Source organism: Pseudomonas sp. P4_C1 (assembly GCF_056402155.1).
Map to the genome: position 1 here is coordinate 1 of NZ_JBFUHY010000026.1, position 55,895 is coordinate 55,895.

General features: G+C 61.2%; 50 protein-coding genes, 1 tRNA gene and 5 pseudogenes (1 of these 56 running past the window's edge). 28 read left to right on the forward strand and 28 right to left on the reverse strand.

Annotated features, from left to right (window positions below):
• The 3 genes and pseudogenes from AC1DU9_RS16260 to AC1DU9_RS16270 all read left to right on the forward strand — a co-directional run.
• Positions 1 to 170, forward strand: a pseudogene (locus AC1DU9_RS16260) (dolichol-phosphate mannosyltransferase); the annotation flags it as partial.
• Complete coding sequence (locus AC1DU9_RS16265) at positions 167 to 445, forward strand: lipid-A-disaccharide synthase N-terminal domain-containing protein (protein WP_223463786.1); 279 nt, start codon at positions 167 to 169, stop codon at positions 443 to 445. The pseudogene AC1DU9_RS16260 and the gene AC1DU9_RS16265, both read left to right, overlap by 4 nt.
• A gap of 2 nt (positions 446 to 447) precedes the next feature.
• Entirely contained in the window at positions 448 to 1,998 is a 1,551-nt protein-coding gene (locus AC1DU9_RS16270) for an ArnT family glycosyltransferase (protein WP_457266350.1), read from the forward strand.
• 54 nt (positions 1,999 to 2,052) lie between these two features.
• Here AC1DU9_RS16270 and ahr read toward each other — a convergent pair whose 3' ends face one another.
• From ahr to AC1DU9_RS16285, 3 genes are all read right to left on the reverse strand, one after another.
• Positions 2,053 to 3,084, reverse strand: coding sequence for an NADPH-dependent aldehyde reductase Ahr (gene ahr / locus AC1DU9_RS16275; RefSeq protein ID WP_457266349.1), 1,032 nt, complete (start codon positions 3,082 to 3,084; stop codon positions 2,053 to 2,055).
• Between the two features lie 135 nt (positions 3,085 to 3,219).
• The gene (locus AC1DU9_RS16280; RefSeq protein WP_477810477.1) at positions 3,220 to 4,101 is read right to left on the reverse strand and encodes an NmrA family NAD(P)-binding protein; all 882 of its coding nucleotides are present in this window, start codon (positions 4,099 to 4,101) and stop codon (positions 3,220 to 3,222) included.
• Positions 4,102 to 4,136: 35 nt separating this feature from the next.
• Positions 4,137 to 4,778 (reverse strand): HD domain-containing protein, encoded by a 642-nt coding sequence (locus tag AC1DU9_RS16285; protein ID WP_477810478.1) that lies wholly within the window; start codon positions 4,776 to 4,778, stop codon positions 4,137 to 4,139.
• Positions 4,779 to 4,898: 120 nt separating this feature from the next.
• Here AC1DU9_RS16285 and AC1DU9_RS16290 point away from each other — a divergent pair, with 120 nt between their 5' ends.
• Positions 4,899 to 5,921 carry a GlxA family transcriptional regulator gene (locus AC1DU9_RS16290; protein WP_223463791.1) on the forward strand — a complete coding sequence of 341 codons (1,023 nt, stop codon included), beginning with the start codon at positions 4,899 to 4,901 and terminating at the stop codon, positions 5,919 to 5,921.
• Positions 5,922 to 5,989: 68 nt separating this feature from the next.
• Here the strand turns inward: AC1DU9_RS16290 and AC1DU9_RS16295 are convergent, their stop codons facing one another.
• The gene (locus AC1DU9_RS16295) at positions 5,990 to 6,757 is read right to left on the reverse strand and encodes a metallophosphoesterase (RefSeq protein ID WP_477810479.1); all 768 of its coding nucleotides are present in this window, start codon (positions 6,755 to 6,757) and stop codon (positions 5,990 to 5,992) included.
• A 556-nt stretch (positions 6,758 to 7,313) separates the two neighbouring features.
• On the opposite strand from AC1DU9_RS16295, the pseudogene AC1DU9_RS16300 reads away from it, so the two are divergent.
• Positions 7,314 to 7,662 (forward strand): annotated as a pseudogene (locus tag AC1DU9_RS16300) (DUF6124 family protein).
• A 169-nt stretch (positions 7,663 to 7,831) separates the two neighbouring features.
• Here the strand turns inward: AC1DU9_RS16300 and AC1DU9_RS16305 are convergent.
• From AC1DU9_RS16305 to AC1DU9_RS16315, 3 genes and pseudogenes are all read right to left on the reverse strand, one after another.
• Positions 7,832 to 7,975, reverse strand: a pseudogene (locus AC1DU9_RS16305) (helix-turn-helix transcriptional regulator); the annotation flags it as partial.
• Positions 7,976 to 8,133: 158 nt separating this feature from the next.
• Positions 8,134 to 8,529 (reverse strand): VOC family protein, encoded by a 396-nt coding sequence (locus AC1DU9_RS16310; RefSeq protein WP_223463770.1) that lies wholly within the window; start codon positions 8,527 to 8,529, stop codon positions 8,134 to 8,136.
• A 75-nt stretch (positions 8,530 to 8,604) separates the two neighbouring features.
• Positions 8,605 to 9,834, reverse strand: coding sequence for an MFS transporter (locus AC1DU9_RS16315; protein ID WP_317851141.1), 1,230 nt, complete (start codon positions 9,832 to 9,834; stop codon positions 8,605 to 8,607).
• Positions 9,835 to 9,967: 133 nt separating this feature from the next.
• Between AC1DU9_RS16315 and AC1DU9_RS16320 the strand changes: the two genes are divergently transcribed.
• The 3 genes from AC1DU9_RS16320 to AC1DU9_RS16330 all read left to right on the forward strand — a co-directional run bounded on the left by AC1DU9_RS16320 (position 9,968) and on the right by AC1DU9_RS16330 (position 13,519).
• Positions 9,968 to 10,741, forward strand: coding sequence for an AraC family transcriptional regulator (locus AC1DU9_RS16320; RefSeq protein WP_223463769.1), 774 nt, complete (start codon positions 9,968 to 9,970; stop codon positions 10,739 to 10,741).
• A gap of 144 nt (positions 10,742 to 10,885) precedes the next feature.
• Complete coding sequence (locus AC1DU9_RS16325) at positions 10,886 to 11,266, forward strand: RidA family protein (RefSeq protein ID WP_008021538.1); 381 nt, start codon at positions 10,886 to 10,888, stop codon at positions 11,264 to 11,266.
• Positions 11,267 to 11,530: 264 nt separating this feature from the next.
• Positions 11,531 to 13,519, forward strand: coding sequence for a peptidase U32 family protein (locus AC1DU9_RS16330; RefSeq protein WP_223463768.1), 1,989 nt, complete (start codon positions 11,531 to 11,533; stop codon positions 13,517 to 13,519).
• 41 nt (positions 13,520 to 13,560) lie between these two features.
• Here AC1DU9_RS16330 and AC1DU9_RS16335 read toward each other — a convergent pair whose 3' ends face one another.
• Positions 13,561 to 14,142: a hypothetical protein gene (locus tag AC1DU9_RS16335; RefSeq protein WP_223463767.1), complete on the reverse strand. Its 582-nt coding sequence runs from the start codon at positions 14,140 to 14,142 to the stop codon at positions 13,561 to 13,563.
• 114 nt (positions 14,143 to 14,256) lie between these two features.
• Positions 14,257 to 14,685, reverse strand: a complete 429-nt coding sequence (locus AC1DU9_RS16340) for a hypothetical protein (protein ID WP_223463766.1) — start codon at positions 14,683 to 14,685, stop codon at positions 14,257 to 14,259.
• Positions 14,686 to 15,006: 321 nt separating this feature from the next.
• Here AC1DU9_RS16340 and AC1DU9_RS16345 point away from each other — a divergent pair.
• A tRNA-Gln gene (locus tag AC1DU9_RS16345) sits at positions 15,007 to 15,081 on the forward strand.
• 82 nt (positions 15,082 to 15,163) lie between these two features.
• On the opposite strand, the gene AC1DU9_RS16350 is transcribed toward AC1DU9_RS16345, so the two are convergent.
• Positions 15,164 to 15,826 (reverse strand): glutathione S-transferase family protein, encoded by a 663-nt coding sequence (locus AC1DU9_RS16350; RefSeq protein WP_223463765.1) that lies wholly within the window; start codon positions 15,824 to 15,826, stop codon positions 15,164 to 15,166.
• A gap of 156 nt (positions 15,827 to 15,982) precedes the next feature.
• Between AC1DU9_RS16350 and AC1DU9_RS16355 the strand changes: the two genes are divergently transcribed.
• Positions 15,983 to 16,915 carry a GlxA family transcriptional regulator gene (locus AC1DU9_RS16355; protein ID WP_223463764.1) on the forward strand — a complete coding sequence of 311 codons (933 nt, stop codon included), beginning with the start codon at positions 15,983 to 15,985 and terminating at the stop codon, positions 16,913 to 16,915.
• A gap of 102 nt (positions 16,916 to 17,017) precedes the next feature.
• On the forward strand, positions 17,018 to 17,992 hold the full coding sequence (locus AC1DU9_RS16360) for a carbon-nitrogen hydrolase family protein (protein ID WP_223463763.1): 975 nt from the start codon (positions 17,018 to 17,020) through the stop codon (positions 17,990 to 17,992).
• A 67-nt stretch (positions 17,993 to 18,059) separates the two neighbouring features.
• On the opposite strand, the gene AC1DU9_RS16365 is transcribed toward AC1DU9_RS16360, so the two are convergent.
• Entirely contained in the window at positions 18,060 to 18,566 is a 507-nt protein-coding gene (locus tag AC1DU9_RS16365; RefSeq protein ID WP_223463762.1) for an HvfX family Cu-binding RiPP maturation protein, read from the reverse strand.
• A gap of 349 nt (positions 18,567 to 18,915) precedes the next feature.
• Here AC1DU9_RS16365 and AC1DU9_RS16370 point away from each other — a divergent pair, with 349 nt between their 5' ends.
• Positions 18,916 to 20,418, forward strand: coding sequence for an aldehyde dehydrogenase family protein (locus AC1DU9_RS16370; protein ID WP_223463761.1), 1,503 nt, complete (start codon positions 18,916 to 18,918; stop codon positions 20,416 to 20,418).
• 61 nt (positions 20,419 to 20,479) lie between these two features.
• Here AC1DU9_RS16370 and AC1DU9_RS16375 read toward each other — a convergent pair whose 3' ends face one another.
• On the reverse strand, positions 20,480 to 21,139 hold the full coding sequence (locus tag AC1DU9_RS16375; RefSeq protein WP_223463760.1) for a carbonic anhydrase: 660 nt from the start codon (positions 21,137 to 21,139) through the stop codon (positions 20,480 to 20,482).
• 61 nt (positions 21,140 to 21,200) lie between these two features.
• Complete coding sequence (cynS, locus tag AC1DU9_RS16380; protein ID WP_223463759.1) at positions 21,201 to 21,668, reverse strand: cyanase; 468 nt, start codon at positions 21,666 to 21,668, stop codon at positions 21,201 to 21,203.
• A gap of 123 nt (positions 21,669 to 21,791) precedes the next feature.
• On the opposite strand from cynS, the gene cynR reads away from it, so the two are divergent.
• Positions 21,792 to 22,673 (forward strand): transcriptional regulator CynR, encoded by an 882-nt coding sequence (gene cynR, locus AC1DU9_RS16385; RefSeq protein ID WP_223463758.1) that lies wholly within the window; start codon positions 21,792 to 21,794, stop codon positions 22,671 to 22,673.
• Between the two features lie 188 nt (positions 22,674 to 22,861).
• Here the strand turns inward: cynR and AC1DU9_RS16390 are convergent, their stop codons facing one another.
• The 3 genes from AC1DU9_RS16390 to AC1DU9_RS16400 form a co-directional block, all read right to left on the reverse strand.
• On the reverse strand, positions 22,862 to 23,191 hold the full coding sequence (locus tag AC1DU9_RS16390) for a hypothetical protein (RefSeq protein WP_032829393.1): 330 nt from the start codon (positions 23,189 to 23,191) through the stop codon (positions 22,862 to 22,864).
• A 522-nt stretch (positions 23,192 to 23,713) separates the two neighbouring features.
• Entirely contained in the window at positions 23,714 to 24,217 is a 504-nt protein-coding gene (locus AC1DU9_RS16395) for a GNAT family N-acetyltransferase (RefSeq protein WP_223463757.1), read from the reverse strand.
• Between the two features lie 64 nt (positions 24,218 to 24,281).
• Complete coding sequence (locus tag AC1DU9_RS16400; RefSeq protein ID WP_263289960.1) at positions 24,282 to 26,228, reverse strand: DNA topoisomerase III; 1,947 nt, start codon at positions 26,226 to 26,228, stop codon at positions 24,282 to 24,284.
• A 256-nt stretch (positions 26,229 to 26,484) separates the two neighbouring features.
• On the opposite strand from AC1DU9_RS16400, the gene AC1DU9_RS16405 reads away from it, so the two are divergent.
• Complete coding sequence (locus AC1DU9_RS16405) at positions 26,485 to 26,853, forward strand: DUF427 domain-containing protein (protein ID WP_223463755.1); 369 nt, start codon at positions 26,485 to 26,487, stop codon at positions 26,851 to 26,853.
• A gap of 54 nt (positions 26,854 to 26,907) precedes the next feature.
• Here the strand turns inward: AC1DU9_RS16405 and AC1DU9_RS16410 are convergent, their stop codons facing one another.
• Complete coding sequence (locus AC1DU9_RS16410; RefSeq protein WP_477810480.1) at positions 26,908 to 28,530, reverse strand: MFS transporter; 1,623 nt, start codon at positions 28,528 to 28,530, stop codon at positions 26,908 to 26,910.
• Between the two features lie 153 nt (positions 28,531 to 28,683).
• Complete coding sequence (locus AC1DU9_RS16415; RefSeq protein WP_223463753.1) at positions 28,684 to 30,333, reverse strand: GMC family oxidoreductase; 1,650 nt, start codon at positions 30,331 to 30,333, stop codon at positions 28,684 to 28,686.
• A 132-nt stretch (positions 30,334 to 30,465) separates the two neighbouring features.
• Here AC1DU9_RS16415 and AC1DU9_RS16420 point away from each other — a divergent pair, with 132 nt between their 5' ends.
• Complete coding sequence (locus AC1DU9_RS16420; RefSeq protein ID WP_477810481.1) at positions 30,466 to 31,356, forward strand: LysR family transcriptional regulator; 891 nt, start codon at positions 30,466 to 30,468, stop codon at positions 31,354 to 31,356.
• Between the two features lie 105 nt (positions 31,357 to 31,461).
• Here the strand turns inward: AC1DU9_RS16420 and AC1DU9_RS16425 are convergent, their stop codons facing one another.
• The 3 genes and pseudogenes from AC1DU9_RS16425 to AC1DU9_RS16435 all read right to left on the reverse strand — a co-directional run.
• Positions 31,462 to 32,559 (reverse strand): DNA alkylation repair protein, encoded by a 1,098-nt coding sequence (locus AC1DU9_RS16425; RefSeq protein ID WP_477810482.1) that lies wholly within the window; start codon positions 32,557 to 32,559, stop codon positions 31,462 to 31,464.
• Positions 32,560 to 32,702: 143 nt separating this feature from the next.
• Positions 32,703 to 34,511 carry a monovalent cation:proton antiporter-2 (CPA2) family protein gene (locus AC1DU9_RS16430; RefSeq protein ID WP_223461969.1) on the reverse strand — a complete coding sequence of 603 codons (1,809 nt, stop codon included), beginning with the start codon at positions 34,509 to 34,511 and terminating at the stop codon, positions 32,703 to 32,705.
• Positions 34,512 to 34,731: 220 nt separating this feature from the next.
• A pseudogene (locus AC1DU9_RS16435) lies at positions 34,732 to 35,168 on the reverse strand (diguanylate cyclase domain-containing protein); the annotation flags it as partial.
• 216 nt (positions 35,169 to 35,384) lie between these two features.
• Between AC1DU9_RS16435 and AC1DU9_RS16440 the strand changes: the two are divergent.
• From AC1DU9_RS16440 to dmeF, 4 genes are all read left to right on the forward strand, one after another.
• Complete coding sequence (locus tag AC1DU9_RS16440) at positions 35,385 to 35,723, forward strand: FKBP-type peptidyl-prolyl cis-trans isomerase (RefSeq protein WP_223461967.1); 339 nt, start codon at positions 35,385 to 35,387, stop codon at positions 35,721 to 35,723.
• Between the two features lie 21 nt (positions 35,724 to 35,744).
• Positions 35,745 to 36,248: an MEKHLA domain-containing protein gene (locus AC1DU9_RS16445; protein WP_223461965.1), complete on the forward strand. Its 504-nt coding sequence runs from the start codon at positions 35,745 to 35,747 to the stop codon at positions 36,246 to 36,248.
• A 107-nt stretch (positions 36,249 to 36,355) separates the two neighbouring features.
• Positions 36,356 to 36,631, forward strand: coding sequence for a metal/formaldehyde-sensitive transcriptional repressor (locus tag AC1DU9_RS16450; protein WP_108215964.1), 276 nt, complete (start codon positions 36,356 to 36,358; stop codon positions 36,629 to 36,631).
• Between the two features lie 13 nt (positions 36,632 to 36,644).
• Entirely contained in the window at positions 36,645 to 37,577 is a 933-nt protein-coding gene (dmeF, locus tag AC1DU9_RS16455) for a CDF family Co(II)/Ni(II) efflux transporter DmeF (protein WP_223461963.1), read from the forward strand.
• 11 nt (positions 37,578 to 37,588) lie between these two features.
• Here the strand turns inward: dmeF and AC1DU9_RS16460 are convergent, their stop codons facing one another.
• A complete protein-coding gene (locus AC1DU9_RS16460) occupies positions 37,589 to 38,698 on the reverse strand; it encodes a cytochrome P450 (protein WP_223461961.1) in 1,110 nt (369 codons plus the stop codon).
• A gap of 79 nt (positions 38,699 to 38,777) precedes the next feature.
• Between AC1DU9_RS16460 and AC1DU9_RS16465 the strand changes: the two genes are divergently transcribed.
• Positions 38,778 to 39,527, forward strand: coding sequence for an ArsR/SmtB family transcription factor (locus AC1DU9_RS16465; protein ID WP_223461958.1), 750 nt, complete (start codon positions 38,778 to 38,780; stop codon positions 39,525 to 39,527).
• Positions 39,528 to 39,580: 53 nt separating this feature from the next.
• Here the strand turns inward: AC1DU9_RS16465 and AC1DU9_RS16470 are convergent, their stop codons facing one another.
• From AC1DU9_RS16470 to AC1DU9_RS16490, 5 genes are all read right to left on the reverse strand, one after another.
• Complete coding sequence (locus AC1DU9_RS16470; RefSeq protein ID WP_223455986.1) at positions 39,581 to 40,600, reverse strand: branched-chain amino acid aminotransferase; 1,020 nt, start codon at positions 40,598 to 40,600, stop codon at positions 39,581 to 39,583.
• Between the two features lie 248 nt (positions 40,601 to 40,848).
• On the reverse strand, positions 40,849 to 42,231 hold the full coding sequence (gene lpdA, locus AC1DU9_RS16475; protein WP_223461956.1) for a dihydrolipoyl dehydrogenase: 1,383 nt from the start codon (positions 42,229 to 42,231) through the stop codon (positions 40,849 to 40,851).
• A gap of 3 nt (positions 42,232 to 42,234) precedes the next feature.
• A complete protein-coding gene (locus tag AC1DU9_RS16480; RefSeq protein WP_477810483.1) occupies positions 42,235 to 43,509 on the reverse strand; it encodes a dihydrolipoamide acetyltransferase family protein in 1,275 nt (424 codons plus the stop codon).
• Positions 43,510 to 44,568, reverse strand: a complete 1,059-nt coding sequence (locus AC1DU9_RS16485) for an alpha-ketoacid dehydrogenase subunit beta (protein ID WP_108215957.1) — start codon at positions 44,566 to 44,568, stop codon at positions 43,510 to 43,512. It lies immediately after the preceding gene.
• 1 nt (position 44,569) lies between these two features.
• Positions 44,570 to 45,805 carry a 3-methyl-2-oxobutanoate dehydrogenase (2-methylpropanoyl-transferring) subunit alpha gene (locus AC1DU9_RS16490; protein WP_223461952.1) on the reverse strand — a complete coding sequence of 412 codons (1,236 nt, stop codon included), beginning with the start codon at positions 45,803 to 45,805 and terminating at the stop codon, positions 44,570 to 44,572.
• A 185-nt stretch (positions 45,806 to 45,990) separates the two neighbouring features.
• Between AC1DU9_RS16490 and bkdR the strand changes: the two genes are divergently transcribed.
• A complete protein-coding gene (gene bkdR, locus AC1DU9_RS16495) occupies positions 45,991 to 46,476 on the forward strand; it encodes a Bkd operon transcriptional regulator BkdR (protein ID WP_095944115.1) in 486 nt (161 codons plus the stop codon).
• A 109-nt stretch (positions 46,477 to 46,585) separates the two neighbouring features.
• On the opposite strand, the gene AC1DU9_RS16500 is transcribed toward bkdR, so the two are convergent.
• Positions 46,586 to 47,449: an MBL fold metallo-hydrolase gene (locus tag AC1DU9_RS16500; RefSeq protein ID WP_477810484.1), complete on the reverse strand. Its 864-nt coding sequence runs from the start codon at positions 47,447 to 47,449 to the stop codon at positions 46,586 to 46,588.
• Positions 47,450 to 47,552: 103 nt separating this feature from the next.
• On the opposite strand from AC1DU9_RS16500, the gene AC1DU9_RS16505 reads away from it, so the two are divergent.
• From AC1DU9_RS16505 to AC1DU9_RS16535, 7 genes and pseudogenes are all read left to right on the forward strand, one after another.
• Complete coding sequence (locus tag AC1DU9_RS16505) at positions 47,553 to 47,894, forward strand: ArsR/SmtB family transcription factor (protein WP_218428678.1); 342 nt, start codon at positions 47,553 to 47,555, stop codon at positions 47,892 to 47,894.
• A 143-nt stretch (positions 47,895 to 48,037) separates the two neighbouring features.
• Positions 48,038 to 48,184 (forward strand): annotated as a pseudogene (locus AC1DU9_RS16510) (pyridine nucleotide-disulfide oxidoreductase); the annotation flags it as partial.
• Between the two features lie 12 nt (positions 48,185 to 48,196).
• Positions 48,197 to 49,003 (forward strand): sulfite exporter TauE/SafE family protein, encoded by an 807-nt coding sequence (locus tag AC1DU9_RS16515; protein ID WP_477810485.1) that lies wholly within the window; start codon positions 48,197 to 48,199, stop codon positions 49,001 to 49,003.
• A 208-nt stretch (positions 49,004 to 49,211) separates the two neighbouring features.
• A complete protein-coding gene (locus tag AC1DU9_RS16520) occupies positions 49,212 to 50,396 on the forward strand; it encodes a porin (protein WP_223461946.1) in 1,185 nt (394 codons plus the stop codon).
• A gap of 245 nt (positions 50,397 to 50,641) precedes the next feature.
• Positions 50,642 to 51,799, forward strand: coding sequence for a nitric oxide-sensing protein NosP (nosP, locus tag AC1DU9_RS16525; protein ID WP_223461945.1), 1,158 nt, complete (start codon positions 50,642 to 50,644; stop codon positions 51,797 to 51,799).
• Positions 51,729 to 54,362: a hybrid sensor histidine kinase/response regulator NahK/ErcS' gene (gene nahK, locus AC1DU9_RS16530; protein WP_477810486.1), complete on the forward strand. Its 2,634-nt coding sequence runs from the start codon at positions 51,729 to 51,731 to the stop codon at positions 54,360 to 54,362. Before nosP ends, nahK begins: the two co-directional genes overlap by 71 nt.
• A 156-nt stretch (positions 54,363 to 54,518) precedes the next feature.
• Positions 54,519 to 55,895 carry the 5' portion of an MBOAT family O-acyltransferase gene (locus AC1DU9_RS16535; RefSeq protein ID WP_223459822.1) on the forward strand. Its footprint extends 189 nt past the window's final position, so the window shows 1,377 of its 1,566 coding nt (coding positions 1–1,377); the start codon lies at positions 54,519 to 54,521; its stop codon lies beyond the right edge, outside the window.

Genomic DNA, 55,895 nt, shown 5'->3' on the forward strand with positions numbered 1-55,895 from the left:
ATCGTGCACCCGGTATCGTGCACCCGGTCAACCACCGGCCGCGCACGGCCGGGGTGTCGAAATACGGCAACATCGACCGCGCCCTGGTGGGCATTCTCGATTTGTTCGGAGTCTGGTGGCTGATCAAGCGCACGCGGCTGAACACCATTGCCCAGGAGATCGAAGGATGATGTTGTCTCGTGAAACCTTGTGGCTAGTGGTCGGCTTTGCGGGGCAGGTGGCCTTTACCGGGCGGTTTGTCCTGCAGTGGCTGTACAGCGAATACAAGAAACGCAGCGTGATCCCGACCAACTTCTGGTACCTGAGCATCGTCGGCAGCACCTTGTTGCTCGCCTACGCCATTTATCGCCAGGACCCGGTGTTCATCGCCGGCCAGGCCTTTGGCTCCATCGTCTATTTTCGCAACCTGCAATTGATTGCCAAAAGCAGAAGCGTGAAGGAATAACCATGCGTAGATCACTGTCGCCCAGGGTCGAATGCCTGGGCCTGATGCTGCTTGCCCTGCTGTTGATCGGCGCGGGGCTGGGGTTGCGCCAGGCACAGAATGTGGATGAGGAGCGTTTCCTCGGCGTCGCACTGGAGATGCTGCAAAACGGCTCGTGGCTGATCCCGCACCGGGCCGCCGAGATCTACGGCGACAAGCCGCCGATTTTCATGTGGACGGTGGCGTTCTTCACCTGGCTGACCGGCAAGCCGAACATCGCCCTTTATATCCCGGGGCTGTTTTCGGCCGTGACGGTCACGGCGATGGTCTATGACCTGGGTCGTCGCTTATGGACCCAGCGCACCGGGCGCAACGCCGCGCTGTTGTACCTGGCGACGTACCAGACCTACAGCATCCTGCGCACCGGCCAGATCGACAGCTTGTTGATTCTGTTCACCTCCCTGGGCCTCTACGGTCTGGCGCGGCACCTGTTGCTCGGCCCTGCGTGGCGCTGGTTCTACGCGGGCTGCGCGGCCATGGGCATTGGCGTGATCACCAAGGGCGTGGGTTTCCTGCCGGCGCTGTTGCTGATTCCGTACGCCTATGCGGTGCGTAAAGACTGGCACGGTGTGGTGGCCATGCCCGGCGAGGCGCGCAAGTGGTTGCTGGGGTTGGTGGTGATGCTGGCAGCGATTGCGATCTGGCTGTTGCCATTGGCCTTGTCCATCATCGTCAATGGCAGCGCTGACGAAATTGCCTATGCGCGGGAGATCCTCCTGCACCAGACCGCGGGCCGTTATGCCGCCGCGTGGCATCACCGCGAACCGTTCTGGTACTTCTTCACCAATGTGATTCCGCAGTACTGGCTACCGCTGGTGCTGGTGCTGCCATGGCTGGTCCCCGCCTGGCGCAGGCAGTTGCAAAAACGTGATGGCCGGGTCCTGGTAGTGCTCGGTTGGGTGGTATTGGTGGTGCTGTTTTTCTGCATCAGCAGCGGCAAACGCAAGCTGTACATCTACCCGGCGCTGCCTGGGCTGGTACTGGTTGCCGCACCGTTGATCCCGTGGCTGCTCAAGCGCTGGTTCAAAAGGCACCCGCGTTTGCGTCGGGTGTTCCCGGCGCTGGTGGCGACCTGGTTCGTGCTGTGGTTCGCCCGTGGTTTCATCGAACCGCTCAAGGAAGGCACCAACATTGATCAGGTGCTCATGGCGCAGGCTGCGACCATGACCCAAGGCGCCGATCTGGTGCTGGTCAACTGGGAGGAAGGGCACTGGTTGTTCGCCCGTCAGCCGATCGTGCATTTTGGCATGGACTACTCCTCCATCGAGAAGGCTGCGCAGTACCTGCGCGAACACCCCAAGGCCTACGCTCTGGTGCCGGATGACGTACTGAACCAGTGCTTCAAACCCGAAGCGGCCCGTGAACTGGGCGAAAACTCCCGGGCGAACTGGTCGATCGTGGGGGCGGATGCCGACAACGGCAAATGCCTGCCGCAAGAGGCTGGCAAAGCCTATCGGTTTACCTGGAGCGACCCGCATATGCCAGCGCTACCGGCGCAGGTGGCCAATCCCTGAGAGCAAAAAAAGGGCCGTTTGAATAAACGGCCCTTTCTCTTCGTTCGTCGCCTGTCACTGACTGGCATCCAGCACCACGCGGTAGCGCGCCTTGCCACTGCGCAAATGATCGATGGCTTCGTTGATCCGGCTCATGGGAAACATCTCGACCTGCGGCAGGATCTGATGGCGGGCGCAGAACTCCAGCATCATCGCGGTGTTGGCCGGTGAGCCGACCGGTGAGGCGGACAAGACTTTTTGCTGGGGAATCAGGTTGAACACGTGCACCGGGATGGCGTCGGGCACGACGCCGACAAAGTGCAGGCGACCCTTGCCGCGCAAGGTGGCGAGCATGGCCGTCCAGTCGAGGTTGGCGTTGGCGGTGACCAGGAGAAAATCCAGGGTACCGGCAATGGCATTGAGCGCATCGGTGTCGGTCGAGGCGACCACCTTGTGCGCACCCAGGCGCCTGGCTTCGTCCTGCTTGCTCAGCGATGAGGTGAACGCCGTGACTTCGCAGCCCCAGGCGTTGAGGAAGCGCAGCGCCAGGTGACCGAGGCCGCCAATGCCCACTACGCCAACCCGGTCAGTGGGCTTGATGCCGAATTCCACCAGCGGGTTGAACACGGTCGAACCGGCACAGAACAACGGCCCGGCCATCGCCGGGTCGAGCCCGGCCGGGATCGGCAGGGCCCAGGCCCAGTGCGCGCGAATGCGGTCGGCAAAGCCGCCGTTGCTGCCGATGATGGTCGGTTGCACGGTGCGACACAGGTTATGCGAGCCTTCGATGCACGACGTGCAATGCATGCAGCTGCCCTTGTACCAACCGATGCCCACTCGTTGGCCCAGTTCCAGGCCGCGAACCTGGTCGCCCACCCGCACGATACGGCCGACCACCTCGTGACCGGGAATAAAGGGGTAGCTGCTGATGCCCCAGTCGTTGTCGATCAACGACTGGTCGGAGTGGCAGACGCCGCAATATTCCACGGCGACTTCCACCTCATCGCTTCCCAGCGGGCCGGGATCGTAGCTGAAGGGTTCCAGTGGCGCGCCCGCTGCCGTGGCGGCCCAGCCGGTAAAGGTGGTGAGTTCGCTGCTGTCGCTCATGGGATACCTCCAGATCAGAAGTCAGGGGTTTGAGCCGCTGGAGTGCAGCGGCGGAGCGAGGAAAGTGTAGCGGGTTGCCGGCGTTGCATCGGGCGCGAGCGTTGATGCTTGAACACCCGACGCATACACCCACTGTCACTGTTCGAACAATTGGCGATTGGCCCCTACGAAGTCAGCCACCGTTTGCGGCGCTTGACCGGTTACTTGCCCGATCACGCCGTCCACTCCGGAAAAGATCCCGTTCTGGTAATCGACGGCCACCGCCAGGAAGTGCTGGATGACAAATTCCGGCAGATCGTAGGTCTGCAGGTGCTGGCGATACTCGTCCAGCGTCGACGGACTGTAGGTGATGGTGCGGCCGACGATGGCGCTGATTTGCTCGGCAATTTGCTGATGGCTCAATTCGACGGGACCGTACAGCGGGTAGGTCTTGCCGATATGGCCGGAAGGCTGGGTCAGTAGCCTGGCGATCAGGCGGGCCTGATCTTCGGCGGCAATCGGTGCGTGCCGCCCGTTACCGTACGGCAGCGTTATCTTGTTTTCCTTGACGATCTGATCCAGCACCCACGGAAAAATCAGCCATTCGGAAAAGAACGTCGGGCGAATGTGCACCACCGGCACGCCCGACCAGTCGAGTACGCGTTCGGCGATCCAGTGGTCGCGGGCGGCATGGCTCAGAGAGTCTTCGCGGGCGGAAATCTGCGACATCTCCACCACCACCTCGACGCCTGCGCGCCGTGCGGCATCGGCAAAGTAGGCAGTCGCCTGAATGTAGCCGGGACGAACCGGGTAACACAGGTACGCGCCGGTCACGCCCTCCATGGCGCGCAGGATGTCGTCGTGCTCGAGCAGGTCGCCAACGAAAATTTCGGYGCCCTCGCTTTGCAAGGCGGCACTGCGCTCGTCCAGATGATGCACGAAGGCCCGCACCGCATGGCCTTCATTGAGCAAATGACGGACGGTGTAGACGCCGGTTTTACCGGTTGCTCCAGTGATGAGGTATTTGCGTGGCTGCATGATGGGTTCTCTCTCTGTAATAAACGGGAAGTGGATCAGCTGTCGAAGGGTGCGTTGTCGATCAGGTCGCAGACATTCGGGCAATCGAAGCCATGGACATGGCGGCGCCCGACATCGGCGAGCCCGGTGCCAATGGCCGTATGGGGTTTGTTCCTGGCCACTCCGGCAATGGCCTGGGTAAAGGCCGCTTTCATGCCGATGCGGGGGTAGAGCGCGAGCGTGTCGTCGACCAGCGACGGGGTGATTTCATCCAGGTGCAGGCCCATGACATCGACGTGGGCGCCCATATGGATCAGGGCGATTTCCGGCTGTTTGCGGTCGGCGATGCCGGCGCTGGAGTGCAGGGCAATCGCATCCCAGACCTGTTCAGCTTTCGCCTGCGCATAACCGTTCGCCAGGAGAAAACGACGGGCGGCATCGGCGCCATCGACTTCAAAGCGCTGGTCGGCGGCAAACTCGGGCGTCAGCCCCAGATCGTGCAGCAGTGCGGCGAGGTAGACCGCTTCCCGGTCGTACTGAAAACCCCGGCGCTGGCCGAGGAATTCGGCAAACCACCATGTCCGGTGCACATGATGCAAAAGCGCCCTGGAGTGGACGCGCTCCACGAGCGATGCGGCTCTGCGGGCTAGCTCGGAGTCTGGAGCGCTGAAGCCGCCGATGCTAATGGGTGTATTCATGTTGCCTCCCGGGAATGAACTTGGCTTGCCATTCACTCTAGGGATGCGCGGTGTGGCGCAATTGACTATTTACGGATGATTTGTGCCAATATTGACGTCTTGAACGAGCAGGAGCCCGCCGTGATGAACAAGACGAAACCTGGCCATTCATTGAGGGGCCGCATGCCAAAACGCGTGGTGATTCTGGGGTTGCCACCCGTCGACGGGCTCGACGTCATCGGCCCGGCCGAGGTGTTTTCCCTGGCGAACACTCTGCACGACGGAGCCTTCGCGCCCTATGTGCTTGAACTGGTCTGCGCGGGCGTCGACCCGCAAATGGCCAGCAGCACCGGCATCGGGCTCATGGCGCACACGACCCTCGAGCACGAGCGGCATGCCGACAAGGCAATTGACACGCTGATCGTGGCGACAGGCTGGCAAGCAATCGATCAGCTGGACGGGGCGGCCATCGAATGGATTCGCACGAGGTCCGAAAGCGTGCGACGGGTGTGCTCGATCTGTGTCGGCGCGTTTGCCTTGGCGGACGCAGGGCTGCTGGACGGGCGCCGGGCGACGACTCACTGGCGCATGGCACGCGATCTTGCCGAGCGTTATCCCAAGGTGCAGGTCGATCCGAATCCGATCTGGATCAAGGACGACAACGTCTATACCTCGGCCGGTATCTCGGCGGGCATCGACCTTGCCTTGGCGCTGGTCAGCGAAGACCTGGGGGATGACGTTGCGCTGGACATCGCGAAAAACCTGGTGTTGTTCCTGCGCCGTCCCGGTGGGCAGGCGCAGTTCAGTGTCGCCCTGCAATCGCAGCAGGTGCCCGGTTCAAATCTGGATGAACTGTGCCACTGGATCAGTGAGCACCTGAGTTCACAGCTGACCGTGGAAATCCTCGCAGACCGCTTCGCTACCAGCGTCAGAACCTTGATCCGGATCTTTCAGCGCGAGTTGCAGACCACCCCGGCCAAATACGTTGAAGACGTTCGGCTGGAAGCCGCGTGCCGGGAGCTCGAACTGGGTGGGCGGTCGATGGAGGAGGTCGCACGCCGATGCGGTTATCACAGCATTGACGTACTGAGGAAGGTTTTCGTCCGGCGCCTTGGCGTGAGTCCCAGGGAGTACGCGCAACGTTTCGCGCCAGACGTGGGGTAGGGGCGCCCGAGGCTTTCGGAGAATGTCGAACTGTTCGATGCGCTGGAGCTGTTGATCTGAGCGTTACCTCAGAACTCCAGATCGATCACCAAGGCCTCATCGAAATCAGGATTTTCATTGATGCCATTTTTGGCATAGCCCCGGGGGTTGCAGACCACGCGGGTATTGCCCACCCGATAATCGAAGCTGCCATGGGTGTGGCCATGCAGCCACAGTGCCGGCTGCCAGTCTTTGATCCGCGCTTCGAGGTCCGAGACAAAGCTTGAGTTGATCGGCGAACCGGCAAAGGTCGGGCTGATGCTCGACCGCGTCGGGGCGAAATGCGAGACCACCACCGTGGGTGTGCTGCTGTCGCGGGTGAAGCAGTCTTCCAGCCAGGCGACCGTCTGCAGAAACACCAGTTGGGAAATGGCCGGCGTGAACGGGTCAGGGAAATCGGGGGCGATCTTGATGTGGCTGAAGTCACGGATCAGGTGGGTCGCCAGATCGATGCCCAGCGCCCGATCCTCCGGGCTATCGAGCAGACGATAGTCAGACCACAGCGTGCAACCGAGAAAGCGCACGCCGTCTTGGACGTACTCCGAACGTTCCAGAATGTGGATCTGTGTACCTTGCGCCAGGCTGTTCATCTGCTCGTAGGTGGAGACCAGGTCACTGCCATAAAACTCGTGATTGCCCGCCACATACAACAGAGGAACCGGGCACGCGCTGGCCCACTCGATGGCCTTGGCCGGCCGGGCGATGTCCCCGGCGAGCACGACAATATCGGCATCCACGGCGGGAAAGGGGATCGTGTTGACGGACAGGTGCATGTCGGACAGCAAGGCGATGCGCATGGATCAACTCCGGCGTGTCTTGAAGGGCGGGTCATTCAAGTTACGCGTTGTTAACCCGTTGTCACAAGCCTACCGGGCACCGGGTGTTGCACAAAAAGTTGCGCCACACCGCAATACAAATGTGGGAGCGAGCTTGCTCGCGATAGCGGCATGACAAGATTTCAACGCTGGCAGGTCGCTTGAATCCAGTCATTCAGCATGGTTTAAACATGCGTGTTTAATCGCTGTCAGCGTTACTTCATGAAAGCTACAACACCTTGCGTCGTTGCCTGCAGGTGCGCCAGAATCCGCCGGCTTGTGCGCCTTGGGGCTGGGTTTTATCGTTGGCCGGTCACTGGAAAGCAACAGTGATCGGGTTTGGTAGCCCGGCTATGTGAGGTGCAAAGCGTCATCATCTGCAGCGTTTTTCTACTCTGCATTATGGTGGCCATGCACAGGGTGCCTTCGGGCGCGCCGGTCTCCTTGCATCCCGGTCTACCAACCTGCGTATGGCCACCACCCTACGTTTGGTAGCTTGAGAGTGATGGCTCCTTTTTACGATGCGAGGAGTTTCACTATGTTCAAAGTCACACCCGATCCCCCCGGACACTGATCCGGCATCTCCGTGCGAAAGTCTTGATTCAAACAAACTCAACGAGGCCGCCGAGCGCGCGCTCAACCCCGGCACCCACATCATGGCGACGCCGCGCAAGCCCAGCACGATGTTCATCGTCAATCCTGGGCTCAACACTGAAACCCTGCTGGTGCACGCCTGTGAATCGCTGGCCTCAGCCAACGTCATGGCCAACGATCTGGTGGATCATCTGGAGGGGACGAGCCGCAATGCACTGCTGGGGATTGCGCAGGTKATCATGTTGGGGGGACTGGCGGTGAACCGGGCGCTGGATCGGCTTGATCCGCCCTGACCACAACCTCCAGATCACCGACAGACCTGTGGGAGCGAGCTTGCTCGCGATGGCGGTGTGTCAGACACATGGATGTTKAATGTATGGCCGTCATCGCGAGCAAGCTCGCTCCCACAGGGATACGCGTATACCAACGGGTATCAGGCTTGCAGCCTGAGGCCGGGCGCCTTTCGTAGACAAACAACACGAAGTGATCGACCGGGCAGATTTGCCGGATCCAGTGGCTCAACCCCGACAGCCGCGCATGCCCGGCAGGCAGGTCGAGCAGGTGGGCGACTCCGGTGGTCCAGCGTTTCAGTTCCTTGGGGCGCATGGCGGCTACAGGCAGCGGAAGATGGCCTTTGGAGGCACAAAGTACGCCATGGCAGGTGGCCCCGTGTGGAACGGGGTGGCGGACGGCAAGGCGTTTAAAAGACGCACCGCACTGGGGCCGGGTGTTACCGAGTGCTACAGGGCGGGTAGCAGAAATGATCAGGCGGTTGAGTGGTGCTGGACGATCTGGATGAGATTGCCGCAGGTGTCGTCCAGTACCGCGAGGGTGACCGGTCCCATCACTGTCGGCGGACGGGTGAATTGAACGCCGGCGGCGCTGAGCCGGGCATATTCGGCTTGCACGTCTTCGACGCCGAAAAACGTGCAGGGTATGCCGTCCTGCTTGATCGCGCTCTGGTACGTTTTTGCTGCGGTGTGGGCATTGGGCTCCAGCAGCAACTCGACGCCATCGGGATCGCCGGGGGATGTCAGCGTCAGCCAGCGATGTTCGCCCATGGGGATATCGTGCTTGAGTTCAAAACCGAGCACATCCCGGTAGAAGGCAAGCGCCTTGGCCTGATCATCGACAAACACGCTGGTGACTACGATTTTCATGGGCTGATCCTCCTGATGGCTGGGCCGCAAACCTGGAGGGTGCTCTCCTTTTCAGCAGAACACCCCATTGGCCATTCACGCACCCGACGGGCGTTGTCTGGTAGACGGCAACAGTATGGTCAGAATTCCCAAAAGCGGCAGGAACGAACACAGCGTGTAGACGTACTCGATGCCATGGATATCCGCCAGATGCCCCAGCAGCGCGGCGCCAATGCCGCCAAAACCGAACATCAGGCCGAAGAACACCCCGGCGATCATGCCGACGTTGCCGGGCACCAGTTCCTGGGCGAAGACCACGATGGCCGAGAACGCCGAGGCGAGGATGAAGCCGATGATCATGCTCAACACGCCCGTCCAGAACAGGTCGACGTAGGGCAGGGCGAGGGTGAAGGGCGCGGCGCCGAGGATCGAGAACCAGATCACCTGCTTGCGGCCGATCCGGTCGCCGATCGGGCCGCCAAAGAACGTGCCTGCCGCGACGGCACCGAGGAACAGGAACAGGTACAGCTGCGAACTGGCCACCGACAGGTCGAATTTCTCGATCAGGTAGAAGGTGAAGTAACTGGTGAAGCTGGCCATGTAGAAGTATTTGGAGAACACCAGCAGCGCCAGCACCACCAGGGCGAAGGTCACTCGCCGCTTGGACAGGCCGTGGGTGGCCTTGCTGCCTTGCTTGAGCTTGAACAGGCTCAGGTGATTGCGGTACCAGCGGCTCAGGCCGTACTGCACGAGGATGGCGAACACCGCGAACAGGCCGAACCAGGCGACGTTGCCCTGGCCGTAGGGAATGATGATCGCGGCGGCCAGCAATGGGCCGAAGGCGCTGCCGGCGTTGCCACCGACCTGGAAGGTTGACTGTGCCAGGCCGTAGCGACCACCCGAGGCCAGCCGTGCTACCCGTGAGGTTTCAGGGTGAAAGGTCGACGAACCGACGCCCACCAGCGCCGAGGCCACCAGAATGGCCGGGAAGCTGCCGACCATCGACAGCATCAGAATACCGATCAGGGTGCAGACCATGCCGGCCGGCAACAGCCACGGCTTGGGGTGACGGTCGGTGTAGAAACCGATCCAGGGTTGCAGCAGTGAAGCGGTGAGCTGGAAGGTCAGGGTGATCAGGCCGACCTGGGTGAAACTCAGGCCATAGGTGGTCTTGAGCATCGGGTAGATCGACGGCAGCACGGCCTGGATCAAGTCGTTGATCAGGTGCGCCAGGGCGCAAGCGCCGATGACGCGCATGACCAGCGGGCTGGCCTGGCTTGCAACCGAGACGGTGGGCGAGGGTGAGCTGAGGGTAGTGGTCGACATAGGCGAGTTTCCGGATAAAAACGCGAACTGCGCAGGCAAGGCGCAGCCTATTTCAGGGTTCGGCGTTATCCTATGGGCCCTGAAGGCGCCCGTCTCGCGCAACTCGGGCATGGGCTATCGTAAAAAGGGCATCATGATCAAACCATTGCAGGCATTTCTTGCGGAGATCGACCAGGGCGGCTGGAGAGTTCGCAGCAGTGCGACCGACTACCCGGAAAACTGGATCATCGCGCCGCACTCCCATGAAAAGCATCAACTGATCTATGCCATCGAAGGCGTGATGGTGGTGCACACGGCAACGAGCCAATGGACGGTGCCACCGAGCCGCGGCATCTGGATGCCGAGCGCAGAAGTGCACTCGATTCGTTGTGTGGGGCCGATCAAGATGCGCAGCGTGTTCGTGCACCCCGACGTGAACCTGGATCTGCCCACTGAAACCCGGGCCGTGAGTGTGTCCGCATTGTTGAGTGAGCTGATCAAGGTCTCGGTCGATTTCGATTTCAACTGCGATCCGGACTCGCGGGAAGCCCGGGTGCTGCGGCTGATTCTGGATGAACTGACGATCCTGCCGACCTTGCCGTTGAACCTGCCGCAGCCCACCGATCCGCGGATCAACCTGATCTGCACCGCGTTGCAGCGCAATCCCGGGGATGGCTCGACGTTGTCGGACTGGAGCGCGCGGTTGAGCCTCGATGCAAAAACCATCCAGCGACGGTTGCGCAAGGAAACCGGCATGACCTTCGGCCAATGGCGCCAGCAAGCGCGACTGCTGCTGGCGCTGGAGCGGATCGCCGTCGGCGAGAAGATCATCGACATTGCCGGAGAGCTGGGATACGACAGCCCGAGCGCGTTCACGACCATGTTCAAGAAGCAATTCGGCAAGACGCCGAGTGATTTTTTCAAGTGATGGACGCTTAACCCCACGCCAGTACCGCCAGGCCACCGGCCACGAGCAGCCGTCCGGCCTGGATTAGCGACGCGCCAGGGATCGCCCTGTAAACTGGCCGCGCAAAAGGCGCTCGCCTTACCCTTTCAAGCAAGAGAACCTGCAATGGCAAACCACGACCTGACCTTTACCCCCGATCCCGATGCCGATTCGATTTCCTCCGACGTCGTCGGTTTCGGCGGTGTGCTGGTCTCCACCCAGATCCCGACCCGCGCCGACGGCAGCCTGGAGCTGGGCGACATCACCCTGCAAAGCGAATGCACCCTGCAAGCGCTGAAGGTCGCGCTGGAGCGTGCCGGCAGTTCCATGGACCGCGTGATGCACCTGACCATCTACCTCACCGACATGGCCGACCGCGCCGCGTTCAACGAGGTCTACAAGCGCTACTTCGCCAAGCCATGGCCGGTGCGCGCCGCTGTCGGGGTTGCCTCGTTGGCGGTGGAAGGCATGCGCGTGGAAGTGACCGCGATGGCGGCCAAGGCCTGACCGCAGCGACACAAAAACCCGGGGCATGGGCTGAATTTGTGGCCGACGCCGATCAAAATGTGGGAGCGAGCTTGCTCGCGATGGCGGCGTGTCAGTCGACATCAATTCTGGATGTCCTGCCGCTATCGCGAGCAAGCTCGCTCCCACAGGGGTTGAGGCACGCCAGGCTTGCCCGAAACGCCACCCGACAGCATACGGGTGCCGGTCCGGCGTTTCGCCGCTACAATGCACGCCTCGACCGTGACAAGCCCGACTAAAAAAACTATGTCTTTGCCCAAACATCACCTGGAATTGCTCAGCCCTGCCCGCGATGTGAGCATCGCCCGCGAGGCCATCCTGCATGGTGCCGATGCCGTGTACATCGGTGGCCCGAGCTTCGGCGCCCGCCACAACGCCTGCAACGAAGTGAGCGATATCGCCCAATTGGTGGAATTCGCCCGTCGTTACCACGCCCGGGTGTTCACCACCATCAACACGATCCTGCACGACAACGAACTGGAGCCGGCCCGCCAGCTGATCCACCAGTTGTACGACGCCGGCGTCGATGCGCTGATCGTCCAGGACCTGGGGGTGATGGAGCTGGACATCCCGCCGATCGAACTGCACGCCAGTACCCAGACTGACATCCGCACCCTGGAGCGGGCGAAGTTCCTCGATCAGGCCGGTTTCTCGCAACTGGTGTTGGCCCGCGAGCTGAATCTCCAGGAGATCCGCGCCATCGCCGACGAAACCGACGCGGCCATCGAGTTCTTTATCCATGGCGCGTTGTGCGTGGCGTTTTCCGGTCAGTGCAATATTTCCCACGCCCAGACCGGGCGTAGCGCCAACCGTGGCGACTGCTCGCAAGCCTGCCGTCTGCCGTACACCCTCAAGGACGAAAAGGGTGGCGTGATCGCCTACGAAAAGCACCTGCTGTCGATGAAGGACAACAACCAGAGCGCCAACATCCGCGCCCTGGTCGAGGCCGGCGTGCGTTCGTTCAAGATCGAGGGCCGCTACAAGGACATGGGCTATGTGAAAAACATCACTGCCTACTACCGCCAGCGCCTCGACGCCGTGCTCGAAGACCGTCCGGACCTGGCCCGCGCCTCCAGCGGCCGCACCGCGCACTTCTTCCTGCCCGACCCGGAAAAAACCTTCCACCGTGGCAGCACCGATTACTTCGTCACTGACCGCAAGATCGATATCGGCGCCTTTGACTCGCCGACCTTCACCGGTCTGCCAGTGGGCGTGGTCGAGAAAGTCGCCAAGCGTGACATGCAGGTCGTGACGCACGAGCCGCTGTCCAACGGCGACGGCCTCAACGTGCTGGTCAAGCGTGAAGTGGTGGGTTTTCGCGCCAACATCGCCGAACCCAAAGGCGAATTCGAGGAGGACGGCGAGAAGCGTTATCGCTATCGCGTCGAGCCCAATGAGATGCCGGAGGGGATGTACAAGCTGCGCCCCAACCATCCGCTGAATCGCAATCTTGATCACAACTGGCAACAGGCGCTGCAAAAGACCTCCGCCGAGCGTCGCATCGCCCTGAGCTGGGTCGCTCGCCTGCGTGAAGACCAGCTGGAGTTGACCGCTACCAGCGAAGAAGGCATCAGCGCCAGCGTCACCCTGGATGGCCCGTTCGGCGCCGCCAACAAGCCGGAGCAGGCGCTGGAGCAATTGCAGGATCTGCTCGGCCAACTGGGCACCACGCAGTACCACGCCATCGACATCAAGCTGGACGCGCCGCAGGCGTACTTCATTCCGAACTCGCAGCTCAAGGCCTTGCGCCGTGAAGTGATTGAAGCCCTGACCGAAGCGCGGATCGCCGCCCACCCGCGTGGCAGCCGTAAAGCCGAAACCAGCCCGCCGCCGGTGTACCCGGAGTCGCACCTGTCGTTCCTGGCCAACGTCTACAACCAGAAAGCTCGCGACTTTTATCACCGTCATGGCGTCAAGCTGATCGACGCGGCCTACGAGGCCCACGAGGAAACCGGCGAAGTGCCGGTGATGATCACCAAGCACTGCCTGCGTTTCTCCTTCAACCTGTGCCCGAAACAGGCCAAGGGCGTGACTGGCGTGCGCACCAAGGTTGCACCGATGCAACTGATCCACGGCGACGAAGTACTGACGCTGAAGTTCGACTGCAAGCCTTGTGAAATGCACATCATCGGCAAGATGAAGGGCCACATCCTCAACCTGCCGCAACCGGGCAGCGTGGTCGGTCACATCAGCCCCGAAGACCTGCTCAAGACCATCCCGCGCGCGCCGCACTGAGTGACAGGTGAGTGCGCCGCAACGGCGCGCTCACCAGTTGTTCAATACCCTGCGTATTTGAAGTAAACGAATGCCACGGCAGCGGCGAGACCAAACGCTGCCAGGGCTTTTGTTTGTGCGGTTGCCTGAAATTCGCCCGACCCTTGCTCATGGGGTTGCGAGTATGCGATAGCGTCATGGCGGCGCTGCAGAATGGCCAGACAGGTGTAGCCCAATCCTATCAGCAGCGAAACAGCCATCAGGCCGAGGATCAGCCATCGTATTGTTGCCGGCTTTCTAGCGGCCGATACTCTCATCTCCTGTTCACAGACCGCGCTCTCGAACTCCAGGACAGAAATGGGCTGGTAAGCCGTTGTGGGCCGCTGTGCATCACTGTGTATCGCTGCCATTTGTTCCAGGTCCAGTGCCTGATACTTCCAGAGCGTCATCGATCCTTCCCGGCAGTAGGTGAACGCAGCGGGGCTCGAAGCGCCGATGATGCACGCGTCGTCGATACCGATGTTTTTCAGGGTCTCCATCGCAGACCGTGTGAAGTCCATTTCGAGGACAGGAATGACGCCGTTGGCAGACACCGCGACCGACACCAGCAGACTCGCGATGGCACAGAGGGTTGATATTTTCAAGGTCGAGACCCCCTCGTTTTTTACAGGATCTTTGTTATAAACGCGGGGTCTGGTTGCAACCTGCTTTTGCTGAAGTCTAGACGCTGGCGACAATTCTGGAGCTGGCGGTCGACACTATTCGCAGGTTTCGGCGACGGCTTTTTCAGCTCGTTTGTATTCCTGTTTGATGTCGGTGGGGATGCGCTGCTTTTTCATTTCCTGACCGAGGAAGGGTTGCTCGCCCTTGGACTGGACCTCTGCATCCTCGGCCGTTATCTGCGCCTCGATGGCAGCAGCATGCTTGTCGATGACGGCATCGACCTCGGCTGCATTTTTGGCGGTATCGAGCGCTAAAACCAACTGGCCGGCCTCGGCTTTTTCAGCTTCGGCATAGGCTTCGACCGTCAACCCGGAGGCCAAGGCCCGCGTCTGGGTTTCCAGCCGATTGAGATGCTCCCGGGCGGCCTTGCAGACCGCTTCCTGTCGCTGGCTCTGGATGTGTTCCCAGGTGTTCAACCCATAGATCGCGGCCCCGACCACCAGTAGGGTTGCAGCGGGAGTCATTAATTTGCCTTTCACATTGGCGCCCTCAGATGGCAAGGGGAAGGGTGTTGCGCAAACGATTCCCGATTCCATTCGAGTAAGGAAAAGCGTAGCAGACCTGGTCGGGCTGAACCTGTGTCGACCACTCGCCAAGATGCGGTTCAACACTAAGCGTCTGTTTTAAAAAACAAATTGTTTTATTGGGGCTTCCCAAACGAGACAAAGGTTGGTAAATTTGCGCCCACTCTTGCACAGGCCCTCAGAGAGCCTCTCGCGCAAGCAGGCAACAGCTCTTGTTGCCACTCAAGAAAGCGAGTGCCAGGCACTCATCGCAACAGATACAGGGGCGTCGCCAAGCGGTAAGGCAGCAGGTTTTGATCCTGCCATGCGTTGGTTCGAATCCAGCCGCCCCTGCCATTTTCTTCCTGCACAATCAGATAACACTTGACCGACGGTTATTATTCGTCGGCTTTTCTGTTTTTGCGCCCATTGTCCACCTCTACCGAAAGCGCTCCGGGATGGCCTCGGCAAACGGATACCAGGAAAACCAGGGTCTTGCCTCGTCGATCACGCGCTTGACCGAGGGCCTTTGGACCAACCTGTCGAAATAAGCACTCAAGTGCTGGTAATCGTCGGGAAATGGCACGAGGGTGCTGGCATAGAACAGCGCCGGGGCGGCGGCGCAATCGGCCATGCTGAACGCCGGGCTGGCTGCCCAGGTGTTGGCGGCCAGCTGACGTTCAAGCATGCCGTACGCTGTCATCAGCGCGGCGCGTTCCCGGGTCAGGTCGCCGTTGGCGGCGCTCATTCGGTCAGCGACGATCTTCTGCATTGGCACCTGAATGTGGAGGTCGAAAAAGCGATCCCACAGACGTACTTCCAGGGCTGCCTCCCAATCGTGCGGAATCAGCTGCGCCTGGCCGGGATGAAGCCGGTCCAGATATTCAATGATCACACTCGATTCAGGCACAGCCTTTTGCCGGGCGTGATCGTGAAGCACCGGGAACTTGCCGATCGGCCACAGCGCTTGAAGTTCGGCCCGGTCGGCCTCGTTGCCCAAGTCGATGAGCCTTTTTTCAAACGCGATGTCCAGTTCATAGAGCGCGATCAGCGCTTTGTGGCAGAACGACGAGAGCGGGTGGAAATAAAGAGTCAGTGGCATCCTTCAAATCCTCGGTCAGATGGAAACCGCTTTATTATCCGTCGCCATCCGCCAATCCGCGAGGCGCTCCACCCTGATGTCCAGCGCGGGCCGTTCGGGTTAGAGTGCAGATTCTGGCCTGAATATCAGGCATGCCGCGTTTATGGTCATATCGCCATGCACCAGATCGGACTCATTGTTTACCCCGGTTTCCAGGTTCTGGGCCTGGCCATGTGTGCCGCCTTCGAGTTGGCCAACAGCGCCATGGATGAGCCGTTGTACCGCATTGCATTACTGTCCGAACCGGGTGGCCTGGTGCAGACGTCCGCCGGTTTTGCTGTGAAGACCGAAGCGTTCGACCAGCGCTCGTTCGATACGCTGCTGGTCCTGGGCGACAACCTGATCCGCCCGACCACGCCGGGCATGCTGGAGTTTTTGCGCCGCGCCAGTCACGGCACCCGACGCCTGGGCTCGATTTGCACGGGGGCGAATGCCTTGGCGGAGGCCGGTTTGCTCGACGGTCGGCGGGCGACCACCCATTGGGCGCATGTGCCGGCCTTTCGCAAGGCCTACCCGAACGTGAAGGTCGAGGAAGACCGGATCTTCATCAACGATGGCCACCTGTGGACCGCGGCGGGCATGAGCGCATGCGTGGACCTGGCGTTGGCGCTGGTGGAGAAGGATCTGGGGGCCGACGTTGCACGCAAGGTAGCGCGGCAATTGGTGGTGTACCACCGGCGTTCCGGCGGACAGTCGCAGTTTTCGGTGATGCTGGAACTGGCCCCCAAGACCGATCGGATACAGGCAGCGCTGAACTACGCCAAGCAGAATCTCAAGTCCGCGCTGTCGGTCGAGGAACTGGCCAGCGTGGCCAATCTCAGTCCTCGGCAATTCAGCCGGGTGTTTCATGCCGAAACCGGCCAGTCTCCGGCCAAGGCCATCGAAAACCTGCGGGTCGAGTCGGCCCGGTTGATGATGGAAACCGGACGGCATTCCATCGATGTGGTGGCGACGGACACGGGTTTTGGTGATCGTGAACGTATGCGTCGCGCATTCATTCGTGCGTTCGGGCAGCCGCCGCAGGTGATTCAGCGCGCCAGTCGGGGTTGAATTCTTGATGTCCTGAAAGGTGGCGTATGCGACATTTGTGACTTTATATTATTATCGTAATCTTGATCTCGTTGAAACTTTTCCCTCAATGAGATCACCGCCATGACCCTCGTCAAAGCCGCCGCCGTACAAATCAGCCCTGTTCTTTACAGCCGTGAAGGCACTGTCGACAAAGTGGTGCAGAAGATTCTCGAACTCGGCGAACAGGGCGTGCAATTCGCGGTGTTTCCGGAAACCATCGTGCCGTACTACCCGTACTTTTCCTACGTGCAGTCGCCGTTCGAAATGGCCGCCGAACACCTCAAGCTGCTGGACCAGGCTGTCACCGTGCCTTCGGCCGCCACCGATGCCATCGGCGCTGCAGCCAGGCAAGCCGGCATGGTCGTATCCATCGGCGTCAATGAGCGCGATGGCGGTTCGCTGTACAACACGCAGTTGCTGTTCGATGCCGACGGCTCGCTGATCCAGCGTCGCCGCAAGATTTCCCCGACCTACCACGAACGCATGATCTGGGGTATGGGCGACGGTTCCGGACTGCGGGCCGTCGACAGCGCGGTAGGGCGCATCGGGCAACTGGCCTGCTGGGAGCATTTCAACCCGCTGGCCCGTTATGCCTTGATGGCCGATGGCGAGCAGATCCACGCGGCCATGTACCCGGGGTCGTTTGCAGGTCCCCTGTTCGCCTCGCAAATGGAAGTCAGTGTTCGCCAGCATGCCCTGGAGGCAGCGTGCTTCGTGGTCAATTCCACGGCGTGGTTGTACCCCGAGCAACAGGCGCAGATCATGGCCGACACCGGTTGCACCATCGGCCCGATCTCCGGCGGTTGTTATACCGCGATCATCAGCCCGGATGGCACGGTGCTGGGTTCGTTGCAGGAGGGTGAGGGCGAGGTGATCGCCGACCTCGACATGGGCCTGATCGACAAGCGCAAACGCATGATGGATTCCCGCGGTCACTACAGCCGCCCCGAATTGCTGAGCCTGCTGATCGACCGTACCCCGCAATCCCAAGTGCATGAACGCAGTGCGCATCCGAAGCTGGCCGAAGAGACCGGTGCGGAGGAAGTGACCCGTTAGTTTCAGGCAAAAAAACAGGGGACTTCATGGAAGTCCCTTTTTGTTTGTCCGGGTTGCAGGTTTCGTTTCAACGACGCCAGAAGAAACGAGTAAACAGCGCATCGATACTGAGCTTGCCGCCACCCGACAGCAACAGCGGCGTGAAGGCCACCAGGTAGATCAATGGCAGCTTGAAGTTGCCATAACCCTTGTTGCTGATGGCATACCCTTGGGCAAGTTCGCTCAGGGTGTGCCAGTCGGCGGGCCAATGGATGGCGGCGGTTGCGACGAGGGTCACCACCATCAGGCTCAACGCCGAAAAACGCGTGCCCAGGCCCAGTAGCAAGGTCATGGAAAAGATCAGTTCGGCCCACATCGACAGTTCCCAGTTCAGCGTTGCTGGAAGGTGGTCGAACGGAAACGGGAAGCGCTCCTGGATATCGGTGAACCAGTTCTGGCCGTTGAATTTCTCAAGGCCCGACTCGAAGAACTCCCAGGCGAGGAACACCCGCAGCGCCAAAGGCGCAACCCAGTCGCCGGCACGGTCGAGGGTCAGGTGCAGGCCTTTGACGGCCGAAGAAATGGAGGTGCTCATGGATGTTGATCTCTTTCAGGTCAGGGAGGCGGGGCAACGGCGTGCCCGGTGAGTTGAGCGTTTGACCGGCGTGGCCAATCGACAGGCGTATTTCATCAATGGGGTGTATCTGCGGTGTGTCGTTGTGGCAGGGTTTTGAGTGCGGGGTGTGTCAGGGGCGGGGCTGTATACACTGAGATACGTAAGCGGTCACCACATACCCCTTACCCCTGTGGAGCGAGCTTGCTTCGGGCGGCGATCCGACGATGGTATTGATGTTGGATGGAATGGCCTCTTCGCGAGCAGGCTCGCTCCCACAGGGAAATTGCTATACATTTTTCGGCCGCCCATTGCATGGTGTAACCGTTTCATGTCTCTTGCGCTCGAACGTCTAGTCGCTGGCACGCCCATCCCTTTCGCCGGTAATCGTGTCACTGTCGTCAGCCCCGAACTGGCGCAACGCTTCCAGCCCGGTGACCACCTGCTGGTGGAGCAGGTCAGTGGCGAGTTGCTGCTGATCCCCGTGGCGGACCAGCAGGCGGCCAGCGTCGCGATCGAGCGCGCCGAAGCGGCGTTTACCGCGCTGTCGGCGGTGTCCGATCAAGCGATCAGCGCCTTCTTCGATCTGTTTGCCCAACGCCTGGAAACCCCGGAGTGCTGGGCCTTGATCGAGGCCGCCAACCTGGCCGACATCGAACGGGCCAAGGCGCGCGGTCGCTCGACCACCCGGTTGCTGGCCGATGAGCGCATGCGTCGCGACATGATCGCCGGCCTGCGCGCCTGGCGTGATGCAGCGGCCAGCCGTGGCAAGGTGATCAGTTGCGTCGAGCACGATGGCTGGAAAGTCGAGCAAGTGGTCTCGCCGCTGGGCATCGTCGCCTTTGTCTTCGAAGGCCGGCCGAATGTGTTTGCCGATGCGGCCGGTGTATTGCGCACCGGCAACACCGCCGTGCTGCGCATCGGCAGTGATGCGTTGGGCACGGCCCAGGCGATCGTCACCCACGCACTGAACCCTGCGCTGAGCGACGCCGGCTTGCCGGCCGGTGCGGTGTCGCTGGTGGAAAGTGTCAACCACGCCGCCGGTTGGGCGATGTTCGCTGACCGGCGCCTGTCATTGGCAGTGGCCCGTGGTTCGGGGCGCGCCGTCAGCCAGTTGGGCAGCATCGCACAGCAGGCCGGCACGGCGGTCAGCCTGCACGGCACCGGTGGTGCGTGGCTGATCGCCAACGCCGATGCCGACACCCCGCGTTTTGCCGCCGTGGTGCGCAACTCCCTGGACCGCAAGGTCTGCAACACCCTGAACGTCTGCCTGATTCACCGCGACCGTGCCGCTGAACTGGTGCCGCTGTTCCTCGACGCACTCAAGCAGGCCGGCACCGCACGCGGGCAGGGTTGCAAGCTGCACATCGTCGAAGGCAGCGAGTCGCACCTGCCGCAAGACTGGCTGGCTGCAACGGTCCAGGTGTACCGAGCCGAAGGCTATCAGACTGAGGCACAGGCCGAGCCGTTGCCGGAAGACCAATTGGGCCGTGAATGGGAGTGGGAAGAAACCCCGGAAGTCAGCCTGAAGATCGTCGACGACCTGGACGGTGCCATTGCCTTGTTCAATCGCTATAGCCCGCAATTCACGGTGTCCTTGATCAGTGAAAGTGCCGAGGCCCAGGAGCGTTTCTACAACGCGGTCAACGCGCCTTTTGTCGGCAATGGCATCACCCGTTGGGTCGACGGCCAGTACGCGCTGAACAAGCCGGAACTGGGGCTTTCGAACTGGGAGAGCGGGCGCCTGTTTGCGCGCAGTGCGATTCTCTCGGGTGATGGCGTGTTCACCATTCGCAGCCGCATGACCCAGGTCGATCTGGGCGTCAAACGCTGAGCTGACGGAACCAGTGACCGCTGCAAGGGCGGTCACTTTTTTGATCAAACAGCGGTTCTGATCACGCGGCTTTGATCGTCTTGGCCGATACGGCGCAAGTGCCCGGATGCTCGACCAGCGACACGAAGCTCCGGCTGCCGGCATCCAGTGCGTCGATCGAACCGGTCTCGATGTCGTACACCCAGCCATGCAGGTTCAACAGGCCCTTTTCCTGGGCCAGTCGCACACTCGGGTGTGTCTGGATGTTGGCCAGTTGGGCGATGACATTCTCCCGAACCATCGAACTGACCTTGGCCGCTTCATTGGCATGTGGCCGGCCTTCGTTGATCACTTTCGCCGACTCGGCGTGTTGCAGCCAGCCGCTGACGGCAGGCAGGTGATCCATGCATGTGCACTTGGCCACGGCCGTCATGGCGCCGCAGTCCGAATGGCCGCAGATCACGATGTCAGTCACGCCGAGCACAGCGACGGCGTATTCGACCGTGGCCGATACACCACCTGGATGCGGACTGTAGGACGGCACGATGTTGCCGGCGTTACGGATCACGAACAGTTCACCGGGTTCTTGTTGGGTCAGCAGTTCCGGCACGACACGGCTGTCGGAACAGCTGATGAACAGCGTGCCTGGATGTTGGGTGGTGGCCAGGTGTTTGAACAGGTCGGTGCGTTGCGCAAAGGCTTCTTTCTGAAACTTCAAAAAACCGTCGATGAGCGCTTTCATGATCGCTTCCTCAAGGATGAGCAGGGTTCGGCCCGCACGGGGCGTGCGGGCCGGTATCAACTTAGAAGGGACGCAGGGGCAGGAACTTGCCGTCGAGGGTGATGACGGCGCGGGAGCCGCCTTCCGGATCTTCGACTTTCTTCATGTCGAGCTTGAAATTGATCGCGCTGATGATGCCGTCGCCGAACTGCTCATGAACCAGGGCTTTGAGGGTGGTGCCGTAGATCTGGATCATTTCGTAGAAACGGTAGATGGTCGGGTCGGTTGGCACACCCGAGAGGCTGCCGCGCAGCGGGATGATCTGTAGCTGGGCCACGGCGTCGGCGTCCAGTTCGAGTTTGTCGCCGACCACTTTGGCAGCGCTTTCCGGCAGCGGGTGTTGCCCGAGCAGGGCTGCGGTGACGTAGGCCAGGCTCAAACCTGTGCCGTCGGCCAGATCCTGCCACGACAGGTTTTTGCGCGCCTTGGCATCAAGGACAGAAGTGGTCAGGGCCAGGCTTGGGTCGTTGTAGGCATGGGACTGTTGCATGGTGATTCTCCTATCGGAAGGGGTGCCGCTTGGGTGTGGGGCCATCTTCTGCCGATCAATCCATAGCGTCCAAGACCGATATACAATGCAAGCTATAAGCACTGCCTATAGATTGAGAATCCCATGTTGCTTCGACATTTACGTTATCTGTTGGCGGTGGCCGAACAGGGTGGTTTCACCCGCGCCGCCGAAATGCTGCACGTGTCCCAGCCGACCCTGTCGCAGCAGATCCGCCAACTGGAAGAATCCCTGGGCGTGAGTCTGTTCGACCGCACCTCGCGCACGGTCAAACCCACCGATGCCGGCGAGGCTTACATTGAATGCGCGCGGCGGGTACTGGTGGAGCTGGAGGCGGGCAAGCGTGCGTTGCACGACGTGAAGGATTTGTCCCGCGGGAACCTGCGCCTGGCCATGACACCGACCTTCATGGCCTATCTGGTAGGGCCGCTGGTGCGCGACTACATGGCGCGTTACCCGAACATCCATCTGGAGATTTTCGAGCTTTCGATGGACGAGATCGAGGCGGGGCTGGCGGATGATTCGCTGGATATCGCGATTGCGTTTGATCAGGTGAGAAGCACCGACATCGAATCGATTCCGGCCTTTACCGAAACCCTGGGGTTGATGGTTGGGCGCGATCATCCGCTGTACGAACATCAGGACGCGTTGTCCGCTGAAGAGGTGGCTCAGCTTGAGTTTGCCCTGCTGACCCCGGACTACATCACCCGCACCTGCATCGATGAGTATTTCGCTCAGGCGCACATCAGGCCGAAAGTGGTGATTGAAGTGAATTCGGTCAACACGCTGCTGGAAGTCATCCGCCAGTGCGCCATCGCCACCATCCTGCCGGAACCCATCGCTACTCAGGATCGGGCGTTGCGCAAATTGTCCATGCAGGGCGCAGCGCCAGAGCGTGGGGCCGCGTTGCTTCGGCGCAAGAACAACTATCACAGTGCGGCGGCGGTGGCGTTTGTGGAGTTGGTGTTGGGGATGAGTGTTTCCTGAACACTGCAAACCCTTGTAGGAGCGAGCCTGCTCGCGAAGGCGGTGTATCAATTAGCATGGTTATATCTGACACACCGCCTTCGCGAGCAGGCTCGCTCCTACAGTTGGTTTTTATTCAAGCATAAAAAAGGCCTGCTCCTAATTGGGAGCAGGCCTTGTTTTTAACCAGTCAGTAATGACTTGTTTAATTAGTAGAACCGGTCAATCACCCGAACTTCGTTCTGATTCTGCATCGAGGCCCAGGCCTGTTTCAGGGTTTGCAGAACATTACCGATGAAGTCCTTGTCGGCCGCGGCCTTCTTGCCGACATAGCCCTGGCCGCGACGGTACATCTTCAGTCGGGCGAGCAGGTTCTGGTTGTTCTGGTCGAACTCTGCTTCATGGGCGTGCGGCGACAGGCAGTCGATATGAACCTGGCCACACTTGCTGATCCAGAGAATATGGTTGTCGTGGCTGTCTTTCTTTGCAGCGAAGATACGAGCCAGTTCATCGATAGTTGGTTGATTGTTCAGATTCATCATAAAGCCCCTTGACCAATTGGTGATCTTTCAAAGTTGATTCGCTAATACAGGTAGCCCATCGGTTAGTTGATCCCTGGCACCGAAACCAGGACGTCAGCGTTCGACCGCCTTATCGGGCGGGGTCCTGCGTCTGTTGCATGTAGTCGTGTTGAATAACTGCTACGCAATCGCGTCACAACGAAGAGAAGCGGCGAAAACCTTAAGGCCACTGCCGACGTTTTCAGGGTCGGCCACAAGCTTCATGAGGATTGCTCGCCAAGACTTCTCGCCCTTGTACTGGACGTTCAGGCCAGGTCAGCTTCTTCAATCTGCCTTGTGGGCAGCGTGTATCCGGGAAAAACAGCTCGGCGGTCAGACGAGCTTGCTCAAACGTGTTGCCTGTACTCCCGATCGGGGAGACGTCTGCATCATGCAAGGGCAAATCGGAGGCGTCAACGGTTTTGTAGTGATTATTTTTGGTCACTACATATTGTCGGACAATGCTGTCAGGAATTAGCGGGGCAGTCGAGGGCGTGTCGGTCAGGACGACAAAGGCGGACACTCAAAGCGGTAAAAAGTACAGGGATGGCGGTCAACCACCTGCTGATGCAAGGTGAATCCGCCAATGTCGAGCCCCGGCATCACGGCGGCCCAGAACAGGCGTGCCGGCTGGTTCGCCTCGATGTGGAAAATCTGCCATTGACCGGGGAATCGGCTCAAGAGGGTGGAAACGACAAATCGCGCGACACCCCGGCCACGGAAGCGTCGGCTGACAAACAGATAGCCGATGTTGTAGTCGGCACCGGGTAGATGGACCTGGTTATCCACGGACACGAAGCCGGCCAGTTCACCGTCGACCTTGATCAGGAAGGGCCGGGTGGCCGGGTTTCGCCAGTAGTCGGGCATGGGCAGGATGTTGAACAAACCGTATTCGCCCAGTTTCAGCGGCAGCCATTCGCTGAAGTCGTAGGTGTAGAACTGCATCAGGTTCTCGATGGTTTCCAGTTCATCGCGTTGGGCGGCGTGCAGTTCTATCGAGGACATGTGGGTTGGCTCCTGTCTCGGTCAGACAAGGATAGATCGTGCGATGAGTATCCTGTGGCGAGGGTTAAGTCTTGCTTGCCGGCTTTGCCCTGCGCTTGGTGCCGCTTGCTGGTTTGCGCGGGGCGCCTTTGCGTTTTTTCTTCCATGGGGCTGCGGCGGAACCGGTGGGCGGCGGGCCGCTGATGGTCATGCTCAGCCCGGCGCAGCGACTGACCTGCTTGCTCATCCACGCCGCCTGTTTGGTGACGAACTCTTCCAGGCTCATTTCCCCGCTTTGCACCATGTCCAGGGCCTGTTCCCAGATCGCCGTGGTGCCCGGATCGGCGATGGCCCGTGGCACGGCATCGATCAGGCTGAACGCGGCTGGCGTCGCGGCCAGGGCCTTGCCGTTCTTGACCAGGTAGCCACGGTCGAGCAGGCCCTGGATGATCGACGCGCGAGTCGCTTCGGTGCCGATGCCGGTGGTGTCCTTGAGCTTTTGCTTGAGCAGCGGGTCCTCCACCAGTTTGGCGACATTCTTCATCGCCTTGATCAGATCGCCTTCAGTGAACGGCTTCGGCGGCTGGGTCCAGAGGTCCTTGAGTTGCACGCCGGCCACTGCGCAATCGATGCCTTCGGCCAGGTTGGGCAGGGTCTGCGGCGCCGGGGCTTCGCGCCCCTTGGCCGGAGCCAGTGCTTCGGGCAGGGCGCGTTTCCAGCCTGGCTCGATGATCTGCTTGCCGACAGCGCGCAGAGCCTCGCCGGCGCAGTCGAAGTCGGCCTGGGTGCGGTCGTATTCGTGGTTGGGCAGGAATTGCGCCAGATACCGGGCGCGGATCAGCGTGTAGACCGCACGCTGTTTGCCCGCCAGCTTGTCGAGGTTCTTTGCCGCAGCGGTGGGGATGATGCCGTGGTGAGCGCTGACCTTGGCATCGTTCCAGGCCCGTGAGCGCCGTTGCGGATCAAGGTGATCGTGCAAGGCGTTCAACGCCGGATCCGCCTGGCGCAACGCCGCCAGAATGGCCGGTGCTTCGCTGTGCTGGCTGAGGGGCAAGTAGCCGCAATCACTGCGCGGATAGGTGATGACCTTGTGGGTTTCGTACAGCGCCTGGGCGATGTCGAGGGTTTCCTGGGCGCCGAGGCCGAGCTTCTTTGAACAGACCTCCTGCAGGGTGCCCAGGTCGAACGGCAGCGGGGCCACTTCGCGCATCCGTTCGGTGCGCAGCTTGATCACCCGCGCACTGGCCGCACCGCTCATGGCGGCCGCCGCCTGTTGTGCCAGCGCCTGATTCAGGCAGCGGTCCTGATCGTCGCAAAGGTCGGATGCCGCGCGCCATTGCGCGGTGAATGAGGTGCCGTTGTGCAGCAGTTGCACATCGATGGCCCAATAGGGGACGGGCACAAAGTCGGCGATGCTGCGATCGCGATCCACCACCAGGCGCAACGTCGGCGTTTGCACCCGGCCGACCGGCAACACGCCTTGGTAACCGGATTGGCGCCCCAGCAGGGTGAACAGTCGGCTCATGTTCATGCCGATCAGCCAGTCGGCCCGGGAACGCCCCAGGGCCGAGTGATAGAGGCTGAAGGTTTCGTTCCCCGGTTTGAGGGCCGCGAGGGCCTTGCGGATGGACGCATCGTCCAGCGCCGACAACCAGAGGCGGCGGATCGGCCCGCGATAGCGGCAATGCTCCACCAGTTCCCGGGCGATCATCTCGCCCTCGCGGTCGGCGTCCGTGGCAATGATCAGTTCGGACGCTTCGCCGAGCAGGCGCTTGACCGCCTTGTACTGGCTGGCGGTGCGCGGCTTGACGGTCATTTTCCATTTTTCGGGAATGATCGGCAGGTCGGCCAGCACCCAGCGCTTGTAGCGGGCGTCGTAGGCATCCGGCGGTGCGGTTTCCAGCAGGTGGCCAATGCACCAGGTCACCGTGACGTCCGTTCCCAGCCAGCAGCCATCGCCCCGGCGCCGGGCGCCGAGGACTGCCGCGATGTCTTTGGCCTGGGAAGGTTTTTCACAGAGGTACAGCCGCATAACCACCATCGTCGATCTATGTGTCAGAGGTGCACAGAATGGCGGTTGATGGGTAATGGAGCAATCTTTATCTGTATGGATGTACAGTTTTGTGTGTCGCTTCCGTTCGGCTGCGAAGCCGTCGCGAGGGTAAAACTTGGGTTATACCTGATAAATCGTGGTTTCAGGTTTTGGGGCTGCTGCGCAACCCATCGCGGGCAAGCCACGCTCCCACAATCGATTTGCAGGTCCATCACCGTCATGAGGAACGTTTTCCATGAAAAGCTCCGGTCCTAGTCCTGTCATCACCATCGCCGAGCAGCCCGGCTGTCTGCTGGTGAGATTTCACGGTATTCAGGTGGCCGCCTCGGCGCGGGCCCTGGTGTTGCTGGAGGCCAACTATCCGCCGGTGTACTACGTGCCGCGAGAGGACATCGACGAGAAGTATTTCGCCCGCACCGACCACACCAGCTATTGCCCGTACAAGGGCGATGCCAGCTATTTCAGCCTGCAGGTGCCGGGGCATGAAGGCGCCAACGCGGTGTGGAGTTACGAGGATCCCAAGGTGTCGGTGGAGCAAATCCGCGGATACCTGGCGTTCTACCCGGATCAAGTGAAGTTCGAGTTGCTGGATGCCGAGGTCTGATCGGGGCTGATCGCCGCGACGAGGGAGCCAGCTCCCTCGTCGACATGCATAACCTCAGTTCTTGTCGAGATCGACGTTGCGCGTCTCACGCAGGCAAATCATCCCCACCACCAGGCTCACCCCGGTGATCACCACCGGGTACCACAGCCCGTAGAAGATGTCCCCGGTGTACACCACCAGCGCAAACGACACCGTCGGCAGGAAGCCGCCGAACCAGCCGTTGCCGATGTGGTAGGGCAGGGACATCGAGGTGTAGCGGATGCGGGTCGGGAACAGTTCGACCATCAACGCCGCCAGCGGGCCGTAGCACATCGCGGAGATGATGATCAGCGCGACGATCAGTGCCACGATCATCGGCTTGTTGATTTGCTGCATGTCTGCCTGTTGCGGATAACCGGCGAGGGTCACGGCACCGCGCAGGGCGGCTTCGTCGAAACCGTCGATCTTCACGTCACCGATGCTGACTTGCACGCCGCTCCCGACCGGTGCGACAGCACTGTTGTACGGCAAGCCCTGTTTGACGAGGAAGGTCTTGACCTTGTCGCACGGGCTATCGAATTTCGCCTTGCCCACCGGGTCGAACTGGAAGGTGCAGGTGGCCGGGTCGGCCATCACGGTGATCGGTGCCTGGCGGCTGGCCTGGTCGATGGCCGGGTTGGCGTAGTGGGCCAGGGTCTTGAAGATCGGGAAGTACAGCGCGGTGGCCAGCAGCAGGCCGATCATCAGCACCGGTTTACGCCCGACCTTGTCCGACAGCCAGCCAAAGAAAATGAAGAAGGGGGCGCCAATGATCACGCTGACAATCAGTAAACCATTGGCCACGGCCGGGTCCATTTTCAGGAACTGGGTGAGGAAGAACAGCACATAGAATTGCGCGGCGTAGAAGGTCACCGCTTGCCCGGCATTGATGCTGAACAGGGCGATCAACACCACCTTGAGGTTTTCCCATTTGCCGAAGGAGTCGCGAATCGGCTGTTTACACAGCTTGCCTTCTTCTTTCATTTTCACGAAGGCCGGCGACTCGTGCAGGCTCATGCGAATCCAGGTCGAGATGCCCAGTAGCACGATGGAAAACAGGAACGGAATGCGCCAGCCCCAGACTTCGAACTGATCGCCGGTGAAGTAGCGGCAGCCCAGCACCACCAGCAGCGAGAGCAGCAGGCCCAGGGTCGCGGTGGACTGAATCCAACTGGTGTGGAAGCCACGCTTGCCGATGGGCGCGTGCTCGGCGACATAGGTCGCGGCGCCGCCGTATTCACCGCCCAGGGCCAGGCCCTGGAGCATGCGCAACACCACCAGGATGATCGGTGCAGCGATGCCGATACTGGCGTAGGTCGGCAGCAATCCGACGCAGAACGTTGCCAGGCCCATGAGAATGATGGTGGCGAGGAAGGTGTACTTGCGCCCGATCATGTCCCCCAACCGACCGAATACCAGCGCACCGAACGGCCGGACGATGAAGCCGGCGGCGAAGGCCATCAGCGCGAAGATGAATGCCGTGGTGTCGTTGACCCCGGCGAAAAACTGCTTGCTGATCACCGCCGCGAGGGCGCCATAGAGGAAAAAGTCGTACCACTCGAAGACCGTCCCGAGGGACGAGGCGAAGATGACTTTCTGGGTTTCCTGGCTGGTGCCCGTGCTGCGCACGGCTTCCAGGGTTTGAACGTTCTCTGACATACCGGTATCCCTCACAGTGATTGTTTTTGTTGTTCCACTGGTGTTGCGTGTTCCTTGTAGGGGTGATGCTTGATGTCCGTGAATCAAGAGCTGTCCTTGTGGGAGCGAGCTTGCTCGCGATGACGGTGGGTCAATCAACAATGATGTTGAATGTCACACCGTCATCGCGGGCAAGCCCGCTCCCACAGGTGATGTGTTTACTGATGGATTGAGGATCATCTGCGCAGCCTTCTCGGCAATCATCAGTGTCGGCGAGCAGGTGTTGCCCGAGGTGATGCGCGGCATGATCGAGGCATCGGCAATGCGCAGGCCGGGGATGCCGTGGACCTTGAGTTGCGCATCGACCACGGCGTCGGCGTCGTTGCCCATGCGGCAGGTACCCACCGGATGGAAGATCGTGGTGCCGATCCGCGCGGCGGCTTCGTGCAGTTGTTCTTCGCTTTGCAGGCTGTCGCCGGGCAGGTATTCCACTGGATTGAAGGCGCGCAGGGCCGGGGCGGCGACGATACGGCGGGTCAGGCGAATGGCGTCGGCGGCGACCCGCAGGTCTTCCGGATGGCTCAGGTAATTGGGTTGGATCAGCGGGGCTTCTTGCGGATCGGCGGAGCGGATTTCCACCCGGCCACGGCTTTGCGGACGCAAATCGCAGACCGATGCGGTGAACGCCGGGAACGCGTGCAACGGTTCGCCAAAGCGCTCCAGCGACAGTGGTTGCACATGGTATTCGAGGTTGGCTGAAGTCTGCTCCGGTCCCGAGCGGGCAAAGGCGCCCAACTGGCTCGGCGCCATGGACAGCGGGCCGCTGCGGTCGTACAGGTAGCGCAGGCCCATGCCCAGCTTGCCCCACAGGCTGCCGGCAATCTGGTTCAGGGTGCGGGCATTTTCCAGCTTGTAGATCAGCCGCAGTTGCAGGTGATCCTGCAGGTTGCCACCGACGCCGGGTAGCTCATGGGCGACGCCTATGCCCAGCCGCTCCAGCAGTGGACGCGGGCCGATGCCGGAGCGTTGCAGGATGCTGGGCGAACCGACCGAGCCGGCACAGAGGACGATTTCCTTGCATGCCTTGAAGGTTTTCGCCTGGCCTTGCCAGCGGGCGCTGACCGCCGAGGCGCGGCCATTGTCCAGCCGCACGCGGTCGACTTCGACACCGGTCAGTACGGTGAGATTGGGACGCTGGCGCACCGGTTTGAGAAAGGCCTTGGACGCGTTCCAGCGGATGCCGGCCTTCTGATTGACCTGGAAGTAACCGCAACCTTCGTTGTCGCCCTGGTTGAAGTCATCGATGCTGGCGATGCCGCTTTGTTCGGCGGCGCTGCGGAACGCATCGAGAATCGGCCAGGACAGGCGCTGGCGTTCGACTCGCCATTCGCCCGCGGCGCCGTGAAATTCGGCGGCGCCGGCAAAGTGGTTTTCACTCTGTTTGAACAGCGGCAACACGTCTTGCCAGCTCCAGCCGGGGTTGCCGTCGGCGGCCCAGCGGTCGTAGTCAGCAGCCTGGCCGCGCATGTAGATCATGCCGTTGATCGATGAGCAGCCACCCAGCACCTTGCCGCGCGGGTAGCTCAGGGCGCGCCCTTGCAGGCCCGGTTGCGCTTCGGTCTTGAAGCACCAGTCGGTGCGCGGGTTGCCGATGCAGAACAGGTAACCCACGGGGATGTGAATCCACGCATAGTTGTCGCGGCCACCGGCTTCGAGCAGCAACACACGATGTTGCGGGTTGGCCGACAGTCGATTGGCCAGCAGACACCCGGCCGGCCCGGCCCCGACCACGATGTAATCGTATTCATCCAGAGAAGTCTGCATCCCTGATCTCGTTTTGTTGTTCTTGTTGTCTGTCATCCTAGTTGTTAGCTTTCGTCAAAAGAATGTTAGTTTTTGCGCAGCCGCTGTGCGTTTTTAAACAGCATCCCGAACGGCAAAGAACAAGGACGATTCATGTTCGACTGGAATGACCTGCGGTTTTTTCTCGAATTGCAGCGCAGCGGGCGTTTGCTCACGGCCGCCCGCCGCCTGAACACCACCCATGCCACCGTGGCGCGGCACATCGAGGCCATCGAAAAGAGCCTCGGCACGGCGTTGTTCGTTCAACATGCCCAGGGATATGAGATGACCCCGGCGGGCGAGGCATTGCTTAAACACGCCGAGGCGATGGAAAACGTGGCGTTGCTGGCCCAGGAGGAAATCACCCAATCCAGCGCGCCGCTGGGCAAGATCCGCGTCGGGGTGACCGAAGGGCTGGGCATCATGTTCCTCGCCAGCCGCATGAACGGCTTGTTCGAACGCTATCCGGGGCTGGAAGTGGAGCTGGTGGCGGTGCCACGTTTTGTCAGCATCCTCAACCGCGAGGCGGAAATCAGCATCCACCTCGAGCGCCCGTCCGCCGACATGCTGGTCACCCGCAAGCTCACCGACTATCGCCTGGCGTTGTATGCCAGCCAGGACTACCTCGACCGCTCGCCACCGTTGCGCAGTCGTGAGGACCTGGGGCGCCATGCGTGGATCGGTTACGTCGATGATTTGCTGTTCAGCCAGGAACTGATGTTCCTCAACAGCTTCTGCCGCAATCCGCAGGTGGTGTTTCACAGCACCAGCGTGATCGCCCAGCAACAGGCGGCCCGCTCAGGCCTGGGGATTGCCGTGCTGCCGTGCTACATGGCCAGTGCCGACCCGGACCTGGTGCCGCTGCTGCCGGACGAAAGCATCCAGCGCAGCTATTGGATCAGTACCCGCCGGGAGTTGCACAAATCGGTGCGGTTGCGGGTGTTGTGGGATTATGTGGTGGAGTTGTGTGAGCGGGAGCAGGGGTTGTTGTTGGGTGGTGCCTGAACTGGCGCCATCGCGAGCAGGCTCGCTCCTACAGGGGGGCGTATTCCAATGTGGGAGCGAGCTTGCTCGCGATGGCGGCGGCACATCCAATATCCATCCCGAGGTTCAAGCAACAATCTCGAATGCGGTACTGGCCAGCCTTTCACCATTGACCATGATATGCACCGCGTGGCGCCCCGCATAATGCCGGCGGGTGGTGAGTTCCTTGATCTGCTGACCACGGCTGACGGCTTCGACGGCATTGCCCGGCAGCGTCAGCGCCTTGAGTTTGAATACCTTCGCCGAGGTGCTGCCGTTGGCCTTGACGTAGTCGATGGCGTAGTCGATCACCAGGCGTTGGCCGCTTTGAACGGTGGATTTGACGGCAAACGACAGGGTGATCTTTTCTCCCAGACCAATCACCGGCGGTTCGACTTTTACATCAACGATCTCGACCTCAGGCTTGCCGCCCGCGCCGATGATCGCCAGTGCCCGCCGGTTGCCCTGTTTGATCAGGCTACGCAGGGCGTGTCTGGCGATCCATGCGGTGTGCCTGTTGTCCAGCGACCAGCCTTCGATCAGGTCCAGCACCCAGTCGGGGTGATCCTTGGTGATGTCGTTGAGGTGGTTGGCGACGGACTTGCGCACGTACAGGCTGTTGTCGGCCTTGAGGTTGTCGAGGATGTTCGCGGCCAGTGTCGGATCGGTCTGGATGGGCTCCAGCCGGAATGACCAGGGCAGGCGTGGCCGACAGCCTTCGCTGGCCAGGCGCCGCACATGCTCGTTGTCGTCCAGTGACCAGTCGTGCATCAACTTGAGTGAGCGTTCGAGGTCGCTGCGCAGAAAGTGACGGATTGCGAATTCCGAGGAGCCGAAGGCGGTGAAGTACTTCAGTGCGTCCATCGACTGATCGAACGCATGGACGCCGTAGCTGGCGACATAGTGCGGCAGGCACATGCTGACGAAGCCGCTGTTGAGGCGCGGGGCGAGGGCACGCAGCACCCCCAGCGACGCTTCATAGTCCAGCGACAACACCGCGTGCAGGCATTCGCTGACCCGGGCCATGCGCTGCATGACGCTGAGGTCAGCCAGGCCGGATTGGGCCAGCTTCAGGAAACGCCTGGCCTCGAAGGGCGGATAGACCGCGGTCATTTCGCTCGCGATGTGCTGGAGGCGCTCGGTGTTGAAGATTTCCTTGAGGGCCGGAGAGGGTTTGTCAGCCATGGTGGCTCCTTGGCGATTGTTGTTGATCCATCACACCGCGTCATCGTTCATCGCGAGCAGGCTCGCTCCTACAGAAGAGCGTATAAGCGACAAAGATCCAGTGTAGGAGCGAGCCTGCTCGCGATGAGGCCCTCAAATTCACCTCATTTTGTGCCCGCTTGCTCTTGCAGTTGATCCGACTCGAATAACCTGGCCAGTTCCGCCCGCGCTTCCTGCGCCGTCTGCAGCACTTTCACCGCGTCGTCATACACCGCATGCTGGGCTTCAAGCACCTCTTCGTCGTGCTGCTTGAAGCGTTTGATCCGCGCATCCGCCTGGGCCTGGGTCAATCCCAGGCCGATCAGGGTTTGCCGGCTCATTTCCAGGCTCGAATAATAGGTTTCGCGCACGGCGTGAGCGCCGACGTCCATTAGCCGGTGCACATGCTGGCGGTTACGGGCACGGGCGATGATTTTCATGTGCGGGTAGAGCTTGCGCACCAGTTCGGCGGTCTTGATATTGGTGTCCGGGTCGTCGGTGGCGATCACGAAATACTCGGCTTCCCCGACCTTGGCCGCGTTGAGGATTTCCGGGCGCATCGGGTCGCCGTAGAAGACCGGCACGCCACCGAAGCTGCGGGACAGTTCGATGGTTTCCACCGAGGTGTCGAGGGCCACGAACTTGATGTTCTGCGCACGCAGAATCCGCGCAATGATCTGGCCCATGCGACCCATACCGGCGATCACCACCCGTGGCGCGTCGGCGTCGATTTCGCGGAACTTCTCCGGTACTTCCACCGGTTGCACTTTCGGGCTGACCAAGCGCGCGCACACCAGCAGCAACAGCGGCGTCACGGCCATGGACAGGGTGATGGTCAACACCAGCAAGTCATACAGTTCTGCGGCGAACAGCCCATGATCGCGACCGATCTTGAACACCACAAAGGCAAATTCACCACCGGCCGCAAGCACGATACCCAGGCGGATCGCACTGACCTTCTTCAAGCCACCGGCCAGGCGACCGACAATAAACAGCAGCGGCAGTTTGATCGCGATCAGCATCAGGGTCAGGCCCAGCACCGAGATCGGCATGCTCAGCAACAGGCTCAGGTTCGCACCCATGCCGACGCTGATGAAAAACAGCCCCAGCAACAGGCCTTTGAAAGGCTCGATCTGGGCTTCCAGTTCATGGCGATACTCGGAATCCGCCAGCAGCAGGCCGGCGAGGAATGCGCCCAGGGCCATGGAAATTCCAGCCAGTTCCATCAGCCATGCCGTGCCGATCACCACCAGCAACGCCGTGGCGGTGGAAACCTCTGGCAGCGCGGTTTTGGCCACCACACGAAACACCGGCCGCAGCAGATAACGCCCGCCGATCACCACCACCGCGATGCTGAACAGCACTTGCAGGCCGTGGTTCAGGTCTTCGCTGGCGGTGGTGCGGTGATCGCCGCCGGCCAGCAATGGCACCATGGCGATCAACGGAATCGCGGCGATGTCCTGAAACAACAGGATCGCGAACGCCAGCCGCCCGTGGGGGCTGGTCAGTTCCTTGCGTTCAGCCAGGCTTTGCAGGCCGAATGCCGTGGATGACAGCGCCAGCCCGAGGCCGAGGACGATCGCGGTGTTCAATGGCTGGCCAAACAGCCACAGCGCCACCACGCCAATCACCGTGCCGGTCAACAACACTTGCGCCAAACCTACGCCAAACACTGATTTGCGCATCACCCACAGGCGTCGCGGCGACAGCTCCAGGCCGATGATGAACAACAGCAACACCACGCCGAGTTCGGAAATGTTCGCGACGCTTTGCGGGTTGTCGATCAGGCCCAGCACCGACGGGCCGATGATCACCCCGGCAAACAGATAACCCAGAACCGCCCCCAGTTGCAGGCGCTTGGCCAATGGAACGATGAGCACGGCCGCCATCAGAAATACGACAGCGGCTTGTAGCAGGTTGCCTTCATGGGGCATGGGCGAAACTCCAGAACTCGACACAACGGGGGCGCCAAGGATAAAGGCTGGGCTCTGTGAAGRTCTACCGTGGGCTTTCAGTTACATCCATGCAGTTGTGCCGCCGCCTTCGCGAGCAGGCTCGCTCCCACAATGTTTTTTGGTCGTACGCAAATACTGTGTACAGCACAAATCACTGTGGGAGCGAGCTTGCTCGCGATGGGCACCCGCCGCCGAAGCGTTATTCGCTATGTGCCCACACCACGCTCTCGGTGCCCAGCCGATACTGATTGTTCCCGCTGCGCTTGGCCTCATACATCGCCAGGTCGGCAATGTGCAGCAGGCGGTCGATGCTCGGTGCGTGATCGGGAAACACCGCGACGCCAAGGCTGGTGCCGATGTGGCACTGGTGCGCGCCAGCTCCAGCGCTTCGGACAGGCGCTCTTCGAGCACCAGGCGATTGGGCAGGCCGGTCAACGGGTCGTAATGGGCCAGGTACTTGAGGTAGTTGGCCGAGGCCTTTTCTTCGGTGATGTCGCGCACCACGCCCATCATCTTGATCGTTTCGTCGCGGTCGTTCTTGACCACGTTGCCGGTTTCCCGCAGCCAGCGGATGGTGCCGTCGGACCAGACCACGCGGTATTCCTCGTCGTGGTTTTCAGCGCGAGGATCAGGATGAGCGTCGTTGAACCAAGGATGACGCTGGTCCATAGCAGGATCATTCGGGGATGGCCATCAGGGCGGTGAACCGTACGGGTAATTGTTGATTATTTTAGTTCAGCAAACAGCTTTAAACGTCGCGCGGGAGGTGGCAATGGTTGCCAATCGAGGGCAAATCTGGGAAAACGGCGCCCGTCAGGCCCTTGAGGGCGAGTGAGCATACGAGTGAATTCAATGAATGACGAGCTTCAGGTAATCGATCTGCAAGTAGGTGACGGAAAAGCCGCCATCAAAGGCGCACTGATCACCACCCAGTACCGTGGCTGGCTGGAGGACGGGACCGAATTCGATTCTTCCTATAGCCGTGGTAAACCCTTCCAGTGCGTGATTGGCACCGGGCGGGTCATCAAGGGCTGGGACTTGGGTATCCTGGGCATGCAGGTCGGCGGCAAGCGCAAGTTGCTGGTGCCGGCGCATCTGGCCTATGGCGAACGCACCATGGGCAAGATCACGCCGAATTCGAACCTGATCTTCGAAATTGAATTGCTGGAAGTGCTGACGCGGGATGACTGACCGCGATTGCCTGGGAGGCCCATGCCGCTAATCAACGAATACGCTACAGCCATCGAACTGCTGGACCAGTCTTATCGGCACTGGACCGGTAAACACCTGCCAGCTCCGGAATCGCTGACCGGGCTGGAACGCCTGCACTGGCTGCACACCCACGCGCCCTACAGTTTGCTGGCCCATGGCGCTGAAGACGACCCTCTTTTTTTCTACGCCAACGAACAGGCGCTGGCCTGCTTCAAGTACCCGCGCCCGGAATTTCTGGGCATGCCGTCACGCTTCAGCGCCTCGCCACTGGACCGCGCGGTGCGTCAGACCCTGCTGGAGCAGGTCACCGCCAATGGCATTGCTCACGGTTACAGTGGCTATCGGGTGGATCGGCAAGGTAATGCCTTCATGATTCATGAAGGCAAGGTGTGGACGCTCATCGATCAACACGGTGCGCGGGTGGGGCAGGCGGCGTTGTTCTGGCCGGATGCAGGACGGATCGGGCAGTTGGGAGTTGAACCCAGGCCTTTAACGGCCAACTAGCTGGGAAAGTCGCTGACCCGCCAGGCCTGCCTGTCATCGGATTGTGCCTTGCCAGGCTCCGCTCTATCGACGACCATACACGCCATATAGAGGTAGGGGGTATAGGTATGTCGCACATTCACGAACACAAAGATGACTTGATCAAGCGGGTAAGACGGATTGCCGGACAGGTGGAAGCCGTGGAGCGAGCGCTCGAGTCCGATGCCGATTGCGCCAAGACCCTGCATCTGGTTGCTGCGATCCGGGGCGCGGTCAATGGTCTGCTGGAGCAGTTCATCGACGCCCACGCCCGCGAGCACGTGGCCCATCCGGGCCTGAGCGATGAAGAACGCGCCCAGGGCGTGGAAGACTTGTTGCTGGCCATCCGTCGTTATGCCAAATAGAGGCCCGAACCCCATGACACTGGCACCACAGGCTTCGCGTTTTTCCCACGACCATGTATTTCTCGGCGCTTCCCATGATGAAAACGCCCGTCGCACCTTATGGGTGGTGGCGCTGACGTTTGTGATGATGATTGGCGAAATTGCTGCCGGTTACATCACCGGTTCCATGGCGCTGCTGGCCGATGGTTTTCACATGGCCACCCATGCCGGGGCCTTGGGCATCGCGGCGGCGGCCTATGGATTCGCACGGCGCAATGCCAACAACGCGCGCTACAGCTTCGGCACCGGCAAGGTCGGAGACCTGGCCGGTTTTGCCTCGGCGATGGTGCTGGGGCTGGTGGCGATCGGCATTGCCGGTGAGTCCGTTTTTCGCCTGTTTCAGCCAACCACCGTGGCATTCACCGAAGCGACCGTGATTGCGGTGGTGGGGTTGGCGGTAAACATCGTCAGTGCCTTTTTGCTCGCGGGCGACCACGGTCATCATGGTCACGATCACGGGCATAGCCATGACCACGGCCATCATCACCATCACGACAACAATCTGCGCTCGGCCTATGTCCATGTGTTGGCCGACGCTTTGACGTCGGTGCTGGCGATTGCCGCATTGCTGGCCGGGCGGTATCTGGGGTGGGTGTGGCTGGACCCGGTGATGGGCATCGTGGGCGCCATCGTGATCGCGAAATGGGCCATTGGATTGATGCGTGACAGCGCTGCGGTGTTGCTCGATGTCACAGATGAGCACGTTGCCGATGAAATTCGTGAACTGCTGGAGTCATCGGACGATGTGCGTATCAGCGATCTGCATGTCTGGCAGGTCGGTCCCCAGGCGCGGGCCGCGATTGTCAGCGTTGTTGTCGCGGCCAATGTCAGTGCCGACACCATTCGCGAACGCCTGGCGCCGGTCCATGAACTGTCTCACCTGACCGTCGAATACCGCACTGTTTGAGCGGTTTGCGGTCAGTCACGGAACAGCGCAATCCGTCCATTCACGGACGGGCGGTAATGCCAGGTCAGGCGATCCAGTGCCGGCTTCATCGCAAGAATTTGCCGGACGGTAGCGCCAGCAATGCATAACGCCAGGCGTTGCCCCGGACATTGATGGCGCCCCGCACCAAAGGTGAAGCTGCGCCGATTCGGGCGGTCGAGCAGGAATGCATCGGGGTTGTCGTTGAGCTGCGGGTCGCGATTGGCCGAGGCCAGCAGCACCAGGATCACGTCTCCGGTATTCAGCCTCACCCCGTCAATCTCGCAGGGGGCGGCGACGAAGCGACGGGTGTTCTGTACCGGCGGGTCGAAGCGCTGCACTTCGGCCAGCAGGTCTTCGACAGGGGTTGATTCGCTGCACAACGACGGGTGTTGAATCAATGCCAGCACGGCGTTACCGATCAACCCGGCAGTGGCTTCGAAGGTCTGGGAGAACAGGCCGATCAGGTTGGCGATCAGTGTTTGCGGTGTGCCTGACGCGAAGCGCTGGCGGATACCGCCAAGCAGAGGGCTATGGTTGTCCGGGTCGGCCAAAAGCTCGACACAGTAGCCGCTCAACTGTTCAGCGGCGGCATGAGCCGCAGCCAGTTGCACCGGACGACTCAGGGGCGACAGGCAGGCGACGAAATCCGCCGTCAGTTCGCTGATGACACGGCCCTGAGCCGGGGTGAATCCCAACAACGCCGCCACCACGCACACCGGCCCACGGAACATGGCGTTGTACAGGCCGGCGGCATCCGCGGTCATCAATCGGGCGCTGACCAGGGCCTCGACTTCCCGCGTATCGATCAACTCCAGCCCCGGCTCAATCGCCGACCGTGGGCAACGCTGGCGTTCGCCCTCATTCATGCGCATCAATTGGCCGAACACCTGGCCGGCCATGCCGTCGGCGATCGCCTTGGGGATTGGCTCCTGCTCGGGGCGAACGTGGCAATCGGGATGCGCCAGCACGGCGGCCACCGCTTGGGCGCTGCTGGCCACCCACATGTTCAGCCCCGGATGAAAAACCAGCCCGCCTTCGCCACGCAGTTGTGCGTAGTAGGGATAAGGATCGGTATGGGTCGCAGCGATGATCGGGTCCATGGGTCACAGCCTTTTGTTGTCGGAAAGTGTTGCTACTATCTCCAGTCCGAAAGGGCATTGATTCGTCCGGGAGCGAAATATGAGCGCAGAACGACACGACATTGGCGTCTCGCAGGTGGCGGCAGCCATCGCCGAGCCGGCGCGGACGAAAATCCTCTGTTCGCTGATGGACGGCCACGCCCGCACCAGCACCGAACTGGCGGCGGTGGCCGAAGTCAGCGCGTCGACCGCCAGTGCCCACCTGGCCAAACTCAAGGAGCTGGCGCTGGTGCGGCTGCACGTTCAGGGACGTCACCGCTATTACAGCCTGGCGGACAAACGCGTGGCCCAGGCCCTGGAGGCGCTGATGGTCATCGGTCAGAACGCGGCACCGACTTTTCAGTCACGCACTCCTGACCGCCTGCAATTTGCCCGCACCTGCTACGACCACATGGCGGGCACCCTGGCCGTGCTGATGCATGACCGGATGCTCGAAGCGGGCTGGCTTGAGGAAACCGACGAACAGGCCTATCGCTTGAGTGGCAGTGGTACGGCAATGTTTCAAGGGCTCGGGATCGAGGTGCAGGACTTGAGCACCTTGCGCCGCCGTTTTGCCTGCCCGTGCCTGGACTGGAGCATGCGCCGGCCGCATCTGGGCGGGTCGCTGGGGGCGGCGTTGCTGCAAACGGCGCTCAAGCGCAAGTGGGTGACCCAGGATCTGGACAGTCGGGCGTTGGCGTTGACGGCGTTGGGGCGCAAGGAAGTAGCGGGGCGGTTTGGGGTTGAGTTGCCGTTGGATATTGAGGAAAAGAGCAAAAGATCGCAGCCTGCGATCTTTTTACGCCCATGAAAAAGCCCCCCATCGGTCACCCGATGGAGGGCTTTTGTGCGTCTGGCGTCAGGTCAAACCTTGACGATCCAGCCCGCTGGCGCTTCGATGTCGCCGGTTTGCACGCCGGTCAGCTCTTTGTAGAGCTTCTGGGTGATCGGGCCGACTTCGGTTTCGCTGTGGAACACGTGCAGGTGGTCGTTGTAGTTGATGCCGCCAATCGGCGTGATCACCGCAGCGGTACCGCAAGCACCGGCTTCCTTGAAGTCGGAGAGCTTGTCGATGAACACGTCGCCTTCGACCACATCCAGACCCAGGCGGGACCTGGCCAGTTCGATCAGCGACAGACGGGTGATGCCCGGCAGTACCGATGGCGAGTTCGGGGTCACGAACTTGTTGTCGTGGGTGATCCCGAAGAAGTTGGCCGAACCGACTTCCTCGATCTTGGTATGGGTCAGCGGGTCAAGGTAGATGCAGTCGGCGAAATGCGCCTTCTTGGCCTGGGAGCCCGGCATCAGGCTGGCGGCGTAGTTGCCACCGACCTTGGCGGCACCGGTGCCTTGTGGCGCGGCGCGGTCGTAGCTGGAGATCAGGAAGTTGTGCGGGGTCAGGCCGCCCTTGAAGTAGGCGCCGACCGGGATGCAGAAGATCGAGAAGATGAACTCCGGCGCGGTACGCACGCCGATGTTGTCACCCACGCCGATCACGAACGGACGCAGGTACAGCGCGCCGCCGGTGCCGTACGGCGGAATGAAACGCTCGTTGGCGCGGACCACTGCTTTACAGGCTTCGATGAATTGCTCGGTGTCCACCTGCGGCATCAGCAGGCGGGCGCAGCTGCGCTGCATGCGCAGGGCGTTCTGGTCCGGGCGGAACAGGTTGATCGAGCCGTCCTTGCAACGGTAGGCCTTCATGCCTTCGAAGCATTGCTGGCCATAGTGAAGGGCAGTGGAGCCTTCGCTGATGTGCAGCACGTTATCTTCGGTCAGGGTGCCTTTGTCCCACTCACCATTGCGAAAGTACGACAGATAGCGCTTGTCGGTCTTGATGTAGTCAAAACCCAGCTTGTCCCAATTAATGCTTTCGTTACCCATGACACCCTCTATCACTTAACAACCGCCGAAACGGTTCAAGGCTTCTGACGTTTTTTGGATGGGGACAACAATACTTCATTCTTGGGCTAAATCGCAGCCCAGACTATCGGCTGATCGGCAGAAATTGCGTCGCTCTTGAGAAATCGCGAGCAAGCTCGCTCCCACATTGAATCTGTGGCGTTCACAAACCCTGTGGGAGCGAGCTTGCTCGCGATGGGGCCATCACAGACCCCATCAATCCCTCAAAATCACAGATGCAACGCATGCCCCAACGCCCGCAACGCCGCTTCCTGCACCGCCTCACCCAGCGTCGGGTGCGCATGGATGGTGCCGCCGATGTCTTCCAGCCGCGCGCCCATCTCCAGACTTTGCGCAAATGCCGTGGACAATTCGGACACACCGACGCCGACTGCCTGCCAGCCGACAATCACATGATTGTCGCGACGGGCGACCACCCGCACGAAGCCGCTTTTCGATTCCAGTGTCATGGCCCGGCCATTGGCGGCGAACGGGAAGCTGGAAACGATGCAGTCCAGGCCTGCGGCCTTGGCCTCGTCCGGGGTCTTGCCGACCACCACCAGTTCCGGGTCGGTGAAGCACACGGCGGCGATGGCGGTGGGGTTGAACTCGCGAGACTTACCGCTGATCAGTTCGGCGACCATCTCGCCCTGGGCCATGGCCCGGTGCGCGAGCATCGGTTCGCCGCTCAGGTCGCCGATGGCGTAGACGTTGCGCATGCTGGTCTGGCAGCGGTTGTCGATCTTGATCGACGAACCGTTCATGTCCAGGTTCAGCGCTTCGAGATTCCAGCCCTGGGTGTTCGGCTTGCGACCGACGGCCACCAGCACCTGATCGGTTTCCAGGTTCAGGGTTTCGCCGTCCGGTTCCAGTACCTGCAAGGTATTGTTAGAAGAATCAAAGCCTTGCACGCTGTGTTTCAAGTAAAGCTTCACACCGAGTTTTTTCAGTTCGTCGTGTACGGGCTGGGTCAGTTCGGCGTCGTAGGCCGGCAGGATGCGCTCCTGCGCTTCCACCACGCTGACTTCGGCGCCGAGCTTGCGATAGGCAATGCCCAGCTCCAGACCGATGTAACCGCCGCCAACCACGATCAAACGCTTGGGCACGGATGTCGGCGCCAGGGCTTCGGTGGACGAGATGATCGGCCCGCCAATCGGCAGCATCGGCAGGTTTACGCTTTTCGAACCGGTGGCCAGCACCAGGTGTTCGCACTGGATGCGGGTGTCGCCGACGTCCACGGTTTTACCGTCAACCACTTTGGCCCAGCCTTGAACGACCTGGACCTTGTGCTTTTTCAGCAGCGCCGCGACGCCGGTGGTCAGGCGATCGACGATGCCATCCTTCCACTCGACGCTCTTGTTGATGTCCAGAGTTGGCGCCGAAACGCTGATGCCCAGGGCCGAATGCTGGCTGTGGTGTTGCGTTTGATGGAACTGCTCGGCGACGTGAATCAGTGCCTTGGACGGAATGCAGCCGATGTTCAGGCAAGTGCCGCCCAGGGATTGGCCTTCCACCAGGATGGTCGGGATGCCCAGCTGGCCGGCACGGATCGCGGTCACATAACCGCCGGGGCCGCCGCCGATGATCAGCAGCGTGGTGTTCAAAGTCTGCATTCGTTACTCCACAAACAGAGTGGCGGGTTGTTCGAGCAAGCCACGGATGGCCTGGATGAAGAGCGCCGCGTCCATGCCGTCGACCACTCGGTGATCGAAGGAGCTGGAGAGGTTCATCATCTTGCGGATCACGATCTGGCCTTTGATCACCATTGGCCGTTCGATGATCTTGTTGACCCCGACAATCGCCACTTCCGGCAGGTTCAGCACCGGCGTGCTGACGATGCCGCCCAGGGCGCCGAGGCTGGTCAGGGTGATGGTCGAGCCGGACAGTTCATCGCGGCTGGCCTTGCCATTGCGCGCGGCAGTGGCCAGGCGAGCGATTTCCGCCGCGCTGTCCCACAGGCTGCGGGTTTCGGCGTGACGCACCACCGGCACCATCAGGCCAACGTCGCTCTGGGTCGCGACGCCGACGTGTACCGCACCGAGGCGGGTGATGACCTGGGCCTCGTCGTCGTAACGGGCATTCATTTGCGGGAAGTCGCGCAGGGCGACGACCATGGCGCGAACCAGGAACGGCAGCAAAGTCAGCTTGCCGCGAGTCGCGCCGTGTTTTTCGTTGAGGTGCGCGCGCAGCTCTTCCACAGCCGTGACATCGATTTCTTCGACATAACTGAAGTGGGCGGCACGCTGGGTGGCGTCCTGCATGCGCTGGGCGATCTTGCGGCGCATGCCGATCACCGGGATCTGCTGTTCATCGGTACGTTGGGCGTAAGCCGCCGCCACCGGTGCCGAAGCGTTCGACTGACCCTGGGCCAGGTAGGCGTCAAGGTCTTCGTGCAGTACGCGGCCGGCCGGGCCGGTGCCACGCACCAGGCGCAATTGAATACCGAGGTCCAGCGCATGCTTGCGCACGGCCGGGGAGGCCAGCGGACGCTCATCGGCTTCGCGAGCAACCATCGGGCCCTGGCATACGGCAGCTTTTGGCGCTGGGGCCGCGACCGATTTGCTTTCAACCACGGCTTCAACTTTGGGCGCGACCACCGGGGCTTCTTTAACGGGAGCCGGTTGCGTCGACTCCTTAACGTTGCCCGCGCCTTCGACTTCAATGCTGATCAGCACACTGCCAACCGCCATGACTTCGCCCGGCTGGCCGCCAAGGGCGATGACCTTGCCATGCACCGGCGACGGAATATCCACCATCGCTTTATCGGTCATGACATCGGCCAGCACCTGATCTTCGACGACCATGTCGCCGACCTTGACGTGCCAAACCGACAATTCAACTTCTGCAATGCCTTCACCAATGTCCGGCATTTTAATGACGTGCGTGCCCATTCAGACCTCCATGACCCGTTTCAACGCCGCGCCCACTCGGGACGGCCCTGGGAAATACGCCCACTCTTGCGCGTGCGGGTAAGGGGTGTCCCAACCGGTGACGCGTTCGATCGGCGCTTCCAGGTGGTGGAAGCAATGCTCTTGCACCAGCGACACCAGTTCGGCACCGAAACCGCAGGTGCGGGTGGCTTCGTGAACCACGACGCAGCGGCCGGTTTTCTTCACGGATTTGACGATGGTCTCCAGGTCCAGCGGCCACAGGCTGCGCAGGTCGATGACTTCGGCATCGACGCCGCTTTCTTCAGCGGCGACTTGCGACACGTACACTGTGGTGCCGTAGGTCAGCACGGTGACGTCCTTGCCCGGACGGGCGATCGCGGCAACGTCCAGCGGTACGGTGTAGTAGCCGTCCGGAACCTGTGCGGCGGGGTGTTTCGACCACGGGGTTACCGGGCGTTCGTGGTGGCCGTCGAAGGGACCGTTGTACAGGCGTTTGGGCTCAAGGAAGATCACCGGGTCATCGTTTTCGATGGAGGCGATCAGCAGGCCTTTGGCGTCGTAGGGGTTGGACGGCATGACGGTGCGCAGACCGCACACCTGGGTGAAGAGTGCCTCGATGCTCTGGCTGTGGGTCTGGCCGCCGTAGATGCCGCCGCCGCAAGGCATGCGCAGGGTCATCGGTGCGGTGAACTCGCCAGCCGAGCGATAACGCAGGCGCGCGGCTTCGGAAATGATCTGATCGTAGGCCGGGTACACGTAGTCGGCGAACTGGATCTCCACCACCGGGCGCAGACCGTAGGCGCCCATGCCCACGGCAGTACCGACGATGCCGCTTTCGGAAATCGGCGCGTCGAACACCCGGGAGGTGCCGTACTTGCTCTGCAGGCCTTCGGTGCAGCGGAACACGCCGCCGAAGTAGCCCACGTCCTGGCCGAAGACCACGACGTTGTCGTCCCGTTCAAGCATCACATCCATGGCCGAGCGCAGGGCCTGGATCATGGTCATGGTGGTCGTGGTCATGGCGGTTTCCAGCTCGATTTTGTTGTTGTGATCGTTCATGTCAGATCCCCAACTCCTGACGCTGGCGCTTCAAGTGCTCCGGCATCTCTTTGTAGACGTCTTCGAACATGGTCGCGGCGCTCGGAATCTGGCCGCCGGCGAGGGTGCCGTACTGCTCGGCTTCTTTCTGTGCGGCGATCACTTCGGCTTCCAGTTCGGCGCTGACGGCGGCGTGTTCCTCTTCGGACCACTGACCGATCTTGATCAGGTGCTGCTTGAGACGCGCAATCGGATCACCCAGCGGGAAGTGGCTCCAGTCGTCGGCGGGACGGTATTTGGACGGATCATCGGAGGTCGAGTGCGGGCCTGCACGGTAAGTGACCCATTCGATCATGGTCGGGCCGAGACCGCGGCGCGCACGTTCGGCGGCCCAGGCAGACGCGGAGTAGACCGCGACGAAGTCGTTGCCATCGACCCGCAGGGAGGCAATGCCGCAACCGACGCCACGACCGGCAAAGGTGGTGGCTTCACCACCGGCAATCGCCTGGAACGTGGAAATCGCCCACTGGTTGTTGACCACGTTGAGGATCACGGGTGCGCGGTACACGTGGGCGAACGTCAGGGCGGTGTGGAAATCCGACTCGGCGGTGGCGCCGTCGCCGATCCATGCCGAGGCGATTTTGGTGTCGCCCTTGATCGCCGAGGCCATGCCCCAGCCCACGGCCTGAATGAACTGGGTGGCGAGGTTGCCGGAAATGGTGAAGAAACCGGCGTCCTTGACCGAGTACATGATCGGCAGTTGCCGGCCCTTGAGCGGATCGCGCTCGTTGGACAGCAACTGGCAGATCAGGTCGACCAGCGGTACGTCGCGGGCCATCAGGATGCTTTGCTGGCGGTAGGTCGGGAAGCACATGTCGTCGATGTTCAAGGCCAGGGCCTGGGCGCTGCCGATGGCTTCTTCGCCAAGGCTCTGCATGTAGAACGACATTTTTTTCTGACGCTGGGCAACCACCATGCGGTTGTCGTAGATCCGCGTCTTGAGCATGGCGCGCATGCCCTTGCGCAGGATCGCCACTGGCACGTTTTCAGCCCAGGGGCCGTGGGCATTGCCCTGGTCGTCGAGCACGCGGATAAGGCCGCGGGCCAGATCAGCCGTGTCGGCCGGTTCAACGTCGATTTGGGGTTTGCGCACCGTGCCTGCATCGGTCAGGTGCAAGTAGGAGAAGTCGGTTTTGCATCCTGGACGGCCCGAGGGTTCGGGGACGTGCAGGTGCAGCGGTTCGTACGCTTGGGTCATGGCTTCTACGCTCGATCTTGTGAATTTCTTGTAGTGAGCTGACAGATTTCATTCGGTAGAAGAAATCTTGTCCTACAACAATCATAGGCCCGCCCAAGAAGAATATTTCTCTCTGTTTCGTTGCGCTGAAGATCATTTGCAGATAAAAAACCTGCATAAACATAAAAAACAGGTGGTTTTGTCTCATGCGCAAACTGGACCGTACCGATATCGGCATTCTCAACAGCCTTCAGGAGAACGCGCGCATCACCAACGCCGACCTGGCGCGTTCGGTGAACCTGTCGCCGACGCCGTGTTTCAACCGGGTCAAGGCCATGGAAGAACTGGGGGTGATTCGCGAGCAAGTGACGCTGCTCGATGCCGACTTGCTGGGGCTGCATGTGAACGTGTTCATTCACGTCAGCCTGGAGAAGCAGGTGGAGGAGGCGTTGCAGCATTTCGAGGAGGCGATTTCCGATCGCCCCGAAGTGATGGAGTGCTACCTGATGGCCGGCGACCCGGACTATCTGATCCGGGTGCTGGTGCCGACCATCCAGTCGCTGGAGCGCTTCATGATGGACTTTCTGACCAAGGTGCCGGGGGTGGCGAATATCCGTTCGAGCTTTGCGCTCAAGCAGGTGCGGTACAAGACCGCGCTGCCGTTGCCGGCGAATGGGCTGACGTTGCCGTAGGAGCGAGCTTGCTCGCGAAAAACCTGAGGGCGCCGGGGCGTCAGGTTTTGCGCGTTATCGTTGGCGTTTTTCGTCGGATCGCCGCCCGGAGCAAGCTCGCTCCTACAGGTCAGAGTTGATTCAGGGGGACTTTCAGATACCTGACGCCATTGTCTTCGGCCGGCGGCAAATTCCCCGCCCGCACATTGACCTGGATCGCCGGCAGCAACAGCGTCGGCATGCCCAACCCGGCATCACGCCGGGTGCGCATGTCGACGAAGGCGGCTTCGTCGATGCCGTCGCGCACGTGGATGTTGCTTTTGCGCTGTTCACCCACAGTCGTCATGTATTCGGAGGAACGGCCCTCGGGCGGGTAGTCGTGGCAGACGTACAGGCGCACGCTGGCGGGGAAGGCCAGCAGTTTCTGGATCGAGGCGTACATCTGGTTGGCATTGCCGCCGGGAAAGTCACAGCGCGCGGTGCCCACGTCCGGCATGAACAGCGTGTCGCCGACCAGGATCACATCGTTGCCGATCAGGTAGGCCATGTCCGCCGGGGTATGACCGGGCACGTGCAGGGCGGTGGCCCTGAGGTTGCCGATCATGAACGATTCGTCGGGGGCGAACAGGTGATCGAACTGCGATCCGTCGACGCAAAAGGCCGGCTCCAGATTGAACAGCGCCTTGAACACGTCCTGCACCTTGCTGATCGACTCGCCAATGGCGATCTTGCCGCCCAGTTGCCCGCGCAGGTAGGGAGCGGCGGACAGGTGATCGGCGTGGGCGTGGGTTTCCAGCAGCCATTGCACCTGCAAGTGACGGGCGCGGACGAAGGCGATGATTTTGTCGGCCTGGGTGGTCGCGGTACGCCCGGAGGCCCCGTCGTAGTCGAGCACCGGGTCGACAATCGCACACTGCCCGCCATCCGCCTCGTAGACCACGTAGCTGTAGGTCGAGGAGGCGGGGTCGAGGAAAGCTTCAATCAGCGCGGGCATGGACACGGACCTGTACGGGGGTAGAAAAGTCAGTCATGGGTTGCAACACTTTATGTAAAAACATAATGTTCGCAGCTTAAGTGACGTTGAAGGCATCCTGCAAATGCAATCCAGTCTGACCGAATGCGAAGTCGCTCAACTGCGCGCCTCGGCCTCCAAGGCGTGTGCGCTGCTCAAGGCCCTGGCCAATGAAGATCGCCTGTTGATCCTGTGCCAGTTGACCCAGGGTGAGCGCAACGTAGGCGATCTGGAAAAAATGACCGGCGTGCGTCAACCGACCCTGTCCCAGCAATTGGGCATCCTGCGCGATGAAGGACTGGTCGCGACCCGTCGTGAAGGCAAGTACATTTTTTACGGTCTCGCCAGTCACGAAGTGATCCAGGTGATGAAAACCCTCTCCGGGCTGTATTGCGGGGCAGTGCTTAAAAGCTGGGTTCAACCTTAAATGCCAGCAAACACACAGAACCTGTAGGAGCGAGCCTGCTCGCGATGGACGTATTGGCACCGCGTTTATACAGATAGCACGCGTAATCGTTAGCGACCATCGCGAGCAGGCTCGCTCCTACAGTGCAGCAAAAGGAACAAGCAATGAACGATCAACACTGGGGCCCATCCATCAGTGCAGATATCGTGGTCATCGGCGGTGGCACGGCGGATATCGGCCTTGTCGCCAGCCTGCTCAAGCGTAGCCCGCATCTGAACATCACCGTGATCGAACCCGACTCCCGGCACTACTGAGAACTCCCTATGTTGCTGGCAAGTCTGTTTGGCGTAGTGATGGGGTTGGTGCTCGGCTTGACCGGCGCTGGTGGCGGTATCCTTGCGGTCCCGGCCCTGGTGTTGGGGTTGGGCTGGAGCATGACCCAGGCCGCTCCGGTGGCGTTGTTCGCGGTGGGCAGTGCGGCAGCGGTCGGCGCCATCGACGGCTTGCGCCATGGCCTGGTGCGGTATCGCGCAGCGCTGCTGATCGCGGCGCTGGGCGCGGTGTTTTCGCCCCTGGGCATCTACTTCGCCCACCGGTTGCCGGAAAAAATCCTGATGATCCTGTTCAGCCTGCTGATGGTCGTGGTGGCCGGGCGGATGTTGCGTCGTGAGCGCAAGGACGAGGGCCCCAGCGATCACGGTCACGCCAACTGGGGCCAGAAGAACTGCATGCTCGATCAACAGACCGGACGCTTTTCCTGGACCGCCAAATGCACTGCGACCCTCGCCGCGCTCGGGGCAGTAACCGGCGTGGTCTCGGGATTGCTGGGGGTGGGCGGCGGTTTTCTGATCGTCCCGGCGTTCAAGCAACTGACCGATGTRCAGATGCGCGGGATCATCGCCACCTCGCTGATGGTGATCAGCCTGATTTCCGCCATCGGCGTGATCGGCGCCTTCCAGGCCGGGGTGCGCATCGACGGTTCGGGCATTGCCTTCATCGTCTCAAGCATCGTCGGCATGATCATCGGCCGCAAGCTCTGCGCCGGGGTGCCGGCGCGGGCGTTGCAGGTCGGGTTTGCCAGCATCTGCGTCGTGGTCGCCGCCYACATGCTGTTCAGGGCCAACGCCTGACCGGTACCGGTGCCTGTGGACGCCACTCGGGTCCACAGGCCTACACCCTAAGTGGCGAGCCTCGCCGACCAGCGGTCTTACGCCATAGTGGTCACGCACCGCCGGCTCATCCAAAGCACCTGAAAACCAGCCCCAAGGCAGCGTATGGCGCCGCCGGTCAGGTTTCGATAATCGCCTCCGACACTCAGTCCCCGTTTCGGAGCGCGCCATGCACAACAATAAGAACGTCACGCATCGTTTTCTGCCTGCCTTCATCGCCAGCCTGTCTGCCCTTGGCCTGAGCCAGGTGGCGGAGGCGGATATCATGCTGTACGACAAGGACCAGACCACGTTCTCCACCGACGGCTACATCAACGCCTTCTACGTGAACAGCGATGTCGACCGCGCCGGCGAGCAGTTCGACCGTCGACAGTCACGGGTGAAGATGGGCTTTTTGCCCAACTATCTGGGGTTCAACATGGGCAAGCAGGTAGACGATCTCAAACTCGGCGCCCGTGCCTCGTTCTGGGTCACCATCAACGACAGCCAGACCAACGGCACCGACACCGCCATCGATGTGCGGCAGTTCTTCGGCACCGTGGCCAACCCGGAGTGGGGCGAAGTGCTGATTGGCAAAGACTTCGGGCTGTTCGCCCGTTCCAACATCCTGCTCGACGAAATGCTCGCCGGTTACGGTCAGGTCAGCGATACGTTGGGGCTGGTGGATGGCGGCGGGGTGTCGTTCGGCAACATCGGCACCGGTTACCCGTATCCGTTCCCGACCTCGCAGATCACCTATCGCACCCCGGTGATGGACGGTCTGCGTGTGGCGGTCGGCATCATGGACCCGGTGGACACCAACGACAGCAGCCCGACGGGCAAGGCCTATCAGGAAAACCCGCGTACCGAGAGCGAGGTCACCTACCAGTTCGACCTGGCCGGGGCAAAGATCTACAGCTGGGTCAACGGCAGCTACCAGACCTCGGACAACACCGATTCCACGGTCGAGACCGTCACCTCGAAGGGAGTCGGTTATGGGGTGCAGGCGAAGATGGGCGGCTTGTCCCTCACCGGCTCCGGCTTCCAGGCCAAGGGCATCAACCCGTTTTTCACCAACAATGCCGGCGAGCCGACCCTGCGCAACGTCGACAGCGACGGCTACCTGTTGCAGGGCTCCTACAAACTGGGCAAGAACCGCCTGGCCTTGTCCTACGGCAAGACCAATGACGATGGCAACGGCGTGGTCGGCAGCGGCGCGGACTACGAGACCCGCGGCATCGCGTTGTTCCATGACGTGAACGACAACCTCAAGCTGGTGGCCGAGTACAACCAGTTCGAAATCAACGGCCACGACACCGACGAGCAGAACGAAGACACCGACACCTTTGCCGTGGGCGCGGTGCTGACCTGGTAGCTGACCGGAATACAAACAATTGTGGGAGCGAGCCTGCTCGCGATGGCTGAGTGTCAGGCGACATGGATGTTGGCTGTGATGGCCCCATCGTCGGAACGCCGCCCGGAGCAAGCTCGCTCCCACAGGTATGAGCTTTAACTCTCTCATCCCATCGAAGCGGTTACCCGCTACCCAAGTAGCATTCGTCGCCCCCCACAGACTTCGTACACTCGTGCCTCATACACACGCACCTGCGGGAGGTAAGGATGCAGCAGAGCGAAGGCGTCGTCAGTGCAATGTCCCAGGCCACCGATGCCCGGCAGGTCGCGCAGGAACTGGCACGACAGTTGTTGCATCCGCACCTGGGGTTCGTGCTGTTCTTCTGTTCCGCCGAGTACGACTTGCAGGCGCTGGGCCAGGCCTTGCAGCAAAGCTTCGGCGGCATTCGCCTGGCGGGCTGCACCAGCGCCGGGGAAATCACTCCGCTGGGCTACGGGCGCAATTGCGTGACGGCGGTGGGCTTCGATCACCGGCACTTTTCCATCGCCATCGAGCTGATCGACCAGATGGAGCACTTCAGCCTGATCGACGCCCAGCAAATGGTCGAGCGCCTGGTCAGTGGCTGTCGCAGCAACACCCTGGCGCCGATCAAGGGCAACAGCTTTGCCCTGACCCTGCTCGATGGCCTGTCCAGCCGTGAAGAAATGGTCCTGGCGGCCTTGAGCGCGGCACTGGGCGACATTCCGCATTTCGGCGGCTCGGCCGGCGACGATAACTACCTGACCCATACCCATGTGTACTTCGATGGCGAGTTTCACAGCGGCGCGGCCGTGGTGGTGCTGGTCAACACCTGGCTGGATTTCGAAGTGTTCACCACCCACCACGTGCTGCCCCGCGCCGAGAAGCTGGTGGTTACCGGGGCCGACAGCACCTTGCGCCGGGTCTTCGAGCTCAATGCCGAGCCGGCCGCCGCCGAGTACGCCCGGCACATCGGCGTGCCGGTGGCGCAACTCGATCACCGGGTCTTCGCCGCGCACCCGCTGGCGGTGCGGATCAACCAGCAGTACTACGTGCGGGCCATCCAGCAGGTGCATCCGGACCTGAGCCTGAGTTTCTACTGCGCCGTGGAAAACGGCATCGTCCTCACCGCCATGACCCCGGGGCCGATGCTGCCGAACCTGCAGAGCCTGTTCGAGGGGTTGCAGGAGCGCCTGGGCGATTTGCTGCTGACCATCGGTTGCGACTGTTTCCTGCGGCGTCTGGAACTCGAAGACGACGGCAGCCTCGATCAGATCGGCTCGTTTTTGCGTGAGCAACGGGTGATGGGTTTCAACACCTATGGAGAACAGTTCAATGGCATGCACATCAACCAGACCTTCACCGGCGTTGCCATTGCCCGCGGCCGTGCCCCAGGACATCGCTGAGCTGCAGGCCGAACTGGCCGGGCTGCGCCTGGAAAACCATAAACTGCAGCGCATCAATGGCGCGCTGATCGAACGGGTCGAGTCCGGGGTGACCCGCGGCAACGATCCGTACGCGGCGTTCCAGCATTCGGTGGTGCTGGCCGAGCAAGTGCGCGAACGCACCGATGCCCTGAACCAGGCCATGGCCGAACTCAAGGCCGGTAATCATTTGCTCAGCGAAGCCCGCCTGCGCGCGGAAACGGCGCATCAACACCTGATCGATGCCATCGAAAGCATATCCGACGCCTTCGTCCTGTTCGACGCCGAGCAGCGCATCGTGCTGTTCAACAGTCGCTTCAAGGCGTTCTGGAGCAACAGCCGGGTGCGGATCAATGCCGGCATGCGCCTGACCGAGGTCAAGCGGTTGATGATGAACAACGGCCTGTTCACCGAAGAACCTCGCGGGCATGCCGACGAAAACCTGCTTTACCGCCTGCAGAACGGGCGCTGGCTGCAAGTCAGCGAGCGGCCGACCCAGGAAGGTGGGCGGGTGATTCTGTTCACCGACATTACCGACGTCAAACTCAGCGAAACCGTACGCCGTGAGCAGGCGGTGGCGCAGAAGTCCCATCTGTTGCAGCGGGCGGTCGACAATCTGTCCCAAGGGGTGGCGATGGTCAGCGCCGAGGGCATTCTGGAGCTGTGGAACCGGCGTTTCTTGGAGCTGAGCGGCCTGGCACCGGTGGCTGCCCATCGCCCGTTTGCCGAAGTGATCGCCGACAGCGAATTGAACCTTTTGACTCCGGCCAGTCGCGATGGCAATGGACGACCGGTCCGCGAATGTGAGCAGCGTCTGTTCGATGGCCGGGTCCTGGAAATCCGCACCCATCCGTTGCCTACCGGTGGTTTCGTCAACACCTACACCGACATCACCGAACGCTACCAGCACGCTGAGGCGCTGAGTGAAAGCGAACACTGGATTCGCCTGATCACCGATCACGTACCGGCATTGATTGCCTACCTCAATGCCGATCTGGTCTACGAGTTCACCAACAAGGTCTACGAAGAGTGGTACTGCTGGCCCCGCGGCGTGATGCTCGGCCAGAGCCTGCGCGAAGTGCACAGCGAACAGCATTACCAGCGGCTGGAGCCCTACGTGGCCAGGGCACTGGCCGGCGAGAGCGTGACCTTTGAGTTCGCCGAAACCAACGTCAACAACCAGGAGCGTTACATGCTGCGCTCCTATGTGCCCAACCGTCTGGCCAGTGGCGAGGTGGTGGGGATTTTCGTGCTGATCCGCGACATCACCGAACGCCGCCGCACCGCCGAGGCGCTGCATCAGGCGTATCAGAACCTGGAGCTGCGGGTACGCGAGCGCACGGCGGAATTGACCACCCTCAACGACCAGTTGCTGCGCGAGATCGATGAGCGGCGCCTGGTCGAGTCTCGCTTGCGCGAAGCCAAGCAGGAAGCCGAGCAGGCCAACCTGTCGAAAACCAAGTTCCTCGCCGCCGTCAGCCACGACCTGCTGCAACCGTTGAATGCCGCGCGCCTGTTTACCAGTGCCTTGCTGGAGCGGCGCGAGCCGATGTCCAGCGAGATTCTGGTGCGCAACGTGAGCAATTCCCTGGAAGACGTGGAGAACCTGCTCGGCACCCTGGTGGACATTTCCAAGCTCGATGCGGGGGTGATCAAGGCCGACATTACGCCGTTCGCCCTCAGTGAACTGCTGGACAACCTGGCCGCCGAATACACCCAGGTGGCACGCAGTGAAGGCCTGCAACTGCACTTCATCAGTTGTTCGGCGCTGGTGCGCAGCGACATCCAGCTGCTGGCGCGGATTCTGCGCAACCTGCTGAGCAATGCCATTCGCTATACCTGCAGTGGCCGAGTGGTGCTCGGTTGCAGACGGCATCATCAGTGCCTGACGATCGAAGTCTGGGACAGCGGCATGGGCATTGCCGAGCATCGCCTGGAGGAGATTTTCCAGGAGTTCAAGCGCGGAGATGTGCAGCGACCGGATCAGGATCGCGGTCTGGGCCTGGGCCTGGCGATTGTCGAGAAAATCGCCGGCATTCTCGGGCATCGCATTGATGTGCGCTCGTGGCCGGGCCGGGGCTCAATGTTCTCGGTCGAAGTCCCGTTGAGCGCCACCGCGCCGAAGCCGCCGCCGACGTTGCAGATGAGCGAGCCGATGCTCGAGCGCCTGCGGGGTGCACGGATCTGGGTGCTGGACAACGACGCGACCATCTGTGCCGGCATGCGCACCTTGCTGGAGGGGTGGGGGTGCCAGGTGGTGACGGCGCTGTCGGAGGAGGACCTGGCACGGCAAGTGGACAATTACCACGCCGAGGCCGACCTGCTGATCGCCGACTACCACCTGGACAACGACCGGAACGGTATCGATGCGGTGGCAAGAATCAATGCCCGTCGTGCCTCACCGATTCCGGCGATGATGATCACGGCCAACTACAGCAATGAACTCAAACAGCAGATCCGCGAACTGGGCCACACCCTGATGCACAAACCGGTGCGGCCGATGAAGCTGAAGACGGCGATGAGTCATTTGCTTGGCCGGCCTTGAGATCTCGGCGTTTTTGCCACCGCTATCGCGAGCAGGCTCACTCCTACAGGTTCAGTGTCGAGTTTGAGATTTGTGAGTTAGCCCCCCAGTTTTTCCATGGGGGGTTTGGGGGGGCCGTTGGCCCTTGACTGTTGGTTCAAACAAGGAGAGACCGGGATGGTTTTTTCATCCAACGTGTTCCTGTTTTTGTTCTTGCCGATCTTCCTCGGCTTGTACTACCTGAGCGGGCAACGCTATCGCAATCTGCTGCTGCTGATTGCCAGTTACGTGTTCTACGCCTGGTGGCGCGTGGACTTCCTCGCGCTGTTCGCCGGCGTCACGCTGTGGAACTACTGGATCGGCCTGAAAGTCGGTGCCGCCGGGGTCAGGACCAAACCGGCGCAGCGCTGGCTGCTGCTCGGCGTGGCCGTCGACCTGTGCATCCTCGGCTACTTCAAGTACGCCAACTTCGGCGTCGACAGCATCAACGCGATGATGACGTCGGTGGGTCTTTCGCCCTTCATCCTGACCCACGTGCTGTTGCCGATCGGCATCTCGTTCTACATTTTCGAGTCCATCAGCTACATCATCGACGTCTACCGTGGTGATACCCCGGCGACCCGCAACCTGATCGACTTCGCGGCATTCGTGGCGATTTTCCCGCACTTGATCGCCGGCCCCGTGTTGCGTTTCCGCGACCTGGCCGACCAGTTCAATAACCGCACCCACACCCTCGACAAGTTCTCCGAGGGCTGCACGCGGTTCATGCAGGGTTTCATCAAGAAAGTCTTCATCGCCGATACTCTGGCGGTGGTGGCCGACCACTGCTTCGCCCTGCAAAACCCGACCACGGGCGATGCCTGGCTCGGCGCACTGGCGTACACCGCGCAGCTGTATTTCGACTTCTCCGGTTACAGCGACATGGCCATCGGCCTGGGCCTGATGATGGGTTTTCGCTTCATGGAAAACTTCAAGCAGCCTTACGTCAGCCAGTCGATCACCGAGTTCTGGCGGCGCTGGCACATCAGCCTGTCGACCTGGCTGCGTGACTACCTGTACATCACCCTCGGCGGTAACCGCAAAGGCACGCTGATGACCTATCGCAACCTGTTCCTGACCATGCTGCTCGGCGGTCTGTGGCACGGCGCGAACATCACCTACATCGTCTGGGGTGCGTGGCACGGCATGTGGCTGGCGATTGAAAAAGCCATCGGCCTGAACACCTCGCCACGCAGCTTCAACCCGATCCGCTGGGTGATGACCTTCCTGCTGGTGGTGATGGGCTGGGTGATCTTCCGCGCGGAAAACCTGCACGTCGCCGGGCGCATGTACGGCGCGATGTTCAGCTTCGGCGACTGGTCGCTGTCGGAACTCAACCAGGCCAGCCTCACCGGCCTGCAAGTGGCAACCCTGATCGTGGCTTACGTGACCCTGGCGTTCTTCGGCCTGCGCGACTTCTACACCAATCAGCCACCGGCCAAGACCAAGCCTGCAGTGAACGTCGACGCCGACGGCCCGGCCGCTGCGACACCGGGAACGATCAAGGCCGTGCCT

Excerpts from the sequence above, each read along its gene's own strand:
- AC1DU9_RS16265 (WP_223463786.1), top strand. The coding sequence starts at position 167 with ATGATGTTGTCTCGTGAAACCTTGTGGCTAGTGGTCGGCTTTGCGGGG.
- AC1DU9_RS16270 (WP_457266350.1), top strand. The coding sequence starts at position 448 with ATGCGTAGATCACTGTCGCCCAGGGTCGAATGCCTGGGCCTGATGCTG.
- ahr (WP_457266349.1), bottom strand. The coding sequence starts at position 3,084 with ATGAGCGACAGCAGCGAACTCACCACCTTTACCGGCTGGGCCGCCACG.
- AC1DU9_RS16285 (WP_477810478.1), bottom strand. The coding sequence starts at position 4,778 with ATGAATACACCCATTAGCATCGGCGGCTTCAGCGCTCCAGACTCCGAG.
- AC1DU9_RS16295 (WP_477810479.1), bottom strand. The coding sequence starts at position 6,757 with ATGCGCATCGCCTTGCTGTCCGACATGCACCTGTCCGTCAACACGATC.
- AC1DU9_RS16310 (WP_223463770.1), bottom strand. The coding sequence starts at position 8,529 with ATGAAAATCGTAGTCACCAGCGTGTTTGTCGATGATCAGGCCAAGGCG.
- AC1DU9_RS16315 (WP_317851141.1), bottom strand. The coding sequence starts at position 9,834 with ATGTCGACCACTACCCTCAGCTCACCCTCGCCCACCGTCTCGGTTGCA.
- AC1DU9_RS16320 (WP_223463769.1), top strand. The coding sequence starts at position 9,968 with ATGATCAAACCATTGCAGGCATTTCTTGCGGAGATCGACCAGGGCGGC.
- AC1DU9_RS16325 (WP_008021538.1), top strand. The coding sequence starts at position 10,886 with ATGGCAAACCACGACCTGACCTTTACCCCCGATCCCGATGCCGATTCG.
- AC1DU9_RS16330 (WP_223463768.1), top strand. The coding sequence starts at position 11,531 with ATGTCTTTGCCCAAACATCACCTGGAATTGCTCAGCCCTGCCCGCGAT.
- AC1DU9_RS16340 (WP_223463766.1), bottom strand. The coding sequence starts at position 14,685 with ATGACTCCCGCTGCAACCCTACTGGTGGTCGGGGCCGCGATCTATGGG.
- AC1DU9_RS16350 (WP_223463765.1), bottom strand. The coding sequence starts at position 15,826 with ATGCCACTGACTCTTTATTTCCACCCGCTCTCGTCGTTCTGCCACAAA.
- AC1DU9_RS16355 (WP_223463764.1), top strand. The coding sequence starts at position 15,983 with ATGCACCAGATCGGACTCATTGTTTACCCCGGTTTCCAGGTTCTGGGC.
- AC1DU9_RS16360 (WP_223463763.1), top strand. The coding sequence starts at position 17,018 with ATGACCCTCGTCAAAGCCGCCGCCGTACAAATCAGCCCTGTTCTTTAC.
- AC1DU9_RS16365 (WP_223463762.1), bottom strand. The coding sequence starts at position 18,566 with ATGAGCACCTCCATTTCTTCGGCCGTCAAAGGCCTGCACCTGACCCTC.
- AC1DU9_RS16370 (WP_223463761.1), top strand. The coding sequence starts at position 18,916 with ATGTCTCTTGCGCTCGAACGTCTAGTCGCTGGCACGCCCATCCCTTTC.
- AC1DU9_RS16375 (WP_223463760.1), bottom strand. The coding sequence starts at position 21,139 with ATGAAAGCGCTCATCGACGGTTTTTTGAAGTTTCAGAAAGAAGCCTTT.
- cynS (WP_223463759.1), bottom strand. The coding sequence starts at position 21,668 with ATGCAACAGTCCCATGCCTACAACGACCCAAGCCTGGCCCTGACCACT.
- cynR (WP_223463758.1), top strand. The coding sequence starts at position 21,792 with ATGTTGCTTCGACATTTACGTTATCTGTTGGCGGTGGCCGAACAGGGT.
- AC1DU9_RS16390 (WP_032829393.1), bottom strand. The coding sequence starts at position 23,191 with ATGAATCTGAACAATCAACCAACTATCGATGAACTGGCTCGTATCTTC.
- AC1DU9_RS16395 (WP_223463757.1), bottom strand. The coding sequence starts at position 24,217 with ATGTCCTCGATAGAACTGCACGCCGCCCAACGCGATGAACTGGAAACC.
- AC1DU9_RS16400 (WP_263289960.1), bottom strand. The coding sequence starts at position 26,228 with ATGCGGCTGTACCTCTGTGAAAAACCTTCCCAGGCCAAAGACATCGCG.
- AC1DU9_RS16405 (WP_223463755.1), top strand. The coding sequence starts at position 26,485 with ATGAAAAGCTCCGGTCCTAGTCCTGTCATCACCATCGCCGAGCAGCCC.
- AC1DU9_RS16410 (WP_477810480.1), bottom strand. The coding sequence starts at position 28,530 with ATGTCAGAGAACGTTCAAACCCTGGAAGCCGTGCGCAGCACGGGCACC.
- AC1DU9_RS16415 (WP_223463753.1), bottom strand. The coding sequence starts at position 30,333 with ATGCAGACTTCTCTGGATGAATACGATTACATCGTGGTCGGGGCCGGG.
- AC1DU9_RS16420 (WP_477810481.1), top strand. The coding sequence starts at position 30,466 with ATGTTCGACTGGAATGACCTGCGGTTTTTTCTCGAATTGCAGCGCAGC.
- AC1DU9_RS16425 (WP_477810482.1), bottom strand. The coding sequence starts at position 32,559 with ATGGCTGACAAACCCTCTCCGGCCCTCAAGGAAATCTTCAACACCGAG.
- AC1DU9_RS16430 (WP_223461969.1), bottom strand. The coding sequence starts at position 34,511 with ATGCCCCATGAAGGCAACCTGCTACAAGCCGCTGTCGTATTTCTGATG.
- AC1DU9_RS16440 (WP_223461967.1), top strand. The coding sequence starts at position 35,385 with ATGAATGACGAGCTTCAGGTAATCGATCTGCAAGTAGGTGACGGAAAA.
- AC1DU9_RS16445 (WP_223461965.1), top strand. The coding sequence starts at position 35,745 with ATGCCGCTAATCAACGAATACGCTACAGCCATCGAACTGCTGGACCAG.
- AC1DU9_RS16450 (WP_108215964.1), top strand. The coding sequence starts at position 36,356 with ATGTCGCACATTCACGAACACAAAGATGACTTGATCAAGCGGGTAAGA.
- dmeF (WP_223461963.1), top strand. The coding sequence starts at position 36,645 with ATGACACTGGCACCACAGGCTTCGCGTTTTTCCCACGACCATGTATTT.
- AC1DU9_RS16460 (WP_223461961.1), bottom strand. The coding sequence starts at position 38,698 with ATGGACCCGATCATCGCTGCGACCCATACCGATCCTTATCCCTACTAC.
- AC1DU9_RS16465 (WP_223461958.1), top strand. The coding sequence starts at position 38,778 with ATGAGCGCAGAACGACACGACATTGGCGTCTCGCAGGTGGCGGCAGCC.
- AC1DU9_RS16470 (WP_223455986.1), bottom strand. The coding sequence starts at position 40,600 with ATGGGTAACGAAAGCATTAATTGGGACAAGCTGGGTTTTGACTACATC.
- lpdA (WP_223461956.1), bottom strand. The coding sequence starts at position 42,231 with ATGCAGACTTTGAACACCACGCTGCTGATCATCGGCGGCGGCCCCGGC.
- AC1DU9_RS16480 (WP_477810483.1), bottom strand. The coding sequence starts at position 43,509 with ATGGGCACGCACGTCATTAAAATGCCGGACATTGGTGAAGGCATTGCA.
- AC1DU9_RS16485 (WP_108215957.1), bottom strand. The coding sequence starts at position 44,568 with ATGAACGATCACAACAACAAAATCGAGCTGGAAACCGCCATGACCACG.
- AC1DU9_RS16490 (WP_223461952.1), bottom strand. The coding sequence starts at position 45,805 with ATGACCCAAGCGTACGAACCGCTGCACCTGCACGTCCCCGAACCCTCG.
- bkdR (WP_095944115.1), top strand. The coding sequence starts at position 45,991 with ATGCGCAAACTGGACCGTACCGATATCGGCATTCTCAACAGCCTTCAG.
- AC1DU9_RS16500 (WP_477810484.1), bottom strand. The coding sequence starts at position 47,449 with ATGCCCGCGCTGATTGAAGCTTTCCTCGACCCCGCCTCCTCGACCTAC.
- AC1DU9_RS16505 (WP_218428678.1), top strand. The coding sequence starts at position 47,553 with ATGCAATCCAGTCTGACCGAATGCGAAGTCGCTCAACTGCGCGCCTCG.
- AC1DU9_RS16520 (WP_223461946.1), top strand. The coding sequence starts at position 49,212 with ATGCACAACAATAAGAACGTCACGCATCGTTTTCTGCCTGCCTTCATC.
- nosP (WP_223461945.1), top strand. The coding sequence starts at position 50,642 with ATGCAGCAGAGCGAAGGCGTCGTCAGTGCAATGTCCCAGGCCACCGAT.
- nahK (WP_477810486.1), top strand. The coding sequence starts at position 51,729 with ATGGCATGCACATCAACCAGACCTTCACCGGCGTTGCCATTGCCCGCG.